This window comes from Streptomyces sp. NPDC029014, from assembly GCF_055564695.1.
This window is the reverse complement of sequence record NZ_JBVHVT010000078.1, coordinates 1-43,848: the sequence shown is the minus strand read 5'-3', so window position 1 is coordinate 43,848 and position 43,848 is coordinate 1. Positions and strand designations below refer to the sequence as shown.

Genomic DNA, 43,848 nt, shown 5'->3' with positions numbered 1-43,848 from the left:
ACATTTCCCCTGGGGGTGTTTCCTCGTGGTTGCTTTGGTGGTTTTCCTGGGGGGGGCCCGGAAGGGCCGCCCCCTCCCCCCCCCCCGGGTGGGGGGGGGGGGGGGGGGGGGGGGGCGCCCGACCCCCCCCCCCCGCCCCCGACGCCGCCCCGCTGCCCCCCTCTCGCCTCCGGGCGGGAGGGGTGCTTTCGCGTGTTCCTCAGTCGAGTTCGGCAAGCATGTCCACCAGCGCCCGGCCTTCCGGGGCGCCCTGCCGGAGCAGCAGGCCGCCCACCTTGTGCAGCTCGCCCCACGCGTGGGGCCGACCGACCTCGGAGGCATCGGTGAGGATGCCGGTCGCAGTCGCCAGGGCCGCTTCTGGTTCCCCGGCGCCCGCGTATGCGTGGGCGAGGCACGCCCCGTACCAGGCGCGGTCACGGCGGAACCCGGCGGCGAACCCGGCCAGGCCGTCCGTCAGATTCCTGATCGCGTTCGGCCAGTCCCGCAGGTGAAGGTCGGCCATGCCGCGCTGTGCCGCGAACCAGGGCTCGTCGTAGAAGTACAGCCAGGGCGGAACGTCGACGGCGTTGGCGATGATCAGCTGCGCCTCGTCGAGGCGACGGTACGCCGAGTCCCTGTCTCCGTCGAGGGCATGGCCCCGGCCGACCATCTGTACGGCCATGGCTCGGGTTCCGTCGCTCGCCCCCTCCGTCGAGGCCGCGGCCTCCCCCAGGCGGACGGCGCGCCGGGCGCGGCCCTGGGACCAGGCGAGGTGGGCTTTCATGCTCATGGTGGTGGCGGCCATGTCGCCGTACCCGGATTCGAGGGCCCAGTCGTAGGAGCGGTCGAACCAGGCGAGCGCCGACGCCGCGTTGTCCTGGTCCTGGGCCATCCACGCGAGGAACTGCGCGTACTCGGCCATCACCTTCACGAGCCTGTCGGCGAGCGGGCCGCGCGCCTGCTCGTAGAGGCCGGCCACAGCTTCGAACTGCTTGGTCACCACCGCGTTCATGACCCGCGAGCCGAGGGTGTCCTCGGCCCGGCGGTGCTCCGCCAACAGGCGTTCCATCGCGGCGAGCGAGGCTGCATCCAGCCGCATCCCGGACGCGGTGACCCGCTCCAGGCGCTCGGTCTCCGGATCGGCCACCAGGCCGCCCGGCAGGGCCAGCGAGGGCAACGGCACCTCGGCGCCCGTTCCACCGAGGAGTTCGGCCGGGATACGGAGGCCATCGACGATGCGCTGCCGGACCTCGACGGAGGTCACCGCGCGCCGCCTGTTCTCGATCGCGGAGATGTCCGGCTGTGCCAGGCCGACGAGGGCACCGAGCTTGCTCTGGCTACTGCGGGTCGCTTTCCGCCACCTCTTCAGCAGCGTCGGCCAGTCCTCCGCTGCTGCGGCTGCGCGTAGGTCGGGGTGCACCCATACGTCCAACTCCGGCTCCATCCTCGGAATATAGGACGGCCCTATAGGGCCGGGAAGTGGATCGGGTCGGCAGTCAGCCGACAGGGTGGTTTCACAGCAGGGGCGCACGCCGGTGCCAAGGGCACGTTCGCCAGTCCTGCTCCATCACCCGCTGACGACGGTAGGGAGCACCGGCATGAGCATGCCGCAGGATCACGTGGACGCGGCCGTCCTGGTCGCCCGGGCGCTCGCCCCGTACGGGGAACGCCCCGGCCCGCAAGGCGTCGCGGCGCTCACCGACGACCTGATCGCCTGCGGGCAGGAGCTCCACGCCGCCCTCTGCGGGACACCCTCGACGCAGCGCCCCGCGGGGGCGTTCGAGGCCCTCGCCGAATGGGAGTACTTCGCGGCGGTCGGCCCGCTGGGGTCCGGCCCCCACGCGAACTGGAACCACGCCCGCGGCCTCGCCAGGATCATCCGGCAGCTCGTGCGCGCACTGGAGCACGCGGCCGAGGCGAGCGCGTCGTGACCAGGCCGCACCCCTCGCTCGCGGCCGGGGCCACTCCCGTACCGGGTGCGAGGGGCGCCGATCGCGTCGGCGATGGGACTGGACCGGTGTGCGACCTGCTCCGGGTCGGACCGCTCGCCTGACTATGCCGCGTGGCCGCCGTCCACCGAGAACTCGGCGCCGGTCACGTACGCGGCCTGTTCGCCCGCCAGGAACGCGACCATCGCCGCGACCTCCTCGGGCCGGCCGAACCGCCCGACCGCCGTCAGGTCGGCCTGCGCCTTCGCCATCGGGCCGTCGGCCGGGTTCATGTCGGTGTCCACCGGCCCGGGCTCCACGAGGTTCGCCGTGATGCCGCGCCCGCCGAGCTCGCGGGCCAGCGCCTTGGTCAGGCCGGACAGCGCGGACTTGCTCATCGTGTACAGGGTGCCGCCCGGGCCCGGGACCCGGCGGGCCATGCAGCTGCCGATGGTGATGATCCGGCCGCCCTCGCCCATGCGGTCGGCCGCGGCCTGCGCCGCCAGGAAGGCGCCGCGCACGTTGACCGCGAGCACCCGGTCCACGTCGGCCAGGGTCAGCTCGCCGAGCGGGCCGAGCACCCCGATGCCCGCGTTGTTGACCAGGACGTCGAGCCGGCCGAGGGTGTCGGCGGCCCACTCGACGGCGCCCGCCGCCTCGCCCGGGTCCCCGACGTCGGCGCGTACGGCGTACCCCCGGCGCCCCAGCGCCTCGATCCGCCGCACCACCTCGGCCGCGGCCCGCTCGTTCCCGGCGTAGGTGACGGCGACGTCCGCGCCCTCCTCGGCCAGCCGCAGCGCGACCGCCGCACCGATGCCCCGGCTGCCGCCCGTGACCACCGCAGTCCTGCCGTTCATGACCCCTCCTCGTTGTTGGTTACTTGTTCAACGAGTTCTATGGAACCGGGGCGGGGAGGCCGGGTGCTGGCGGGAATCCGACCTCGCGTTCGGCGGGGCCGGGGAGGCGTCAGGAGGCCCGCCAGACCGTCATGTCGGCGGTGACGAAGCCGGGTACCCGCGGCACCGCCGCAGTCGACTTCACCTGGACCACCAGCAGCGCGATGTCCCCCGAGGGGTGCTTGACGCAGATCTCGCTGCCGGCCGCCACCGCGGCCAGCGACAGGCGGCGCTGCTCGGCGTCGCCGAAGTCGGCGCGGGCGAGGAGGTCGCGGCAGCCCTCGAAGGTGACGCCCGGCTTGGCGAAGGCGAGGTTCATCACGCTGGTGTCGCTCACCAGGGAGCAGTCGCCCTCGTACTTGCCCCCGTCGCAGGTGAAGCGGATGTCGCCCTTGGTGTTCTCCTGCCGCGTCGGCTCCTTGACGTTCACCGACGTCTTGTCGTCCAGCCACTGCTGCACGTACGCGGTCGGCTTCGGCGTTCCCTGCGTTCCCAGCGTGCCCGTCTGGCCCCGCGAGGCTCCCGACGTTCCGCCGGCGGCGGTGCTGCCGGTGCTGCTGTTGCCGCCGGCCCTGCCGGGGCCGGCGGTCGTCCCGGGGGCGCCGGACGCCGAGCCGCCCGGCCCGGATCCGCCCGAACCCGTCGCGCGCGGATTTCCGCCGTCCGATGCCGCCTCGGCCGAGGACCGGCCGCGGTAGGCGTCGAGGGCGTCCGAGACCGTCCAGGCCCCCGCGCCCAGGGCCACCGCGCCGACCACGGCCCCGGCCGCGACCAGCGCCCTGCGCCGGCGGCGGGCCTTCTCCTCCTCCGGCCCGCCCGGTGTCGCCGTGACCTCCGGCGGCGCCCAGGGCGACCCCGCCCGCGTACGGACCGGGGTGGGGTCCGGCACCGGAGCCGGGACCTCCACCTCCGGGCCCATGACCTCCCGCCACACGGCCGGGCCGCCGCCCCCGTCGACGTCCACAGCGGCGTCGGCGTCGGCGCCCAGCCGCTTGCGGCACCAGTCCACGATCTCCGCCGGGGTGGCCCGGTCCGCCGGATCGGCGGCCAGGCACCGGGTGAGCAGCGGGCGCAGAGCCTCCGGCACCTCCTCCAGGTCGGGCGCCTCGTGCACGATCCGGTACAGCACGCTCACCGAGGGCCCGTCCCCGAACAGCGGCCGCCCGAGAGCCGCGAACGCGGCCGTCTGCCCCAGCGCGAACACGTCGGTGGCCGCCGTCACCTCGTCCCCGGACGCCTGCTCGGGGGCCATGTAGGTCGGCGTGCCGATGGCCGCGCCGGTGGTCGTGTGCCGGGTGATGCCCGAGGCCAGCGAGATGCCGAAGTCGATGACGCGGGGGCCGTCGGCGGCCAGCAGCACGTTCGACGGCTTCATGTCGCGGTGCACGATCCCCGCGTCGTGGATGGCCTGGAGCGCCTCGGCCACCCCCGCGACCAGCCACAGCACGGCCGGCACCGGCAGCGGCCCGCGCCGCGCCACGGCCTCGGCCAGCGAGGGCCCGGGCACGTACAGCGTGGCCAGCCAGGGCGGGGTGCCGTCCGCGTCGGCGTCGATCAGCTCCGCGGTGTACGCGCCCCGCACCCGGCGGGCCGCCTCCACCTCCTGGCGGAACCGCCGGACGAAGGCGGTGTCCCCGGCCAGCTCCGGCCGCACCACCTTGAGCGCCACCGGGCGGCCGCCCTGGGTGTGCGACAGGTAGACCCGGCCCATGCCCCCCGCCCCGAGCCGGGCCGCGAGCCGGTAGCCCGCCACCACCTGCGGATCGTCGCCTTGGAGCGGCTGGAACACCTCGGCCGCGCTCGTCATGGGTCTTCTCCCCCTGCTGTCCGCGATCAACAGATGAGTTGATCAACCTGAGAGCTTAAGCGGCGGGCGGCGGCGGCAATCGGACGGGAGTCCGTGCGCGCCGCGGCGACGAGTTCGGGGCGGAGCGGGAGTCTGAACCGGTGCAGCGGCAGCAGCCGCAACCACCGTGATCCAGGAGCGCAGAGCCATGGGCAAGCTGACCCTCACCACCTTCCTCACCCTCGACGGCGTGATGCAGGCACCCGGCGGGCCGGACGAGGACCGCCGGGGCGGCTTCGCCTGCGGCGGCTGGGTGGTGCCGTTCTTCGACGACGCCGCGGGCGGGTTCGTCGACGAGAACTTCGACCGGGCCGGCGCGTTCCTGCTCGGGCGCCGGACGTACGAGATCTTCGCCTCGTACTGGCCGCAGAGGACCGACCCGACGGACCCGATCGCGAGCCGGCTGAACAGCCTGCCGAAGTACGTGGCCTCGACCACCCTCAAGGACCCCCAGTGGGCCGGGACCACCGTCATCGACGGGGAGGAACTGCAGAGCGAGATCATGCGGGTCAAGGACGCCCTGGCGGAGGACCGGGAGCTCCAGGTGCACGGCAGCGGGCTGCTCGCGCAGTGGCTGCTGGCGCGGGACCTGGTGGAGGAGATGCACCTGATGGTGTTCCCCGTCTTCCTGGGCGGCGGACAGCGGCTGTTCCCGACCGGCGGGCTGCCGACGGCCTGCGAGCTGGTCGCCTCGCGCACGACGCCGAACGGGATCGCCATCCACACCTACCGGCCGACGGGGCGCGCCGCCTTCGGCACCTTCGACTGACGCGGACGGACACGGACGGACGGGTGTCGGTGCGGTCGGTGCGGGTCGGCAGGCGGACGGCCGGTCCCGCCGCCCCGCACCGCCCCGGTTCGCACCGCACCGATCCGCCCCCGCCCCGCAAAGCGATCGACCGGCGCGATCGGGCTCCGGTACGGTGGGGCCGCCCCGTGCGAGCCACCGAAGTCTCCACCCGCCCCCAGCCGTTGGAGACGACCGCCGGTGACCGCTTCCCCCCTCCTCGACCGCCCCGCCGCCGCTGCCGCCCCCGCTGGGCGCGCCGCCCGCCTCGCCCGCCTCGCGGACCTGCCCGTGCTGGCCGTCGCCGTGGTGTGGGGCGGGAGCTATCTCGCCGCCAAGGGGATCACCGCCGCCGACACCGTGATCGCCGTGCTCGTCCTGCGGTTCGCGCTCGTCCTTCCCGTGCTCCTCGTCGCCGGGTGGCGTCGGCTGCGCGCCCTCACCGGCCGCCAGCTGCGCGGCGCGGGCCTGCTGGGCCTCGTCCTCGGCGGGATCTTCGTCCTGGAGACGTACGGCGTCGTCCACACCTCGGCCACCAACGCCGGCCTGATCATCAGCCTCACCATGATCTTCACCCCGCTCGCCGAGGCCGCCCTCCGGCGCCGCGCCCCCTCCGGGGCGTTCCTCGCCGCCGCGGGCCTCTCCGTCGCCGGGGTGGTGCTGCTGACGCAGGGCGCCGGGTTCACCGCGCCCGGCACCGGCGACCTGCTGATCCTCGGCGCGGCCCTCGCCCGTACCGTGAACGTCCTGCTCACGGCCCGGATGCCGGCGGTGCGGGACGCCGACTCGCTGTCCCTGACCACCGTTCAGCTCGGCGCCGCCGTCCTGGTCTTCGCCGCCCTGGCCGCCCTGCCCGGCACCGGCGCGACCCCCTGGGCGGCGGCCGCCGCCTTCGGCCCCGCCGACTGGGCCGGACTCGCCTTCCTCTCCCTCTGCTGCACCCTGTTCGCGTTCTTCGTGCAGATGTGGGCCGTACGCCGCACCTCGCCGTCCCGCGTGAGCCTGCTCCTGGGCACCGAACCGCTGTGGGCGGCCGCCGCCGGCATCGCGCTCGGCGGCGAGCACCTCGGCCCGGCCGGTCTCGCCGGCGCCGCCCTGGTCCTGGCCGGCACCGCCTGGGGCCGCCGCGCCGCCGACCCCGCAGCCTCCCGAAAGGCCGCGGCCGGCCCCGCGGAGTGACCGGAAAGCGCCGGGTCATTGGATCAACTGCCGCCGTAGGGTGGCCACATGCCTCAACCGGACATCAGCGGGAACTCCCCGGACTTCCAGGCCGACCCGTACTCCTTCTACGCCGGGCTGCGGGCCGCCGGCCCCGTCCACCCGGTCGGGGTCTCGGCGCCCGAGTACGAGCCCGGCTGGATCGTCGTCGGCCACGAGGAGGCCCGGCAGGCCCTGAACCACCCGGACCTGTCGAAGGACTGGAGCAGCAGCCTGCCGGACGTCGCGCGCACCGCGGCCAACCTGAACATGCTGGAGTCCGACCCGCCCCGGCACACCCGGCTGCGCCGCCTGGTCGCCCGGGAGTTCACCGCCCGCCGCGTCGAGGCGCTGCGCCCCCGCGTCCAGCGGGTCACCGACGAACTGATCGACGCGATGGCCGCCCGCCCGCAGCGCACCGCCGACCTCGTCGAGGCCGTCGCCTTCCCGCTGCCCATGACGGTGATCTGCGAGCTGCTCGGCGTTCCCGACCTGGACCGGGCCCGGTTCTCCTACTGGTCCAAGGAGGTCGTCGCCCCCTCGGGCGGCACCCCGGACACCCGGGCCCACCGGGAGCTCAGCCTGTACCTCGGGGAACTCGTCGCCAGCAAGTCCAAGGAGCCCGGCAAGGAGCCCGGCGAGGACCTGCTCAGCGCCCTGATCCGGACCCGGGACGAGGACGGCGACTCGCTCTCCCCGGACGAGCTGATCGGCATGGCCTTCCTGCTGCTGGTCGCCGGCCACGAGACCACCGTCCACCTCGTCGCCAACGGCATCCGGGCCCTGCTCGCCCACCCCGACCAGCTCGCCGACCTGCGCGCCGACTACGAGGGCCTGCTCGACGGGGCGGTCGAGGAGATGCTCCGCTACGACGGCCCGGTGCAGAACGCCACCTTCCGCTACGCCCGCCGGGACGTGGAGATCGGCGGCACCACCGTCCCCGCCGGGGCCACCGTCCTCGTCTCGCTGGCCGCCGCCGACCGCGACCCGGACCGCTTCCCCGACCCCGACGCCTTTGACATCCGGCGGGCCCCGCAAGGCCACCTCGCCTTCGGCCACGGCCTGCACTTCTGCCTCGGCGCCCCGCTGGCCCGGATGGAGGGCCGCATCGCGATCCGCGGCCTGCTGGAACGCTTCCCCGACCTGGCCGAGGACCCGGACGCGGGGCCGCCGTCCTGGATCGGCGGCAGCCTGATGCGGGGCGTCACCCGGCTGCCGGTGCGCTGGTAGCCGCGCCCCATGCCCGCACCCGTACGGCCGTCGCGGCTCAGGCCGTCGCGGCTCAGGCCGTCCTGGCTCGGCCCGTCGCGGCTCCGGCCGTCGCAGGCCCGGCCGTCCTGGCTCGGCCCGTCGCGGCTCCGGCCGTCGCAGGCCCGGCCGTCACGGCTCCGGCCGTCGCAGGCCCGACCCTCACAGGTCCGGCAGCTCCGCCAGGGCCACCCGGCGCCGCTCCCGCCGCGACAGCTCGCAGGCCTCCGCCACCCGCAGCGCGGCCAGCGCCTCCCGGCCGTCGCAGGGGTTGGGGCCCTCGCCGCGCACCAGCCGGACGAAGGCCGCGAGCTCCGCCTCGTACGCGGGGCCGAACCGCTCCAGGAACCCGGTCCACGGCTTGGGGGCCGGGGGCGGGCCGTGCGGTTCCGTCGAGGCGATCGGCGTACGGTCGTCCAGCCCCGCGGAGACCTGGTCGAGCTCCCCGGCCAGCTCCATCCGCACGTCGTACCCGGCCCCGTTGAGGCGCGTGCCCGTGCACGTCACCAGGGTCGAGTCGTCCAGCGTCAGCACGGCCGCCGCGGTGTCCACGTCACCGACCTCGCGGAACCGCGCCGGGCCGGCGTCCGAGCCGGTCGCGTACACGTCCGCCACCTCCCGCCCGGTCACCCAGCGGATCATGTCGAAGTCGTGCACCAGGCAGTCCCGGTACAGGCCGCCGGAGCCGGCCAGGTACGCGGCGGGCGGCGGCGAGGGATCGGCGGTCATGGTCCGTACGGTGTGCAGCCGGCCCAGTGCCCCGGAGCGCACCAGCTCCCGCGCCGTGCGGTAGCCCGCGTCGAAGCGGCGCATGAAGCCCAACTGGAGCACCCCGCCCCCGGCGGCCACCTCGCGGAGCACTGCCAGGGTCCGGTGCAGGTCGGTGGCCAGCGGCTTCTCGCAGAAGACGGGCAGCCCGCCGCGGACGGCACGCAGCACCAGCTCGGCGTGCCCGTCGGTGGAGCAGGCCACGACGACGGCGTCCACGCCCCAGGTGAAGACGTGGTCCACGGAGGGCGCGGCCGTGGCTCCCAGCCGGTCGGCGAGCCGTGCGGCCCGCGCGGGATCGGCGTCGGCGAGCAGCAGCGAGCCGGCGTCCGGATGGCGGGCCAGTGCGGCCGCGTGGAAGGAGCCGATCCGGCCCGTTCCGATCAGCCCGATGCGCATGCACTCAACCTGGCCCGCCGGGCGGAGGCTGTCAATCCGCATGACGGTGGCGGGCGGGCGCGGGGCGTCGGGAAGCCCCCGATGACCTCACATGCGCCACTGTGGCGGATACTGGGCGGCTGAAACCGGAATGACCGCTTTGCTATCGGCGGACGCAGAAGAGCGGCGCGCAGCACGACGCCGCGCGGAAGAGCGCGGCACGAGGGAAGGGCACGCAGACGTGGCCAGGACAGGGACAGGGGTACGCGTCGTGGGCGCCGTGCTCGCGGCGGTGCTGGGGGCCTCCCTCGCGGGCTGCAGCAGCACGGGCGGCAAACGCGCCGAGGAGCGGGCGAAGGCCGCCGAGGCGGGCCGGCCCGCCGTGTCCACCCCCCGCTGGACCTTCGCGATGATCACCCACGCGGGCGACGGGGACACCTTCTGGGACATCGTCCAGAAGGGCGCCAAGGAGGCCGCCGCCAAGGACAACATCAACTTCGTCTACGCCCACGACGACCAGGCGCAGCAGCAGGCCCAGTTCGTGCAGAACGCCATCGACCAGAAGGCCGACGGCATCATCGTGAGCCTCGCCAAGCCCGAGGCCCTCAAGGACGTGATCGGCAAGGCCGTCAAGGCAGGCATCCCGGTGATCACCGTCAACTCCGGCTCCGCGCAGTCGGCGGAGTACGGCGCCCTCACCCACATCGGCCAGGACGAGCAGGTCGCGGGCGAGGCCGTCGGCACCGAGCTGACCAAGCGGGGCCGCACCAAGGCCGTCTGCGTCCTGCACGAGCAGGGCAACGTCGGCCACGAGCAGCGCTGCGCCGGAGCGAAGAAGACCTTCGGCGGCACCATGGAGAACCTGTACGTCGAGGGCACCAACATGCCCTCCGTCCAGGCCGCCGTCCAGGCCAAGCTCCAGGCCGACCCGTCCGTCGACGCGATCCTCACCCTCGGCGCCCCCTTCGCGCCGACCGCCGTCAAGGCCAAGGAGGCCGCGGGCAGCAAGGCCGAGGTGGACACCTTCGACCTGAACGAGTCCGTCGCCCGCGACCTGAAGTCCGGGGCCCTCGGCTTCGCCGTCGACCAGCAGCCCTACCTCCAGGGCTACGAGGCCGTCGACCTGCTGTGGCTGTACCGCTACAACGCCGACGTGCTCGGCGGCGGCCGCCCGGTCCTCACCGGACCGCAGATCGTGACCGGCGCCGAGGCCGCCAAGCTGGAGGAGTACATCAAGCGGGGCAGCCGATGACCGCGCTCGCCCCCACCCCGGCCCCCGGCCCGGCGCCGGCCCCGGGCGGCTCCGGCGACGAGCGGCTCGCCCCCACCTCCCTGCTGCGCCGCCTGCTCGGCCGCCCCGAGCTGGGCGCGGTCGTCGGCGCCGCTGCCGTCTTCGTCTTCTTCTCGTTCGCCGCCCCCAGCTTCCTGCAGGCCTCCAGCCTCAGCACGGTCCTGTACGCGGCCTCCACCATCGGGATCATGGCGGTCCCGGTGGCGCTGCTGATGATCGGTGGCGAGTTCGACCTCTCCGCCGGCGTCATGGTCACCACCGCGGCCCTGGTCAGCTCGATGTTCAGCTACCAGATGACCGCCAACGTGTGGGTCGGCGTCGGGGTGTCCCTGCTGGTCACCCTGGCCATCGGCTTCTTCAACGGCTTCATGCTGACCCGCACGAAGCTGCCGAGCTTCATCATCACGCTCGGCACCTTCCTGATGCTGACCGGCCTCAACCTCGGGTTCACCAAGCTGATCAGCGGCACCGTTTCCACCAAGAGCATCGCCGACATGGAGGGCTTCCCCTCGGCCCGCGCGCTCTTCGCCTCCCAGTGGACCGTCGGCGAGGTCACCCTCAAGGTCACCATCCTGTGGTGGATCGCCCTGGTCGCCGTCGCCACCTGGATCCTGCTGCGCACCCGAGCCGGGAACTGGGTCTTCGCGGTCGGCGGGTCGGCGGACGCGGCCCGCGCCGTCGGCGTGCCGGTCGTCAAGACCCGGATCGGCCTGTACATGGGCGTCGCCCTGTGCGCCTGGATCTCCGGGCAGCACATCCTCTTCTCGTACGACGTCGTCCAGTCCGGCGAGGGCGTCGGCAACGAGCTGCTGTACATCATCGCGGCCGTCATCGGCGGCTGCCTGCTCACCGGCGGTTACGGCTCCGCGATCGGCGCGGCCGTCGGCGCCTTCATCTTCGGCATGACCAGCAACGGCATCGTGTACGCCCAGTGGAACCCGGACTGGTTCAAGTTCTTCCTGGGCGCGATGCTGCTGCTGGCCGTGCTGCTCAACGCATGGGTCCGCAAGCGGGCGGAGGCACGGGCATGAACACGCCACAGGAGAACACCGGTGCGCCGCTCGTGAAGCTGACCGGCGTCAGCAAGTTCTACGGCAACATCCGGGCCCTGAAGGACGTCTCCCTGGAGGTCTCCGCGGGCGAGATCACCTGCGTCCTCGGCGACAACGGTGCCGGCAAGTCCACCCTCATCAAGATCATCGCAGGGCTGCACCGGCACGACGCCGGCACCTTCGAGATCGACGGCGAGGAGACCGTCCTCGTCAACCCGCGCGCCGCCCTCGACCGCGGTATCGCCACCGTCTACCAGGACCTGGCCGTCGTCCCGCTCATGCCCGTCTGGCGGAACTTCTTCCTCGGCTCCGAGCCCACCCGCGGCCGCGGCCCGTTCCGCCGGCTCGACGTGGACCTCATGCGCACGACCACCCGCAGCGCGCTGCTGAGCATGGGCATCGACCTGCGCGACGTCGACCAGCCGATCGGCACCCTGTCCGGCGGCGAGCGGCAGTGCGTGGCCATCGCCCGCGCCGTCCACTTCGGCGCGAAGGTCCTCGTACTCGACGAGCCCACCGCCGCCCTCGGCGTCAAGCAGTCCGGGGTGGTCCTCAAGTACGTGGCCGCCGCCCGCGACGCCGGTCTCGGCGTGGTCCTCATCACCCACAACCCGCACCACGCCCACCTGGTCGGGGACCGCTTCGTCCTGCTCAAGCGCGGTGCCATGGCGGGCAGCCACACCCGCGACTCGATCACCCTGGACGAGCTCACCCGCCAGATGGCCGGCGGCTCCGAGCTGGACGAGCTGAGCCACGAGCTGGAGCGGGTGGCAGAATCGGACGGGCACCCCGCATCCGACCCCGCCGCAGACGGCACCGCACACGGCACCACCGCACCCTGAGGGACGACACGACTCGATGAGCACGTACCGGGACTTCACGCTCTCCCACCGGGGGTCGGCGCGGGGCACCGTCCTGCGGACCATCGGGACCCGTGAGCGCCGGTCGCACCTGACCGCCCCGCGCGTCCCGACCGTCGGCATCGACATCGGCGGCACCAAGGTCATGGCCGGCGTCGTCGACGCCGACGGCGTGATCCTGGAGAAGATCCGCACCGAGACCCCCGACAAGTCCAAGAGTCCCAAGGTCGTCGAGGACACCATCGTCGAGCTGGTGCTGGACCTGTCCGACCGGCACGACGTCCACGCCGTGGGCATCGGCGCGGCCGGCTGGGTCGACGCCGACCGCTCCCGCGTCCTCTTCGCCCCCCACCTGGCCTGGCGCGACGAGCCCCTGCGCGACGCCCTGCAGTCCCGCCTCGCAGTCCCGGTGATGGTCGACAACGACGCCAACACCGCCGCCTGGGCGGAATGGCGCTTCGGCGCCGGCCGCGGCGAGGACCACCTCGTCATGATCACCCTCGGCACGGGCATCGGCGGCGCCATCCTCGAAGGCGGCCAGGTCAAGCGGGGCAGGTTCGGCGTGGCCGGCGAGTTCGGCCACATGCAGGTCGTCCCCGGCGGTCACCGCTGCCCCTGCGGCAACCGCGGCTGCTGGGAGCAGTACAGCTCCGGCAACGCCCTGGTGCGCGAGGCCCGCGAGCTGGCCGCGGCCGACTCCCCGGTCGCCCACAACATCATCGCCAGGGTCGGCGGCAACGTCTCCGAGATCACCGGACCGCTGATCACCGAGCTGGCCCGCGAGGGCGACGCCATGTGCGTCGAGCTGCTGGAGGACATCGGCCAGTGGCTCGGCGTGGGCATCGCGAACCTCGCCGCCGCCCTCGACCCCTCATGCTTCGTCATCGGCGGCGGTGTCAGCGCCGCCGACGACCTGCTGATCGGCCCCGCCCGGGACGCCTTCCGGCGCCACCTCACCGGCCGCGGCTACCGGCCCGAGGCCCGTATCACCAAGGCCGAGCTCGGGCCCGAGGCCGGTATGGTCGGCGCCGCCGACCTCGCCCGGCTCGTCGCCCGCCGCTTCCGCCGCGCCACGCGTCGGCGCGTCGAACGGTACGAGCGCTACGCGCAGCTCGGCCGGCGCGCCGCCCCCCGTCCCGAGGACCAGGAAAAGCAGTGACATCCCCCACCCTGCCCCGCCAGGCCCCCGCCCCCGACGAGGTGGCGGCGCCGATCCCGGCCGAGGACCGCAAGCACGTGGTCCGGCGCCGCTGGATCACCGCCGTCATCATCCTGCTGCTGATCGGCGTGCCCGCCGGCTACCTCGCCGTCTCCGCCCAGCAGAGCCGCGCCAGTGGCCGCGACAAGGCCGCCAAGGTCGGCGCGAGCAAGGTGCGTCCCGGCTGGCCCTCCCGGGTGCAGCGCAGCATCTACGACGTCCCCATCCCGATCAAGGCCTGGCGGGTGGGCTTCCTGGAGACCAACAACTGGCACACCAGCCGGCTGTACGTGCAGTTCGCCGTCACCCCGGCCGAGCTGGACACGTTCCTCACCTCCCTCGGCACCAGCCGCTCGGCGCTGACCCCCGAGGTGTCCATCTCCGCGCACGACGCAGCCGTCGCCGGCTGGAGCTGGGGCCCCGCCAACCGCTGGTACGGGATCACCCTGGAGCAGCCCGACCCGCGCCCCACCCGCGACGTCACCGTCGACCTCACCGACCCGGCCAAGCCCCGCGTCTACGTGGTCTCCACCGCCGTCCCGTAACCACCCGGCCCGGGCGGGGCGTGCCGCTAGCCTGGGATCATGAAGCTCACCAAGCGGCTGCACTCCTGCGTCCAACTGGAGAAGGACGGGCGCGTGCTCGTCATCGACCCCGGCGCCTTCAGCGAGCCCGACGCGGGCCTCGGGGCCGACGCCCTGCTCGTCACGCACGAGCACCCCGACCACTTCGACGAGGGCCGGCTGCGGGCCGCCCTCGACGCCAACCCCGCGGCCGGGCTGTGGACCCTGCGCAGCGTCGCGGAGCGGCTGGCGCCCGCCTACCCGGGCCGCGTGCACACCGTCGGCAACGGCGACGCCTTCACCGCGGCCGGTTTCGAGGTGCAGGTGCACGGCGAGCTGCACGCCGTGATCCACCCGGACCTCCCGCGGGTCACCAACGTCGGCTACCTCGTGGACGGCTCCCTCTTCCACCCCGGCGACGCGCTGACCGTCCCCGGCACCCCGGTGGAGACCCTGATGCTCCCCGTGCACGCCCCGTGGAACAAGGTCGCGGAAGTGATCGACTACGTCCGCGAGGTCAAGCCGGTCCGCGCCATCGACATCCACGACGCCTACCTCTCCGACATCGCCCGGCCCATCTACGACACGGTTCTGGGCAACCTGGGCGGGGCGCCGCACGGTCGGATGGCCGCGGGGGAGAGCGCCGCCCTCTGAGCACCGCCCTCTGGGCACCGTCCGCCGGGCGCCGGGAACCGGCGGGCTGTCGGTGCCGGGCGGTAGGTTGTCTGGTATGCGTATCGCCACCTTCAACGTCAACTCGATCACCGCCCGGCTGCCGCGGCTGCTGGCCTGGCTGGAGTCCTCCGGCACCGATGTGCTCTGCGTCCAGGAGACCAAGTGCACCGCCGAGCAGTTCCCCTTCGACGAGCTGCGCGAGCTGGGGTACGAGGCCGCGGTCAACGCCACCGGCCGGTGGAACGGCGTCGCCCTGGTCTCCCGGGTCGGCCTGGAGGACGTGGTCGCGGGCCTGTCCGGCGGGCCCGGCTACGAGGGCGTGCAGGAGCCCCGGGCGATCTCCGCGACCTGCGGCGGGGTCCGCCTGTGGTCGGTGTACGTGCCGAACGGCCGCGAGGTCGAGCACGACCACTACGGCTACAAGCTGGACTGGTTCCGCGCCCTGACCACGGCCGTGGCCGAGGACGCCGCCGGCCCCCGCCCCTTCGCGGTGCTCGGCGACTTCAACGTGGCCCCCACCGACGAGGACGTCTACGACGTGGCGGCCTTCGCCGGTCTCACCCACGTCACCCCCGCCGAGCGGGCCGCCCTGGAGGCGCTGCGCGCCGCCGGCCTGTCGGACGTGGTGCCGCGCCCGCTCAAGTACGACCGCCCCTACACGTACTGGGACTACCGTCAGCTCTGCTTCCCGAAGAACCGCGGCATGCGCATCGACCTGGTCTACGGCAACGAGCCCTTCGCCAAGGCCGTCAAGGACGCCTACGTGGACCGCGAGGAGCGCAAGGGCAAGGGCGCCTCCGACCACGCACCGGTCGTCGTCGATCTCGACCTCGACGCGTAACCCCCGGATTCAGGCGCGCCCTGTGGCCAGCCGGGCGCCTCGGTGCCAGGCTGGGCGACATGAACATCCCCTTCCTGGACCACTGGCTCAACCGGAACGACACGGAACGGGGTGCGGGACTCGCCGCCGCCCTCGCGCACGATCCCGAAGGCATCAGCGAGTTGTTCTCGGAGTGCGAGATGCTGCGCGTCCAGGCCCGCGCGGCCGGACTCGAACTCGACGAGACCCCGGCCTCCTTGGAAGCGCTGGACCAGCTGATGCCGCGCTGGCGCCGGGACCCGGAGATCGTCCCTTGGCTCGGCAACGACGCGGGCCTCTACCTCGGCACGGTGATCATCCGGACCCGTCCGGGCGCGACCTGGCAGGTGCGCCCCGACGGGCAGCCGGTGATCCTGCTGGCCTCGGGCCGGGAGTTGAACGTGGTGGAGTCCGGGGTGTCCTGGGCCGTGACGGGATCCCCCGAGCTCTCCCAGGCGTACGCGGAGGCCTCTGAAGGCATCATCTAGGTCCGGCAGCACCCCGCCTGACGGCGACCGAAGGGCGGCCGCGGCCGCAAGCGCCACCGCAGCCGCCACCGCAACCGCAACCGCAACGGAACCGGAACGGAGCCCGGATGGCCGTCGACATCGTCTTCGAGACCCACTCGCTCACCGAGGACAACGAACGGGGCATCGCCACCGGCCGGCTGCCCGGAAGGCTCTCCCCGGCGGGCCGGGGCCTCGCCGCGGAGCTCGGCGCACGCCGCCGCGACGACGGCCTCGCGGCCGTGTTCGTCTCGGACCTGCACCGGGCGGTGGAGACCGCCCGGATCGCCTTCGCCGGCAGCCCCCTCCCCGTGCACCGCGACCCGCGGCTGCGCGAATGCGACTACGGTGCGCTCAACGGCCGCCCGGTGGCCGACCTGGCCGGCCGCCGCTCCCGGCACATCGACACCCCTTTCCCCGGCGGCCAGAGCTACCGCCAGGTCATCGCGGCCACCGCGGACTTCCTCCGCGACCTGGCCGCGTCCCGGGACGGCCAGCGGGTCCTCCTCATCTCCCACTCGGCCAACAAATGGGCGCTCGACTGCCTCCTGCTCGGCGCCTCCATCGAGGACCTGGTGGACGCCCCCTTCGGCTGGCGGGAGGGCTGGCACTACCGGCTGCCCGCGGACCGGCCGCCCGCAGGACCCGCCTCCCGCGCGTCCGCACCCGGGCGTGTCGACGGATGAACCACGGCCGCCGCCCGGATAGTTGAGCCCGGATCCGGCACACGAGCAAGGGGGAGGGCATGGCCGTCGAACCGCTGATCGAGCTGCGGAACGTCAACAAGCACTACGGGCAGCTGCACGTCCTGAAGGACATCAGCCTCACCGTCGGCCGCGGGGAGGTGGTCGTCGTCATCGGCCCGTCCGGCTCCGGGAAGTCGACCCTGTGCCGGACCATCAACCGGCTGGAGACCATCGAGTCGGGAACGATCACCCTCGACGGTCGGTCGCTGCCCGCCGAGGGCAAGGACCTGGCCGCGCTGCGCGCCGAGGTGGGCATGGTCTTCCAGTCCTTCAACCTGTTCGCGCACAAGACGGTCCTGGCCAACGTCTCGCTCGCACAGATCAAGGTCAGGAAGCGCGGCCGGACCGACGCCGACCGGCGCTCCCGGGAGCTGCTGGAGCGGGTCGGACTCGCCGACCAGGCCGAGAAGTTCCCCGCCCAGCTCTCGGGCGGCCAGCAGCAGCGGGTGGCGATCGCCCGCGCTCTGGCCATGGACCCCAAGGCCCTCCTCTTCGACGAACCCACCTCCGCCCTCGACCCGGAGATGATCAACGAGGTGCTGGAGGTCATGCGGCAGCTGGCGGCGGAGGGGATGACCATGGTCGTGGTCACCCACGAGATGGGCTTCGCCCGGTCCGCCGCCAACCGCGTCGTCTTCATGGCCGACGGCACGATCGTCGAGGACCGCACGCCGGAGGAGTTCTTCACCGCCCCCGCGAGCGACCGCGCCAGGGACTTCCTCTCCAAGATCCTCAAGCACTGAGCTCAGCGCAGGGGGACCGCCACGTACGAGGGGTCGGCGGCGGGGGAGGTGAAGGTGAGCTGGGCGCCGAAGGGGTTGTACTCCGCGTACAGCGGGTCGACGGTGTCGACGACGAGGGCCAGCCGGTGGCCCGCCGGGACGTCGTAGGCGGTGGAGAACAGGTCCAGGTCCACGCCGAAGGCGCGACCCGGGGTCCTGCCGTGGAAGGTGTACGGGGCGTGGGTGACCAGCTTGCCGATGCCGAGCGGGCCCACGTCGTACAGGTACGCGACGAACGTGCCGTCGGACCGGGTGGGCGTGACCGTGGTGTGCAGCCGCGCCGTGCCGCGGACGTGCCGGTCGCTGCCGTACCGCTCCGACTGCCAGACGGCGGAGAAGGTGCGCGGCAGCAGCGGGATGGAAGCCGTCGGCGGGATCTTGGTGAACTGGTCCAGGGCGCTGGAGAGCAGGACGACACCGCCGTCGGCACCGGTGTTGACGCCGGTGAACAGGTGCTCGCTGTCGTTCAGCGGGAGCTTCTCGGTGGCGGCCGCGCCGACCGACTTCCAGTCGGCGTAGCCCTCGTAGCCCCCGGTGCTACGGGATTTGATCTGCACGGGGGCCTCGGTGTCCACCCCGTTGCGCTCGCCCTTGAGGTGGCGGTCGAACCAGCGGCGGGCGCTGGCCCAGGTGTCGTTGGGCAGGCCGAACAGGCCCATGCCCTCGGCGGTGGCGTGGTCGCCGGGGCGGAACTCCAGCCGCTTGGGCCCCTTCAACTTCTCGAAGAAGGAGGCGTACTGGTTGGGCGCGAAGATGGTGTCGCCCCAGGCGTTGCCCAGCATGACGGCGGTGCCGTGGGCGTTGATCCGGTCCACCTGCTCCGAGGCCGAGCGGACCCGGCCCCACTCGATCATCTCCTGCTCCCGGTCCAGGCGGGAGCCCATGAAGTCGGACAGGATCTGTTCGAGTTCGGGTCCGGGGCGGCCGGTGACCCGGCCGACGGCGCCGAGCAGGGCGGTGGCCTGGAGGTGCTGGGTGCGGCCGGAGTAGATGGACTCGATGAGGTCGGCCCAGCCGCTGAGCGCCACCACGGTCGTGATGCGCGGGTCGTGCGCGGAGGCGAGCAGGCTGATGCCCGCCCCGTACGAGACCCCGCCCACGCCGATGCGGCCGGGGTCGGCGGGGGTGTGGGCCAGGGCCCAGTCGATGACCGCGGAGACGTCGGCGACGTCCGGCGGGCCGGCCACCTCGATCTGCCCGCCGGAGAGCCAGAACCCGCGGGAGGTGTAGCTGACGACGACGTAGCCGGAGTCGGCGAGCTTCTTCGCCTGGGCGACGTACTCGATCTGCGGCATGCCCCAGCTGCTGGGCATCACGATCAGCGGGTACGTCCGGCCGGGTTCGGCGCCGGCCGGGGCGAACACGTTGCCCTTGAGGGTGATGCCGCCCGAGCCCGGGATGTCGTGGAAGGTCAGGTCCGGCGAGGCCGCGGCGGCGGCCGGGGAGCCGGCGGGGGCGGGGCCGGGGACGGGGGCCGCCGCCCGGGCCGGCTGGGGGGTCAGGCCCAGGGCGGCCACGGTCAGGGCGGCCGCCACGGCCGCCGCGGTGGGGGTGCGGACCATCGTGGGCTCCTCGAATGCGCCGTGTCGAAGTGACCCGACGGTAACGGGAGTTGCTTACCTGAGGTAACCCGTCAGTAAGTTACGCACTGGTAACGATTGATCGAATTCTGGTGCAGTGCAGTGCAGTGCAGTGCAGTGCAGTGCGGGGTGGGGCGGTGTGGGGCGGTGTGGTCCGGTGGCCGCCCCGACCCCCGGCCCCCGCCCCGGCCGGGGGCCGGCGTGCCCGGTCAGCCGTTCTGGGTGGCGCCGTTCAGTGCGCTCTTGGCCTTCCACTCGTCCCAGGACAGGTTCCACTCCCCGTACCCGTTGCCGAGGTCCGCCTTGCCCTTGGAGCCGCTTCCCGTCACCTCGACCGCGTCGCCGACCTGGGACGAGTCGAACAGCCACTTGGCGTCCGCGTTGCTCATGCCCACGCAGCCGGAACTGGCGTTGGCCCGGCCGAAGTTCCCTTCGTTCCACGGGGCGGCGTGGATGTACATGCCCGACCAGGTCACCCGCATCGAGTAGTCGACCAGCTTGTCGTAGGAGTCGCCCAGACCCACGGTCTGGGAGTCCATCCGGATGGTGCCCTCCTTGGTCATCAGCACCATCTTCCCGGACCAGGAGGCCTTCTTGCCGCCGGGCGTGCCCGCCGAGACCGGGATCGTCTTCACGGTCTGGCCGTCCTCGACCACCGACATCTTCTTGCTGTCGAGGTCCACCTGGAGTCGGCGGTCCTTGCCTATCTTGAAGTTGGTGTCGTAGTCGCGCACGAAGTAGCCGCCGCCCTGGCCGGAGTCCACGCCGTTCAGGCTCATCTCGACCTTGACGTCGGTCCCCGACTTCCAGTAGTCCTTCGGCCGCCAGTCCACGCGGTCGTTGCCGGCGTGGTCCTTGACCCAGCCCCAGGAGCCCTCGGTGTTGTTCGAGGTGGTCACCTTCAGGTGCTTCTCCACCTCGGCCTTGTTCTTCACCGGGTTGTCGAAGACCAGCGAGACGGGCTGGGCCACGCCCACCGTGCCGCCCTTGCCGGGGACGATCGAGACCTTGTTCACCTTGTCCGCGGCCGCGGTCTTGAACTGGGCGCTCGCGCTCTGGCTGCCCGTGTCCTGCGCCTCGACCTTGTAGTCCGTGCCCGGCGCCGCGTTGCGCTCCGAGGTCCAGGTCCGGCCGTCGTCGGCTATCTTCCCGGGCAGCTCGCCGCCCTTGCCGTCGGACACCTTGACCTGGGAGAACTTGCCCGCCGCGAGCGTCACCTTCACGGGCTCGCCGGGCTTGGCCTGGTCACCCGTGAGGTTCACGGAGATCGCCATGGCGGGCTTGTTCTTCGGGTCCGCCTTGCCGTCGGCCTTGTCGCCGCCGTCGGCGCCGCCCGTGCAGGCGGTCAGCGCTGCGGCCATGAGTGCGGTGCCCGCCAGCAGGGCGTGACGGCGGTGTGCGAAACGGCGTGTGCGGCTCAACGAAAACCCCTCCAAAGCAACGGTCGTCCGCAAATGGAGATGCGGACAGGGCGACTCTAGGTTCCGCAATCCGCAGAAAAGATCGGACTTCGTCGTTGTGACGTGGACCGCAGCGAAACGGTCATCGTCCGGTCACAAACGCCGTGCAGATCCGTCACGGATTCCTGTGAGAGTCCTGTGCGACCGCCCCGGACGTACAGGAAGGCAGATCCGCCGTGTGCGCACTGCTCGCCACCCCCGCCCACCACCAGCGCCGGAACCAGGGCCGGGAGCACGGCCGGAGTCATGACCGGAACCGGGAGCTGGAGTTCCGCTCCTTGTCGGCGGCCGAGTACCGCTCCTTCGTTTCCCGGAACCGGAATGCAAGCTTTCTGCAGTACCCGTCCTGGGCCGGGGTAAAGGACCACTGGCGCTCGGAAACCGTCGGATGGCACCACCCCGACGGGGAAATCGCCGGGGTCGCGCTCGTGCTGTACCGCCAATTGCCCGGCACGCGCAAATACTTCGCCTATCTCCCCGAGGGCCCCGTCGCCGACTGGTCCGACCCGCACCTCGACCGCTGGCTCACCCCCCTGCTGCGCCACCTGCGCGCGGCCGGTGCCTTCGCCGTGCGGATCGGGCCCAGCCCCGCCTACCGCCGCTGGGACGCCGCCGCCCTCAAGGCCGCCACCGGGCCCGGCCGGCAGCTGTCGGACGTACTGGCCACCGAGGTCGACCCGGTCGGCGCCGCGCTCGCCGACCGGCTGCGCTCCCGCGGCTGGCGGCGCTGCGGAGGCGAGGAAGACGGCGACGCCCAGCCCCGCCACGTCTTCCGCGTGCCGCTGGCCGGTCGTTCCGTCGAGGACCTGTGGACCGGGCTCAACCAGGAGTGGCGGCGCAACGTGCGCAAGGCCGAGAAGGCCGGGGTGCGGACCGTCCTCGGGACCGCCGCCGACCTGCCCGAGTTCCACCGGCTGCTGGGCATCACCGAGGAGCGCGACGGCTTCCGGCTCGGCCGCTCGCTCGCGTACTACGAGCAGCAGTACGCGGTCCTCAACGCCGAGGCCGAGGGCCGGATGAGGCTCTACCTCGCCGTCCACGAGGACGAGGTCCTCGCCGCCCACACCATGATCGCCGCCGGTGGCCGGGTCTGGTACCAGACGGGCGCCTCCGCCGACCACCGCCGCGAGGTACGCCCCAGCAACGCCCTGCAGTGGCGGATGATGCTCGACGCACACGCCCTCGGAGCGGACGAATACGACATGCGCGGGGTACCCTCCACTCTCGACCCCGCCGAACGCTCATTCGGACTGCTCCGCTGGAAGCTCGGTACCGGCGGACACGTCGTCGAAACGCTCGGAGAGTGGGAGATACCGTTGGACGGATACGCCAACACGGCGCTCTACAAGGCCTTCCAGGCCTACCTGGCCCGCCGGTGACGGCCCCCGCCCCCGCCGCCGCGACCGACGGGGCGTCCGCCGCGACCGACGGGGCCGCCCCCGCCGCGGCGGCACCCAAGAGCTCGGTGCTGCGCAGCGGCGCGCTCATGGCCGCCGGTTCGGTCGTCTCCCGCGCCACCGGGTTCGTCCGCTCCGCCGTGGTCGTCGCCGCGCTCGGCACCGGGCTGCTGGGCGACGCGTACGCCGTCTCCAACACCGTCCCGAACATCATCTACATGCTGCTCGTCGGCGGCGCCCTCAACGCCGTCTTCGTACCCGAACTGGTCCGCGCCGCCAAGGAGCACCAGGACGGCGGGGCCGCCTACACCGACCGGCTGCTGACCGCCTGCACGGCCGTGCTCGTGCTGCTCACCGCGGCCGCCGTGCTCGCCGCGCCGCTGATCGTGGCCGCCTACACCCCGTACACCGGCAGCCAGGCGAGCACCACCGTGGCCCTGGCCCGCTACTGCCTCCCGCAGATCCTCTTCTACGGCCTGTTCACCCTGCTCGGGCAGGTGCTGAACGCCCGCGGCCGGTTCGGCGCGATGATGTGGACCCCCGTCCTCAACAACCTCGTCATCATCGGCGTCTTCGGCCTCTTCCTCTACCTCTCGCACCACGGCGCACAGGGGCTGACCGCCGGCGAGACCCGGCTGCTCGGCCTCGGCACCACCGCCGGCATCGTCGTCCAGGCCCTCGCGCTCATACCCTCCCTGCGCGCCGCCGGCTTCCGCTGGCGCCCCCGCTTCGACTGGCGCGGCCAGGGGCTGGCCCGGCCGCTGCGCAACGCGGGCTGGCTGGTCATGCTGGTGTTCACCAACCAGATCGGCTACTGGGTCGTGACCCGGCTGTCCACCACCGCCGGCCGGCAGGCCGTCGAGGCCGGACTCGCGGGCGGCGCCGGTTACACCGCCTACAGCAACGCCTACCAGCTGTGGATCGTCCCGCAGGGCATCATCACCGTCTCCCTCGTGACCGCCCTCATGCCCCGGATGAGCGCCGCCGCCACCGACGGCGACCTCGCCGCGGTCCGCCGCGACGTGTCGTACGCGCTGCGCTCCAGCGCCGCCCTCGTCGTCCCCGCCGCCGCGGTCTTCGCCGCCCTCGCCCCCTGGGTGATGGGCAGCGTCTTCGGGTACGGCCGCACCGGCGCCGCCGACATCGAGGTCATGGCCGGCATGCTCGCCGCGTTCGCCCCCGGCCTGATCGCCTTCTCCGGCCAGTACGTCCTCTCGCGCGGCTTCTACGCCCTCTCCGACACCCGGACCCCGTTCTTCCTCAACCTGGTCATCGCCGGACTGAACGCAGGCCTCTCGGCCACCGCCTACCTGCTGCTGCCCCCGCGCTGGGCCGTCACCGGCATGGCCGCCGCCTACACCGTCGCCCTCTTCGCCGGCCTCGCCCTCACCGCGTACGTCCTCGGCCGCCGGCTCGGCCCGCGCCGGCCCGACCCCGGAGCCGACCCCGCCACCGCGCTCGGCACCCACCTGCGGCTGCTGGTCGCCGTCCTGCCGGCCGCCGCCGCCGGGTACGCGGCCGCCCGCGCCGCCGACCGGTGGGGTCTGGGCGACCTCGCCGCGGCCGGCGCGGGAACCGCGGCGATCGCCCTCGTCGTCGTCGTCCTCGCCGGGCCCCTGCGCCTGACCGGGATCACCGACCTGCTGGACTCCCTGCGGCGCCGGACCGGCCGCTAGCAGGGACACCGCCCACCACCACCCTTGGACACGACCGGATGCCACGCGTACTGCTGATCGAGGACGACCCCTCCGTACGGGAGGGGGTGGGCCTCGGGCTGCGCCGCCGGGGCCACGAGGTGAGCGCCGCCGACACCGGCGAGACCGGCCTCGCCCTGATGGGGAGCTTCCGCCCGGAACTGGTGCTGCTCGACCTCATGCTCCCCGGCATGAACGGGGTGCAGGTCTGCCGCCGGATCCGCGAGACCAGCCAGGTCCCGATCATCATGCTGACCGCCCGCGGAGACGACTTCGACATCGTCGTCGGCCTGGAGGCCGGCGCCGACGACTACATCGTCAAGCCCGCCCGCACCGAGGTCATCGAGGCCCGTATCAAGGCCGTGCTGCGCCGCCTCGGCGACGGCGCGGCCGCCCGGCCCGGGGTGGAGTTCCACGGGGAGCTCGCCGTCGACCGCGCCGGCCTGACCGTCGCCAAGAACGGCGAACGGGTCCCCCTCGCCCCCAGCGAGCTGAAACTCCTCCTGCACCTGTCCGCCTCGCCCGAGCAGGTCTTCTCCCGCCAGCAACTGCTGGAGTACGTGTGGGAGCACAGCTACCACGCCGACGCCCGGCTCGTGGACGCGTGCGTCCGCCGGCTGCGCCACAAGATCGAGGACCCGGCCGGCAACCCCCGCTACATCCAGACCGTCCGCGGCTTCGGCTACCGCTTCGGCCCCCTGTAGGCAGCCCCCGTGGGACGCATCGCACGCATCGCACCCCTCGGGCTGCGCACCCGCCTGATCGCGGCCTTCCTGCTGGTCGCCGCGATCAGCGCGGTGAGCACGGCCGCCCTCACCTACCAGCAGGCCCGCAACGGCATCCTGAAGCAGAGCCAGGACACCGCCGTCAGCAGCCTGCGCGACCTGGTCGAGTCCCAGTCCGTCACCCTGCCGATGGACCAGCCGCGGCTCCAGAGCATCGCCAGCGACCTCGGCAAGCGCGGCAAACCGCACCCGTGGACCGTCTTCGCGGAGTACGGCAGCCTGCGCGCCGCCAGCTCCGGGGAACCCGTCTCCACCGTGGTCACCGAGCAGCTCCGCCGGCAGGTCGGCAAGAACCCGCACGGCGCCTTCCAACGGGTCGTCGACGACAGCGGCACCCCGTTCCTCGCCGTCGGCATGCCGGCCGTCTTCGACCGCCACGGCGTCCGCCGGCCCACCGGTCTCGTCGTCTTCGCCACCATGCCGCTCGTCACCGAGCGCCAGACCGCGGAAGCCATGGTCGAAGCCGCCAAACAGGGCGCCGTGCCCGGCCTCGCCATCGCCGTCATCCCGGCCCTGCTCGCCGCACGCAGCGTGCTGCGCCCCGTACGGGACATGCGCCGAGCGGCCCAGAACCTGGGCAGCGGCCGTCTCGACACCCGCATCGAGGTCCGCGGCGCCGACGAACTGGCCGGGCTGGCCCGCACCTTCAACGAGACCGCCCGCGCCCTCGAACAGTCCGTGAGCGAACTGCAGGAGGCCGAGACCCGGGCCCGGCGCTTCGCCTCCGACGTATCCCACGAGCTGCGCACCCCGCTCGCCGGGATGCTCGCCGTCACCGAGGTCCTCGACGAGGACGCCGAGCGCCTCGACACCGACACGGCCTCCGCCCTCCGCCTGATCAGCGCCGAGACCGGCAAACTCGCCGTCCTCGTCGAGGACCTGATGGAGATATCCCGCTTCGACGCCCGCGCCGCCGAGCTCAACCTCGACGACGTCGACGCCGCCGAGGCCGTCCGCAAGACCCTGGAGCGCCGCCACTGGGACGACGAACGGGTCGTCACCGACCTGCCCTGGCAGGTCCGCGCCCGGCTCGACCCGCGCCGCTTCGACGTGGTCCTCGCCAACCTCGTCGGCAACGCCCTGCGGCACGGCAGCGCCCCGGTCCGCGTCACCGTGCGCAGCGAACCCAGGATCGGAGGGCCCCGGCTGCTGATCGAGGTCGCCGACAGCGGGCCCGGCATCGCCCCCGAGGTGCTGCCGCACATCTTCGACCGGTTCTTCAAGGCCGACGCGGCCCGCACCCGCTCCGCGGGCAGCGGCCTCGGCCTCGCCATCACCCTGGAGAACGTCCGCCTGCACGGCGGGACCCTGCGCGCCGAGAACGGGCCGGCCGGGGGAGCCGTGTTCAGCATCGACATGCCGCTGGAGGCCGACGCGTGACCCGGATCCGCCCGGCGGCCACCGCCGGACTCCCCGCCCTGCTCGCCTGTGCGGTGCTCGCCGGCTGCGGGATCAAGCCCACCGGGGTCGTCGAGAGCGGCGCCCCCGCCAAGGTGACCGTGGCGGTGCCCGCCGAGCGGCCGCTGGTGTACTTCGTGGACCCCGACGACCGGCTCCTCGCCACTCCGCAGACGGTGATCCCGGTGGACGGGCTGGAATACGGCGTGGTCCGGCTGCTCGCGGGCCCCACCGATTTCGACAGGGCCGCCGGGCTGCGGACCGCGCTTCCCACCGTCGAGTCCAGGGCGGTCACCGACACGCGGATCACCGCCATCGCGGACGACGTGATCGAGGTGCGGCTCCCGTTCAAGGTCGGCGACCTGTCGGAGCTGGCCCGCCGCCAGGTGGTGTGCACCGCGCTCTCCACCAGCGCCTCGCACGTCCGCGCCGTGCTGCGCGGCCCGGACACCGCCCTGGAGGCCAGGCTCTGCGACACGGGCGTCACCCTCTGACACCGACGCCGATGCGGGCTCCGGCACCGCCCCGACCGGGCCGCGCCGCCCCACTGCCCCCTTGCGGGGCACGGCCCGCGCCGCCACCGTGGGCGCATGCATCCCGCGCACCCGCGGCCCGGAGCCGACCTCCCCGACCTCCCCGACGTCTTCGACCCCCGCCGCTACGCCGAGGGCATCCCGTACGGGAGCTACCGGCTGCTGCGCGACCGGCACCCGGTGGCCCGGCAGGACGAGCCCGAGGTCCAGGGCTGGCCGGCCGGCCCCGGCTTCTGGGCGGTCACCCGCCACGCCGACGTGGTCCGGGTGCTGCGCGACCACACCACGTACTCCTCCTGGCTGGGCGCCACCCAGATCCGTGATCCCGACCCGGCCGACCTGCCCTTCCTGCGCCGCACGATGCTCAACCAGGACCCGCCGGACCACGGACGGCTGCGCCGGCTGGTCTCCCGCGCCTTCACCCCCGCCCGCGTCGACGCCTTCGCCGCCCGGGTCCGGGAGCGGGCCCGTACGCTGCTGGCCGCCGCCCGGGAGAAGGCCGAGGACGGCGCCACCGACGTGGTCGCCGCCGTCACCGACGAGTACGCGCTGCTGAACCTGACCGACCTGCTGGGCGTCCCGCCCGGCGACCGCGGCCTGCTGCTGGAGTGGACCGTACGGGTCATCGGCTACCAGGACCCCGAGGACGCGCCCGAACCCCTGCGCGGCCCCGACGGCACCCCCCTCAACCCCCGCTCACCGGCCCTGCTGGGCGAGATGTTCGGCTACGCGCGCGAACTGGCCGCCCACAAGCGGCGCCACCCCGGCGACGACGTGATGACCTCCCTCGCCGGGGCCGGACTCGAACCCGCCGAGCTGGAGATGTTCTTCTTCCTGCTCACCGTCGCGGGCAACGACACCGTGCGCAGCGCCGCCCCCGGCGGGCTGCTCGCCCTCGCCCGGGACCCGGACGCGTACCGCCTGCTGGCCGCCGGCGAGGTACCCGTCGACCGGGCCGTGGAGGAGCTCCTGCGCGTCCACCCGCCGGTGCTCAGCTTCCGCCGCACCGCGGCCGTCGACACCGAACTCGCCGGGCAGCAGGTCCGGGCCGGGGACAAGGTGGTGGTGTTCCACGCCTCCGCCAATCACGACGAGCGCGTCTTCACCGATCCCGACCGCCTCGACCTCGGCCGTCACCCCAACCCGCACGTCTCCTTCGGGGACGGCCCGCACGTCTGCCTCGGCGCCCACTTCGCCCGGCTCCAGCTGCGCGTCCTCCACGAGGAATGGCGTACGGCCATGCCCGCGCCGGAGCTCGCGGGCCCGCCGCGCCGGCTCGTGTCGAACTTCATCAACGGGATCACGCGGCTTCCGCTGCGGGTGTCCGGGCCGGCCCGGTGACGTCCGCCATCAGCTCGGTCACGTCCGGGCCGTAGGCCTCGGAGTTGGTCACCTTCAGCACGAGGCAGAAGGAATTCCCCCGGTACTTGCGGGCCAGCTCCCGGTGGTTGCGGGCCAGGTACCGGGCGCCCGCCTGGTTGCTGATGGCCGTCTGCCCCGATATCAGGAACACGGGTCGGGTTCCCGGCCCGGTCGTCAGTCGGGCCAGCAGCACGTGCTCCGCCTGACCCTTGTCGTAGCGGTAGGTCTCCGCTCCGACGTGGATCGCCAGGCGGTCCGGTTCCGGTTCCTCGAACGCGCCGATCCGCACGCCCGGCAGCATGGAGGACAGGTGGGCCACCGTCCGTGCGTTCGAGGAGGGGCCGCCCACGCAGAACTCCGTGCGCTCGCCGATGCCCTGGCGGACCTCGTCGTGGGAGACGAGCTGGAGGGTCGCGCCACAGTCCTTGATCAGGGCCGATATCTCCAGCAGCGCGAAGGCGTCGTTACGGTGTACCGACCACGCATCGGCGTCCGGCTTACGGTTGACCACGAACAGGCAGTCCGAGCCGGTGGGCAGGCCGAAGAGCGCCTGTTTGCGGCGCAGCGTGCGGCGCCACAGGAAGGTGCGTGCGAACCAGCCGAAGCCGCCGCTGACGGCGGTGGCCGCCACCCCGAGCACGATGTTGCGCAGGTCGTCGTTCATGCGCGGGATGCTAGCCCGCACCGGGTCTTCCTGACGCGGGGGGTTCGGTGAAGTTACAGTGCCGACCGCAGCCCTGTCGCAGGGGGCCTGACAGGCCGTCGACCGGAGGTACGCCATGCGTCGTCCCGCTCCACGCCACTTAGCGCTCGCCGCCGCCCTCGCCGGGGCACTCGTGTCCACCGGCGCCGCGGCCCCGCCCTCGACGGCCGGCGGACCTCCGGCCAAGGTGCCCGTCGCCGTGGGCTACGGCGGGGTCGTCGCCAGCGTCGACCCCGACGCCTCCGCCGTCGGCATCGCCGTCCTGCGGGCCGGCGGGAACGCGACGGACGCCGCGGTCGCCACGGCCGCCGCGCTCGGCGTCACCGAGCCGTACTCCGCCGGCATCGGCGGGGGCGGCTACTTCGTCCACTACGACGCCCGGACCCGCCGGGTACAGACCATCGACGGCCGCGAGACCGCGCCGAAGTCGGCCACCGCCGGGCTCTTCCTGGAGAACGGGGTGCCCATCCCGTTCGCCGAGGCCCAGACCAGTGGCCTCTCGGTCGGCGTCCCCGGCACGCCCGCCACCTGGCAGAGCGCCCTGGACGCCTGGGGAACCCGCCCACTGTCCAAGCTGCTGGAGCCCGCCGAGAAGCTCGCCCGCGACGGGTTCGAAGTCGACGCCACCTTCCGCGCCCAGACCGAGGCCAACCAGGAGCGCTTCAAGGACTTCCCGGCCACCAGCGAGCTGTTCCTGCCGGGCGGCGCCCTGCCGGTGGTCGGCTCCACCTTCAAGAACCCCGACCTGGCGGCCACGTACGCCGAGCTCCGGCGGGGCGGCGCCGGAGCGCTGTACCGGTGGCCGCTCGCTGACGAGATCGTCAACACCGTCCGCAAGCCCCCCGTCGACCCGGCCGCCACCCGCACCGTCCGGCCCGGCGACCTGACCACCCAGGACCTGCGGGCGTACGGGACCAAGCGGCAGGAGCCGACCCGGGTCGAGTACCGCGGGCTCGACGTCTACAGCATGGCGCCCTCCTCCTCCGGCGGGACCACCGTCGGCGAGGCCCTGAACATGCTGGAGCGCACCGACCTGGGCGCCCTTTCCGAGGCGGAGTACTTCCAGCACTTCATCGAGGCCTCCCGGATCTCCTTCGCCGACCGGGGCCGGTGGGTCGGCGACCCGGCCTTCGAGCAGGTGCCCACGCGCCAGCTGCTGTCGCAGCGGTTCGCCGACGCGCGCGGCTGCCTGATCAACCCGGAACACGCCCTGACCAGCCCCCTGGCCCCCGGAGACCCGTACCACCCGAAGCCCTGCGACGCCCCCGGCCGGCCCGCGCCGACCACGTACGAGGGCGAGAACACCACCCACCTGACGGTCGCCGACCGCTGGGGCAACGTCGTCTCCTACACCCTCACCATCGAGTCCACCGGCGGCAGCGCGATCACCGTTCCCGGCCGCGGCTTCCTCCTCAACAACGAGCTGACCGACTTCTCCTTCGCCCCGGTCACGCCCGGCGTCCCGGACCCGAACCTGCCCGGGCCGGGCAAGCGGCCCCGCTCGTCCATGGCCCCCACCATCGTCCTGGACCACGGCCGGCCGGTCCTCGCGGTGGGCTCGCCGGGCGGCGCCACCATCATCACCACGGTCCTGCAGGTCCTGACCGAGCACCTGGACCGGGGCATGCCGCTGGTCGACGCCATCGCCGCGCCGCGCGCCAGCCAGCGCAACCAGCCCACCACCGAGCTGGAACCCGCCCTGTGGAACAGCCCGCTGCGCGGGCAGCTGGAGAAGCTGGGCCAGGCGTTCCGGCTGAACCAGGAGATCGGTGCCGCCACCGGGGTCCAGCGGCTGCCGGACGGGCGCTGGCTCGCGGCGGCCGAGAAGACCCGGCGGGGCGGGGGCTCGGCGATGGCCGTCCGCCCACAAGGGAAGCCGTAGGACGGCGCGGCCCGTCGGGTTTGCGGGGCCGGCGGGGGGGTGGGGCCGTCGGTCTGTCGGGTCCGTCGGTCTGCCAGGGTGCGTCCGTCGCGGGGGCCCGTAGGTCACAGGGCGGTGAGGATCCTCGGGCCGTCGGCGGTGATCGCGACCGTGTGCTCCGCGTGCGCGGCGCGGCTGCCGTCGACGGTCCGCAGGGTCCAGCCGTCGCCGTCGCAGCGGTAGTCGTCCCTGCCGCCCGCCGTCACCATCGGCTCGATCGCCAGGACCATGCCCGGGCGCAGCTTCATGCCGCGCCCGGGCCGACCCTCGTTGGGCACGCCCGGGTCCTCGTGCATGCTGCGGCCGATGCCGTGCCCCCCGAAGTCCTCCGGGATGCCGTACCCGGCGCCGCGGCAGACCGAGCCGACGGCGTGCGCGATGTCGCCGATCCGGTTGCCGGGCACGGCGGCGGCGACACCGGCCGCCAGGGCCGCCTCGGCCGTCCCGATCAGCCGCAGGTCGGCGGGGCGGGGGCGGCCGACGGTGAAGCTGACCGCCGCGTCCCCCACCCAGCCGCCGAGCCGGGCCCCGCAGTCGATGCTGACCAGGTCGCCGTCGCGCAGCCGGTGGTCGTCCGGGACGCCGTGCACGATCGCGTCGTTGACGGAGGCGCAGATCACCCCCGGGAAGGGGACCGGCGCGAAGTGCGGCCGGTACCCGAGGAAGGGCGATGCCGCCCCCGCTTCGGCGAGGACGCCGCGCGCCACCCGGTCCAGTTCCAGCAGGGACACGCCGACGCGCGCGGCGTCCCGTACGGCGGCCAGGGCCTGCGCGACCACCCGGCCCGCGGCACGCATCTCGTCGATCGACTGTTCCGTCTTGATCTCTACCATGCCAATAACTGTACCGGTAAAACAATACCGGGATGATTGTTGGGTCGGCCGGTAGGATGGCCCCATGGTCCGAACTCCCCTGACCCCCGAAGAGCGCGAACGCGGCGAGCGCCTCGGCGCGCTGCTGCGCGAGGCCCGCGGTGGACGCAGCATGGTCGAGATCGCGGCGACCGCCGGGCTCTCCCCCGAAACGCTCCGCAAGATCGAGACGGGCCGGGCGCCCACGCCGGCCTTCTTCACCGTGGCCGCCCTGGCCGAGGCGCTCGGCCTCTCCCTGGACGACGTCGTCCGCCGCTGCGCGCTCGTCCCCGCCTGACCCGTTCCGGTGCCCGCGGGCCGTCGTTCGGGCGGCCGCACGGGCCGAACGGCGCAATCGGCGGGGCCCGCGGCCGGGCGCGGGGCAACGTGAAGGGGTGTCAGCCAGCAATGCAGCCGAACGGCTCGGACTCGGACTCCTCGGCGCCCTCCTGGCGGGAGGCCTGCTGATCGCTGCCTGCGCCGCCCCCGACGGCGGCGCGGCCGACGCGGGCCGCCACCCGACCGCGCCGCCGGCCGCCCCCGCCGGGAGGGCCATGTCGAGGTGACGCGGCGCGGCATTCGGGTGAATGGCCGCCCTCCAGCCCAGGGTGAAGCGTTTCGGCAGGTCAGGGCCCTTCTACGCTGCACGGATGCCCAACCGCACCACCACGGCCGGCATCGCCGCCGCCTCCTCCTTCCTGCTCCTGTCCGCCGTCGGCCCGGCCGATGCGCACCCCGTGCCCGGACAGTTGTCCTACGCGTACACCGACGGGGACGGGCGTCCGGACGCGGACGTCCTCCGGGCCCCGGAGAGCGGGGTGTGCATCGACCTGCCGGCCCTCCGCGACGCCCCGGCCGTGCACCTGCACAACGACAGCCCCGCCACGGTCGAGCTCTACGGGACCCGGGACTGCCTGGGCCAGCCGCTCGGCACCGTGCGCGCCGGTGAACGCTCCACGGTCCACACCTTCTCCGTCTGGCTGGCACTACCCCGCTAGGAACGCCCCGCACGGACCGGGCCGGCCGGGGGCCCGTCGCGGGCGGTGTCGTAGCCTCGGAGGATGACCCTCGAAGAGCTCGGGCGGGCGAAGTACGTCAGCCTCACCACCTTCCGCAAGGACGGCACACCCGTCGCGACGCCCGTGTGGGCCGTCGCCGACGCCGGCGAGCTCTACATCTGGACCCGGTCCGACTCGTGGAAGGTCAAGCGGATCCGGAACAACGGGCGGGTCACCCTCCAGGCCTGCGACGTGCGCGGGCGCGTCGCGCCCGGGGCGCCGGTGCTGGAGGGCCGGGCGCGGCTGCTGGACGAGGCCGGGCTGAAGCGGGTGCGGCGGCTGATGTCGCGGAAGTACTCCTGGCAGTTCTGGTCGGTGGACGTCCCGGGCGCGCTCGTCCGGTTCGGACGGCGCCCGCACACGGGGATCGCCGTCAAGGTTTGAGATTCCCGTAGCCCGCCTGTAACACCCGTGGGTTCCAATGCGGGGCATGGAGACCGCGGCTTCGCTGGTGATCACACAACTCTCGGACTACTTACGCGGGTTGGCGCAGAGACTGGACCCGGGGGCGGGGTGGTACGGGGAGTTCCTGCGCCGGGACCCGGAGGGGATGCGGGCCTGCCTGGACGGGGCGGCGATGCCTCCGTGGGACGTGGTGGAGTCACTGCTCGGGGACCTCGCCGAGGCGCGGGGCCCGGAGTTCGCGGCGCGGGAGGCGCAGTACGCGGCCCGGCTCCGGGGGGAGGCCGCCGCGGCCTGGGACCGGCTGCCGGGCGGGGCCGAGGAGTTACAGACCCTGATCGTGGCCGCCGCAGAACAGCGGGACGCCGCGGAGGCGGCGGCACGGAGCCTGACGGCGCGGCTCGCCACCACCGCGGACCGGGCGGAGGCGGACGCGGTCGCCGGGGAACTCGCCTGGCTCCGCGACGACGCCGCCCGCGCCGCCTCCCGCCACGCGGACCTCACGACCCGCCTGAGCGCCCTGACCAACCCCACCCCCGCCCCCGCCCTCCTCCCGGCGGTTCCCCGCCAACGCCCGGAACCCCCGGCCGCCGCCGCATCACCGTCGGGCGGAGTCACGGGCCACCTCGGAACACCCCCCGCGCCCGCCGCGCCCCCCGCCCCCGCCCCGGCCCCGGCCGCCGATCCGCAGGCCGGGCACCCGGGCCGAGACCCGCGCGAGGGGCCGTACGAGGGGGCGGGCGGGGCATCGGGGGCGGACTCCGGCGGTGCGGCACCGGGGAGGCGGCGGGCCGAGGGGCGGGGGCTGCGGGGCCGCGCCCGCAGGGCCGGCGGGGCGAGGTACGCCGGCTCGGCGGCCCCCGAGCCGACACCCTTCAGCCCGCCGCCCGGACACCCGGCGGGCCCCGGCAGCGCCCTGCCGCGCGGGGCGCGCTTCGGACACCTCGAACCGCACGTGCCGGAGCTGCCGGAACAGCCGCAGCAGTCGGCTCAGCCGCAGGGTCGCGGCCCCGCGGTCGGCCCGCCGCGCGGCGCCCGGTTCGGGCGTCCGGAGCCGGAGCCGCAGCCGCAGCCGGGGCCGCATGCGGAGCAGGAGCCGGCGGCGGAGCCGCAGGGCGCGGGGAGTGCGGACGGGTGGCTCGGGGCGGGCTCGGAGCTGCAGGACGGCGGTGCGGCGGCGGTCGGGGGACGGGGCGTGCGGGGGACCGTGACCGAGCTGATCACGCTGCGGGCGCAGGGGCGCAGCGGCGAGGCGCACGCGCTGTTGTGCGAGGCCGCGGCCTGGCCGCCCGGGCTGCTGCCGGGGCTCGCCGCCGAGCTGGTCCGCGCCGGGCTGGCGGCCGACTGGGCCATCCTGCTGTGGGAGGCGGCCTCGCTCCCGCCCGAGCGGCTCGCCGCGGTGGCCGCGGCCCTCGGCGCGGCCGGCCGGCACGCCGACTGCGAGGCGCTGCTGCGCCAGGGCGTGTGCCGCCCCGCCGCCGAGCTGGCCGAGGCGGCGCTGGCCCTGGTCGAGGCCGGCCGCCCCGGCGAGGCCGACGCCCTGCTCGGTGCGTTCGTCCGTGTCCGTACCGCGGAGGAGGCGGCCCGTCTCGCCCGCCGGGACCCGCAGTGGTTCGTCCCGCGCCTGCTCAGGGCCGCCGAGGCCGCCTCCGCGGGGCACCACCGCGACCTCGTGCACGCGCTGCGCGTCGCGAAGTTCTTCGCCTCCTGAGGGCCGCCCTCCGCGTCCGAACCGGACCACTGTCCGACCGTTCCGAGCCGGAATCGACTGACCGCGAACGCTTCTCGACCCAGTCGGACCGACTACGCCATCAGTGCAAGGCGGTCTTGCCCCGGGGTGTGACGAGGCCTACGTTCTAGTCCCTACGCACACCGTCTACGTGCGTAGAAGTCGGCGTTCCCGTCGCGAGGAGCAGCTCATGGCCCAAGTCGTCCGCGCCGCACTCGTCCAGGCCACCTGGACCGGAGACACCGAGTCGATGATCGCCAAACACGAGGAGCACGCCCGCAGAGCGGCCGCCGAGGGTGCGCGGATCATCGGCTTCCAGGAGGTGTTCAACGCCCCCTACTTCTGCCAGGTCCAGGAGCCCGAGCACTACCGCTGGGCGGAGCCGGTCCCCGACGGCCCGACCGTCCGCCGGATGCAGGAGCTCGCCCGCGAGACCGGCATGGTGATCGTCGTACCGGTCTTCGAGGTGGAGGACTCCGGGTTCTACTACAACACCGCCGCCGTCATCGACGCCGACGGCAGCTACCTCGGCAAGTATCGCAAGCACCACATCCCGCAGGTCAAGGGGTTCTGGGAGAAGTACTACTTCCGCCCCGGAAACCTCGGCTGGCCCGTCTTCGACACCGCCGTCGGCAAGGTCGGCGTCTACATCTGCTACGACCGCCACTTCCCCGAGGGCTGGCGGGCCCTGGGCCTGGCCGGCGCCCAGCTGGTCTACAACCCGTCCGCCACCCACCGCGGCCTGTCCGCCTACCTGTGGCAGCTGGAGCAGCCCGCCGCGGCCGTCGCCAACGAGTACTTCATCGCCGCGATCAACCGGATCGGCCGGGAGGAGTACGGCGACAACGACTTCTACGGCACCAGCTACTTCGTGGACCCGCGGGGCCGCTTCGTCGGTGAGACGGCCAGCGACAAGGAGGAGGAACTCCTCGTCCGCGACCTCGACTTCGGCCTCATCGAAGAGGTCCGCACCCAATGGGCGTTCTACCGCGACCGCCGCCCCGAAGCCTACGGAGGGCTCGTACAGCCGTGACCAACCCGATCCCCCTGCTCAGCCGGCACCGCTCCGTCCTGCCCGACTGGCTCGCGCTCTACTACGACCGCCCCGTCGAGCTCACCCACGGCGAGGGCCGCCACGTCTGGGACGCGGACGGCAACCGCTACCTCGACTTCTTCGGCGGCATCCTCACCACGATGACCGCCCACGCCCTGCCCGAGGTCACCAAGGCCGTCGCCGAGCAGGCCGGGCGGCTCATCCACTCCTCCACCCTCTACCTCAACCGCCCGATGGTCGAACTGGCCGAGCGGATCGCCGCCCTGTCCGGCATCCCCGAGGCGCGGGTCTTCTTCACCACCTCCGGCACCGAGGCCAACGACACCGCGCTGCTGCTGGCGACCGCGTACCGCCGCTCCAACCAGATCCTGGCCATGCGCAACAGCTACCACGGCCGGTCCTTCTCCACCGTCGGCATCACCGGCAACCGCGGCTGGTCCCCGACGAGCCTCTCGCCGCTCCAGACGTACTACGTCCACGGCGCCGTCCGCACCCGAGGCCCCTTCGCGGAGCTGTCCGACGAGGCGTTCACCGCGGCCGCCGTCGCCGACCTGGAGGACGTGCTCGGCCAGGCCCGCGGCTCCGTCGCCGCCCTGATCGCCGAGCCGATCCAGGGCGTCGGCGGGTTCACCTCGCCGCCCGACGGCCTGTACGGGGCCTTCCGCGAGGTGCTGGACCGGCACGACATCCTCTGGATCAGCGACGAGGTGCAGACCGGTTGGGGCCGCACCGGCGAGCACTTCTGGGGCTGGCAGGCGCACGCCCGCAGCGGCCCCCCGGACATCCTCACCTTCGCCAAGGGCATCGGCAACGGCATGTCCGTCGGCGGGGTCGTCGCCCGCGCCGAGATCATGAACTGCCTCGACGCCAACTCCATCTCCACCTTCGGCGGTTCCCCGGTCACCATGGCCGCCGGCCTCGCCAACCTCGGCTACCTGCTGGAACACGACCTCCAGGGCAACGCCCGCCGCGTCGGCGGCCTGCTCCTGGAGCGGCTGCGGGCCATCGCCGCCACCGTGCCCGCCGTACGCGAGGTGCGCGGCCGCGGCCTGATGGCCGGAGTGGAGCTGACCCGGCCCGGAACCGACCGCGCCGACCCGGAAGCGGCCGCCGCCGTCCTGGAGGCCGCCCGGGAGGGAGGCCTGCTGCTCGGCAAGGGCGGCGGGCACGACACCAGCGTGCTGCGCATCGCGCCGCCGCTGTCCCTCACCGTCGCCGAGGCGGAAGAGGGCGCCGAGATCATCGAACGGGCCCTGCGCAGCACCGTGTAGCCGGGAGGCGCCGCACATGTCCATCCGCACCCTGATCCGCGGCGGCCTCGTCATCACGGCCGCCGACGAGCTTCACGCCGACGTCCTCGTCGAGGACGGCCGGGTGACCGCCCTCGCGGCGCACGGCTCCGACACCGCCGAGGGCTGGACCGCCGGCGCCGGCCGCGTCCTCGACGCCACCGGGAAGTACGTGATCCCCGGCGGGGTCGACGCCCACACCCACATGGAGCTGCCCTTCGGCGGCACCTCCGCCTCGGACACCTTCGAGACCGGCACCCGGGCCGCGGCCTGGGGCGGCACCACCACCATCGTCGACTTCGCCGTGCAGAGCCGGGGCCGCGCCCTGCGCGAGGGACTCGACACCTGGTACGACAAGGCCGACGGCAAGTGCGCCGTCGACTACGGCTTCCACATGATCCTCTCGGACGTCAACGAGGGCACCCTCAAGGAGATGGACCTCCTCGTCGGGGAGGGCGTCACCTCCTTCAAGCTCTTCATGGCCTACCCGGGGGTCTTCTACAGCGACGACGGGCAGATCCTGCGGGCCATGCAGCGGGCCTCCGGCAACAGCGGGCTGATCATGATGCACGCGGAGAACGGCATCGCGATCGACGTGCTCGTCGAGCAGGCCCTCGCCCGCGGGGAGACCGACCCCCGCTACCACGGCGAGGTCCGCAAGGCCCTGCTGGAGGCCGAGGCCACGCACCGGGCGATCCAGCTCGCCCGCGTCGCGGGCTCCCCGTTGTACGTCGTCCACGTCTCGGCGGAGGAAGCCGTCGCCGAGCTGGCGGCCGCCCGCGACAAGGGCCTGCCGGTGTTCGGCGAGACCTGCCCGCAGTACCTCTTCCTGTCCACCGACAACCTCGCGGAGCCGGACTTCGAGGGCGCCAAGTACGTCTGCTCGACCCCCCTGCGGCCGCGCGAGCACCAGGCCGCGCTGTGGCGGGGCCTGCGCACCGACGACCTCCAGGTGGTCTCCACCGACCACTGCCCGTTCTGCTTCAAGGGGCAGAAGGAGCTGGGCCGCGGCGACTTCTCGAAGATCCCGAACGGGCTGCCGGGCGTGGAGAACCGGATGGACCTCCTGCACCAGGCGGTCCTGGACGGGCACATCACCCGCCGCCGCTGGATCGAGATCGCCTGCGCGACCCCGGCCCGGATGTTCGGCCTGTACCCGCAGAAGGGCACCATCGCCCCCGGCTCGGACGCGGACATCGTCCTCTACGACCCGCACGCCGAGCAGGTCGTCTCCGCGCGGACGCACCACATGAACGTGGACTACTCGGCCTACGAGGGCAAGCGGATCACCGGGCGCGTCGAGACCGTCCTCTCCCGCGGCGAACCCGTCATCGAGAACCGCGAGTTCACCGGGCGCGCCGGCCACGGGGCCTTCGTACCCCGCTCCGCCTGCCAGTACCTGTAGCCCCTCCGCACCCCGCACCCCGCACCCCGCAAGGAGCCGCCCATGGACTTCGGCCTCGTCCTGCAGACCGACCCGCCCGCCTCCGAGGTCGTCAGCCTCATGCGCCGCGCCGAACGCAACGGCTTCCGCTACGGCTGGACCTTCGACTCGGCCGTGCTGTGGCAGGAGCCCTTCGTCATCTACAGCCAGATCCTGGCCAACACGACGAAGCTGACCGTCGGCCCGATGGTCACCAACCCCGGCACCCGCACCTGGGAGGTCACCGCCTCCACCTTCGCCACCCTCAACGACATGTACGGCAACCGCACGGTGTGCGGGATCGGCCGCGGCGACTCGGCGATGCGGGTCGCCGGACGCAAACCCAACACCCTGGCCCGCCTCGGCGAGGCCATCGACGTCATCCGGGACCTCGCCGAGGGCCGGGAGGCCGAGGTCGACGGCCAGCCGCTGCGGCTCCCGTGGGTGAGGGAGGGCCGCCTCCCCGTCTGGATGGCCGCGTACGGACCGAAGGCCCTGGCCCTCGCCGGACAGAAGGCGGACGGGTTCATCCTCCAGCTGGCCGACCCCTTCCTCACCGAGTGGATGGTGCGCGCGGTCCGCACCGCCGCCGAGGAGGCCGGCCGGGACCCGGACGCGATCACCATCTGCGTGGCGGCCCCCGCGTACGTGGGCGAGGACCTGGCCCACGCCCGCGAGCAGTGCCGCTGGTTCGGCGGCATGGTCGGCAACCACGTCGCCGACCTGGTCGGCCGGTACGGCGAGCACTCGGGCATGGTGCCCGACGCCCTCACCGACTACATCAAGTCCCGCGAGGGCTACGACTACAGCCACCACGGGCGGGCCGGCAACCCGTCCACGGACTTCGTCCCGGACGAGATCGTCGACCGGTTCTGCCTGCTCGGCCCGGCCGAGGCGCACGTCGAGAAGCTCCGGGCCCTGCGCGCCCTGGGCGTCGACCAGTTCGCCGTCTACGACATGCACGACGCGAAGGCGGCCACCATCGACGCCTACGGGCAGCACGTCATCCCGGCGTTCCAGGACTGACGGCCCGCGCCGACGGGCCGGGCGGGGCGCGGGCCCGCCGTGATCTCGGGGCGTGCCCCGCGGGACCGGACCCGCGGGCACGCCCTTCGCCGGTTGTGCCGCCCGGGAAGGCCCGGCCGGCGGGTGGGTGGGTTCACCTGTTGGTCATCAGGGGGACGGGGTCCCTTCGGGGAATGCGGTGGGGATCGCGGGGCGCGCGTGTTCTGATGGAGGCATGATCGAACAGTTCCTGGCACGTGACCTGTCCGCCGTCGAGGAAGCCGTCCGCAAGGCGGCCGCCGCCGAGATCATGCCGCGGTTCCGGCAGCTCGCCGACCACGAAGTGGACGAGAAGAGCGGCCCGCACGATCTGGTGACCGTCGCCGACCGCAAGGCGGAGGAGCACCTCACCGCAGCCCTCACCCGGCTGCTGCCCGGCTCGGCCGTCGTCGGCGAGGAGGCCGTGCACGCCGACCCGACCGTGTACGAGGCCCTGCGCGGCGACGCCCCGGTGTGGATCGTGGACCCCGTCGACGGCACCCGGCAGTTCGTCTCCGGCGACCCCGCCTTCTGCACCCTGGTCGCCCTCGCCCACCATGGGGAGATCCTCGCCTCCTGGACCTTCGCCCCGGCACTCGACGAGATGGCCACCGCCGTGCGCGGGCAGGGAGCCCACCTGGGGGAGGAGCGCCTGTACTGCGGCTCCCCGGACCCCGGCGCCGACCTGCGCGTCGCCATGGCCCACCCGCTCTACACCACCGACGGCGACAAGCGGATCCTGTCCCGCCTTGACGTGCCGGGCGTCGACCCCCGCCCCTGCGGTTCGGCCGGCCTGGAGTACCTGAAGGTGGCCCGCGGCCAGGTCGACGGCCTCGCCTTCACCTGGCCCTCGGCCTGGGACCACGCGGCCGGGCTGCTGCTCGTCGCCGAGGCCGGCGGCGCCCAGAGCACCGTCGCGGGGGTGCCCTTCCGCATCGACCAGGACAACGAGCTGCCCTTTGCCGTGGGCCGCGACGAGGCCACGGCCGTACGGATCCGCGAGCTGCTCCGCGGGGTCTGAACCCGTCCCGATCTGACGAACCCCGGGGCCGCGGCGGCCGTACCCGGGGCCTGCGGAGGCGGTCCGAATATCCTGGAGGTGGTGGCGCCGCCGGACGAAGGAGTCGCATAGTGCCGTCGATTCTCGATGCGGTCGTGGTGGGGGCGGGGCCCAACGGGCTGACGGCCGCCGTCGAACTGGCCCGGCGCGGCTTTTCCGTGGCCGTGTTCGAAGCCGCGGAGTCCGTCGGCGGCGGGGCCCGTACCGAGGAGCTCACCCTCCCCGGGTTCCGGCACGACCCCTGCTCGGCCGTCCACCCGCTGGGCGCCGGCTCCCCGGCGTTCGCCGCGATGCCGCTGGCCCGGTACGGGCTGGAGTGGGTGCACCCTCCGCTGCCGATGGCGCACCCCTTCGACGACGGCACGGCCGCGGTGCTCTCCCGCTCCGTCGCCGAGACCGCGGCCTCCTTCGGGCCGCGCGACGCGGGCGCGTACCGGCGGCTGGTCGCGCCGTTCCTCGGCCGGTGGGACACCCTGGCCCGGGACTTCATGTCCCTGCCCGCCACCGCCCTGCCCCGCGACCCGGTCACCCTGGCCCGCTTCGGGCTGGCCGGACTGCCGCCGTCCACCTGGCTGTTGCGCCGGTTCCGGGACGAGCGGGCCAAGGCCCTGTTCGCCGGGCTCGTCGCCCACGTCATCGCCCCGCTGGACGGCATCGCCACCGGCGCCGTCGGCCTCGTCTTCGCCCTGGCCGCGCACGCGGGCGGCTGGCCCATGGCCCGCGGCGGCTCCCAGTCGGTCTCCGACGCCCTCGCCGCGTACTTCGCCGACCTGGGCGGCAGCATCCACACCGGGTTCGAGGTCAAGCGCCTCGACGAGCTCCCGCCGGCCCGTGCGTACGTCTTCGACACCTCGCCGACCGCGCTGGCCCGGATCGCCCGCCTGGGGCGCGCGTACGACGGCTACCGGTACGGCGCCTCCGTCTTCAAGATCGACTACGCCCTGTCCGGGCCGGTGCCGTGGACCGCCGAGGCCCCCCGCCGGGCCGGCACCGTCCAGATCGGGCCGCGCGCCCGCGACGTCGACGCCGCCCTCCAGCTCGCCTCCGGGGGGCGGGCCCCCCGCGCCCCGTTCCTGATCACCGCTCAGCCCAGCCTCGCCGACCCGGGCCGCGCCCCCGAGGGCAAGCACGTCTTCTGGGCGTACGGGCACGTCCCCGCGGGCTGGGAGGGCGACCTCACCGACGCCGTCGAACGCCAACTGGAGCGCTTCGCCCCGGGCTTCCGCGACCTCGTGCTCGCCCGGGCCACGGCCGGCCCGCCGCAGCTCGCCGCCCGCAACCCCAACTACGTCGGCGGGGACATCGCCTGCGGCGCGGCCTCCGGGCTCCAACTGCTGCTGCGCCCGAAACTGACCCTGTCCCCGTACACGACCTCCCACCCCGCCGTGTTCCTCTGCTCCTCCGCCACCCCGCCCGGCCCCGGCGTGCACGGCATGTCCGGCCACAACGCCGCCAAGGCGGTCTGGCGACACCTCCGAAAGGCCGGCTCCTGATGGTCCGCATCACCCTCGTCCAGGGCGACATCACCGCCGAGCAGGCGGACGCCCTGGTCAACGCCGCGAACTCCTCGCTGCTCGGCGGCGGGGGAGTCGACGGAGCCATCCACCGGCGCGGCGGCCCGGAGATCCTGGAGGCCTGCCGTGCACTGCGCGCCTCCCACTACGGCAAGGGCCTCCCGACGGGCCGGGCCGTGGCCACGACCGCGGGCCGCCTGCACGCCCAGTGGGTGATCCACACGGTCGGCCCCGTCTGGTCGGCCACCGAGGACCGCTCGGACCTCCTCGCCTCCTGCTACCGCGAGTCACTGCGCGTCGCGGACGAGCTGGGCGCCCGTACGGTCGCTTTCCCGGCCATCTCGACCGGCGTCTACGGCTGGCCGATGGACGACGGCGCCCGCATCGCGGTGGAGACGGTCCGTGCGGCCGCCACCTCGGTGGAAGAGGTCCGCTTCGTCCTCTTCGACGCCCCGGCCCACGCGGCCTTCGCCGACCGGCTCCGCTGACCGCTGACCGCGGCCGCCGGGCCGGCCGTGCACCGCCGAACGTCCGCTCCGGGGACGGGGTCCCCGGGGCGTCCGGTACGTCCGTCGAAGCCGGCGTCGCCCGGTGGCCCGCACGGCACGGGGAGCGTCCCGCGCGGGCCACCGCACCGACTCAGAGCTGGACGGTCTCCACGGCGTTGACGTTGCCCCAGCTGCCGTACTTCTCGCCCTTCGTGCACGAGGGGCCGGCAACCGCACCGGGCTGCGCGGGCGCCGCCGGGGCCATGCCGGTCAGGTCCTGGCCTTGCGCAGGCGCTGGCAGCCGCGCAGCCGGTCCTGTCCGTCGGAGTCGCAGACCTCGAACCACACGTTCTTCGTGCCGTGGCGGATGCCGTCCTTGCCTGCGTCGGGTTCGCCGTCGGGGTTGTCGGTGAGGTCGACGGTGTGGTTGCCGAAGCGGTCCTCGTAGTGCATCCGGAGCTTGCCGCCCCAGCCGTCCTGGTAGGCGTCGGGTTCGTCGCGGGAGTACGGCGTCACGTACTCGATCCCGAACCAGCCGTCCCCGGTGTCCCAGAACCGGTAGCCCACGCTCGCCGCCGTCGTGCCCTTCAGGGACCGCCCCTCGAAGAGGGTGAACCCGGCGGCGGGCTGCTTCGCCGGAGCCGGCGCCGGTGTCGCGGAGGCCGGGGTGTCCTTGGCGGGCGGGCTCTGGGCGGCCCCCGGGAGACCTTTCGCCAACCCGTAGCCCAGCCCCAGCGCGGCCACGACCGCGCCGCACGACGCCAGGAGGCGGCGCGGTCGTAAGCGTCCGCCGGGTGAGGTTCCCGGCGTCGGACCGGGCTGCCGGGAGTCGGCGGGAGCCTCCGGCGCCCCGGCCGGGCCGGAACCGCCCTCCGGCTCGGCGGCGAGCCGGTCGCGGGCGTCGAGCCAGGCGGCGGTTTCGGGCTCGTGGCCGCACGCCGCGACGAAGGCGGCCAGCATGTCGCGGCGCGGGAGGGCGGGCCGGGTGAGGGCGTACGAGATCGTGCTGCGCGTCAGGATCCGCCCCTGCTCCGCGGCCCGGCACTCCAGCCTGCGATAGCTCAGACCGGAGCGGTCCTGGAGGTTCCGCATGAGGGCCACCAGCTCGGCGGCGTTCCGTGCGCGGCTCGGGTCGATGTCTTCGTGGAGTCCCATGGACGGCATCCTCGGCGACGGGCCGGGCCGGGAAAAGCGCCGCACCGGACACCCGCGCACGTCGGCCGGCCCGACGCGGCGGCCGCCCGCGACACCGAGCGCCCCTGCGCCCGGACGTACTGTCAAGTAACCCCATCTGCGGTGAAATTACCGGTCAGGAGCCGTAGATGCGGTCCTAGCGCCTGACTGTAGTCCGCATATGCAGTGCGCGACCCTGGTGTAGTGGTCGGCGCCTCGGCATCCCGGAGGCCCCCCTGCCGGGGGGGGGGGGGGGGGAGCGGGGGGGGGGGGGGGGGAAAGGGGGGGGGAACCCGGAGGCAACCCCCTTCCGCCCCCCCTTTTCTCCCATCCCTCCCCCAACCCCCCCCCCGCCGGGAGCCCCCCTTCCT

General features: G+C 73.7%; 42 protein-coding genes. 33 read left to right on the top strand and 9 right to left on the bottom strand.

Features of this window, described 5'->3' with window-relative positions:
* Nucleotides 1-199: 199 nt before the first annotated feature.
* On the bottom strand, nt 200-1,423 hold the full coding sequence (locus tag ACZ4VL_RS32105) for a helix-turn-helix domain-containing protein (protein WP_468207020.1): 1,224 nt from the start codon (nt 1,421-1,423) through the stop codon (nt 200-202).
* 154 nt (nt 1,424-1,577) lie between these two features.
* On the opposite strand from ACZ4VL_RS32105, the gene ACZ4VL_RS32100 reads away from it, so the two are divergent.
* Nucleotides 1,578-1,910 (top strand): DUF6415 family natural product biosynthesis protein, encoded by a 333-nt coding sequence (locus tag ACZ4VL_RS32100; RefSeq protein WP_468207017.1) that lies wholly within the window; start codon nt 1,578-1,580, stop codon nt 1,908-1,910.
* 122 nt (nt 1,911-2,032) lie between these two features.
* On the opposite strand, the gene ACZ4VL_RS32095 is transcribed toward ACZ4VL_RS32100, so the two are convergent.
* Together ACZ4VL_RS32095 and ACZ4VL_RS32090 are read right to left on the bottom strand one after the other, a co-directional pair.
* On the bottom strand, nt 2,033-2,764 hold the full coding sequence (locus ACZ4VL_RS32095) for an SDR family oxidoreductase (protein WP_468207015.1): 732 nt from the start codon (nt 2,762-2,764) through the stop codon (nt 2,033-2,035).
* Nucleotides 2,765-2,873: 109 nt separating this feature from the next.
* Nucleotides 2,874-4,610, bottom strand: a complete 1,737-nt coding sequence (locus ACZ4VL_RS32090) for a serine/threonine-protein kinase (RefSeq protein ID WP_468207012.1) — start codon at nt 4,608-4,610, stop codon at nt 2,874-2,876.
* 187 nt (nt 4,611-4,797) lie between these two features.
* Between ACZ4VL_RS32090 and ACZ4VL_RS32085 the strand changes: the two genes are divergently transcribed.
* The 3 genes from ACZ4VL_RS32085 (at nt 4,798) to ACZ4VL_RS32075 (ending at nt 7,863) form a co-directional block, all read left to right on the top strand.
* Nucleotides 4,798-5,418: a dihydrofolate reductase family protein gene (locus ACZ4VL_RS32085; protein WP_468207009.1), complete on the top strand. Its 621-nt coding sequence runs from the start codon at nt 4,798-4,800 to the stop codon at nt 5,416-5,418.
* Nucleotides 5,419-5,637: 219 nt separating this feature from the next.
* On the top strand, nt 5,638-6,615 hold the full coding sequence (locus ACZ4VL_RS32080; RefSeq protein ID WP_468207006.1) for a DMT family transporter: 978 nt from the start codon (nt 5,638-5,640) through the stop codon (nt 6,613-6,615).
* A 48-nt stretch (nt 6,616-6,663) separates the two neighbouring features.
* Nucleotides 6,664-7,863, top strand: a complete 1,200-nt coding sequence (locus ACZ4VL_RS32075) for a cytochrome P450 family protein (protein WP_468207003.1) — start codon at nt 6,664-6,666, stop codon at nt 7,861-7,863.
* Nucleotides 7,864-8,043: 180 nt separating this feature from the next.
* Here the strand turns inward: ACZ4VL_RS32075 and ACZ4VL_RS32070 are convergent, their stop codons facing one another.
* On the bottom strand, nt 8,044-9,048 hold the full coding sequence (locus ACZ4VL_RS32070; RefSeq protein WP_468207000.1) for a Gfo/Idh/MocA family protein: 1,005 nt from the start codon (nt 9,046-9,048) through the stop codon (nt 8,044-8,046).
* A 220-nt stretch (nt 9,049-9,268) separates the two neighbouring features.
* Here ACZ4VL_RS32070 and ACZ4VL_RS32065 point away from each other — a divergent pair, with 220 nt between their 5' ends.
* From ACZ4VL_RS32065 to ACZ4VL_RS32020, 10 genes are all read left to right on the top strand, one after another.
* The gene (locus ACZ4VL_RS32065) at nt 9,269-10,279 is read left to right on the top strand and encodes a sugar ABC transporter substrate-binding protein (protein ID WP_468206997.1); all 1,011 of its coding nucleotides are present in this window, start codon (nt 9,269-9,271) and stop codon (nt 10,277-10,279) included.
* Nucleotides 10,276-11,349 (top strand): ABC transporter permease, encoded by a 1,074-nt coding sequence (locus tag ACZ4VL_RS32060; RefSeq protein ID WP_468206995.1) that lies wholly within the window; start codon nt 10,276-10,278, stop codon nt 11,347-11,349. The genes ACZ4VL_RS32065 and ACZ4VL_RS32060 overlap by 4 nt, the downstream gene beginning before the upstream one ends.
* Nucleotides 11,346-12,212, top strand: a complete 867-nt coding sequence (locus ACZ4VL_RS32055; protein WP_468206993.1) for an ATP-binding cassette domain-containing protein — start codon at nt 11,346-11,348, stop codon at nt 12,210-12,212. Before ACZ4VL_RS32060 ends, ACZ4VL_RS32055 begins: the two co-directional genes overlap by 4 nt.
* Before the next feature lie 16 nt (nt 12,213-12,228).
* Nucleotides 12,229-13,389: an ROK family glucokinase gene (locus ACZ4VL_RS32050; RefSeq protein WP_468206990.1), complete on the top strand. Its 1,161-nt coding sequence runs from the start codon at nt 12,229-12,231 to the stop codon at nt 13,387-13,389.
* Nucleotides 13,386-13,973 (top strand): hypothetical protein, encoded by a 588-nt coding sequence (locus ACZ4VL_RS32045; RefSeq protein ID WP_468206987.1) that lies wholly within the window; start codon nt 13,386-13,388, stop codon nt 13,971-13,973. Before ACZ4VL_RS32050 ends, ACZ4VL_RS32045 begins: the two co-directional genes overlap by 4 nt.
* A 39-nt stretch (nt 13,974-14,012) precedes the next feature.
* Nucleotides 14,013-14,645: an MBL fold metallo-hydrolase gene (locus tag ACZ4VL_RS32040; protein WP_468206984.1), complete on the top strand. Its 633-nt coding sequence runs from the start codon at nt 14,013-14,015 to the stop codon at nt 14,643-14,645.
* A gap of 76 nt (nt 14,646-14,721) precedes the next feature.
* A complete protein-coding gene (locus ACZ4VL_RS32035) occupies nt 14,722-15,507 on the top strand; it encodes an exodeoxyribonuclease III (protein ID WP_468206981.1) in 786 nt (261 codons plus the stop codon).
* A gap of 59 nt (nt 15,508-15,566) precedes the next feature.
* The gene (locus ACZ4VL_RS32030; RefSeq protein ID WP_468206978.1) at nt 15,567-16,013 is read left to right on the top strand and encodes a DUF6278 family protein; all 447 of its coding nucleotides are present in this window, start codon (nt 15,567-15,569) and stop codon (nt 16,011-16,013) included.
* A 107-nt stretch (nt 16,014-16,120) separates the two neighbouring features.
* Entirely contained in the window at nt 16,121-16,717 is a 597-nt protein-coding gene (locus tag ACZ4VL_RS32025) for a histidine phosphatase family protein (RefSeq protein WP_468206975.1), read from the top strand.
* Between the two features lie 59 nt (nt 16,718-16,776).
* Entirely contained in the window at nt 16,777-17,520 is a 744-nt protein-coding gene (locus tag ACZ4VL_RS32020; RefSeq protein ID WP_468206972.1) for an amino acid ABC transporter ATP-binding protein, read from the top strand.
* Between the two features lie 2 nt (nt 17,521-17,522).
* On the opposite strand, the gene ACZ4VL_RS32015 is transcribed toward ACZ4VL_RS32020, so the two are convergent.
* Both ACZ4VL_RS32015 and ACZ4VL_RS32010 read right to left on the bottom strand, forming a co-directional pair.
* Nucleotides 17,523-19,121: a CocE/NonD family hydrolase gene (locus tag ACZ4VL_RS32015; RefSeq protein WP_468206970.1), complete on the bottom strand. Its 1,599-nt coding sequence runs from the start codon at nt 19,119-19,121 to the stop codon at nt 17,523-17,525.
* A gap of 227 nt (nt 19,122-19,348) precedes the next feature.
* Nucleotides 19,349-20,560 carry a L,D-transpeptidase gene (locus tag ACZ4VL_RS32010; protein WP_468206967.1) on the bottom strand — a complete coding sequence of 404 codons (1,212 nt, stop codon included), beginning with the start codon at nt 20,558-20,560 and terminating at the stop codon, nt 19,349-19,351.
* Between the two features lie 302 nt (nt 20,561-20,862).
* Between ACZ4VL_RS32010 and ACZ4VL_RS32005 the strand changes: the two genes are divergently transcribed.
* The 6 genes from ACZ4VL_RS32005 to ACZ4VL_RS31980 all read left to right on the top strand — a co-directional run bounded on the left by ACZ4VL_RS32005 (nt 20,863) and on the right by ACZ4VL_RS31980 (nt 27,747).
* Entirely contained in the window at nt 20,863-21,978 is a 1,116-nt protein-coding gene (locus tag ACZ4VL_RS32005) for a lipid II:glycine glycyltransferase FemX (RefSeq protein ID WP_468207023.1), read from the top strand.
* Nucleotides 21,975-23,672, top strand: coding sequence for a murein biosynthesis integral membrane protein MurJ (murJ, locus tag ACZ4VL_RS32000; RefSeq protein WP_468206964.1), 1,698 nt, complete (start codon nt 21,975-21,977; stop codon nt 23,670-23,672). The genes ACZ4VL_RS32005 and murJ overlap by 4 nt, the downstream gene beginning before the upstream one ends.
* A gap of 38 nt (nt 23,673-23,710) precedes the next feature.
* On the top strand, nt 23,711-24,394 hold the full coding sequence (locus ACZ4VL_RS31995; protein ID WP_468206961.1) for a response regulator: 684 nt from the start codon (nt 23,711-23,713) through the stop codon (nt 24,392-24,394).
* A 9-nt stretch (nt 24,395-24,403) separates the two neighbouring features.
* Complete coding sequence (locus ACZ4VL_RS31990; protein WP_468206959.1) at nt 24,404-25,855, top strand: ATP-binding protein; 1,452 nt, start codon at nt 24,404-24,406, stop codon at nt 25,853-25,855.
* Nucleotides 25,852-26,367 carry a hypothetical protein gene (locus ACZ4VL_RS31985; protein WP_468206956.1) on the top strand — a complete coding sequence of 172 codons (516 nt, stop codon included), beginning with the start codon at nt 25,852-25,854 and terminating at the stop codon, nt 26,365-26,367. The genes ACZ4VL_RS31990 and ACZ4VL_RS31985 overlap by 4 nt, the downstream gene beginning before the upstream one ends.
* 96 nt (nt 26,368-26,463) lie before the next feature.
* Nucleotides 26,464-27,747 (top strand): cytochrome P450, encoded by a 1,284-nt coding sequence (locus ACZ4VL_RS31980; RefSeq protein WP_468206953.1) that lies wholly within the window; start codon nt 26,464-26,466, stop codon nt 27,745-27,747.
* On the opposite strand, the gene ACZ4VL_RS31975 is transcribed toward ACZ4VL_RS31980, so the two are convergent.
* Nucleotides 27,707-28,432, bottom strand: coding sequence for a hypothetical protein (locus ACZ4VL_RS31975; RefSeq protein WP_468206950.1), 726 nt, complete (start codon nt 28,430-28,432; stop codon nt 27,707-27,709). The genes ACZ4VL_RS31980 and ACZ4VL_RS31975 overlap by 41 nt on opposite strands.
* A gap of 115 nt (nt 28,433-28,547) precedes the next feature.
* On the opposite strand from ACZ4VL_RS31975, the gene ggt reads away from it, so the two are divergent.
* On the top strand, nt 28,548-30,353 hold the full coding sequence (ggt, locus tag ACZ4VL_RS31970) for a gamma-glutamyltransferase (protein WP_468206947.1): 1,806 nt from the start codon (nt 28,548-28,550) through the stop codon (nt 30,351-30,353).
* 104 nt (nt 30,354-30,457) lie between these two features.
* Here the strand turns inward: ggt and map are convergent, their stop codons facing one another.
* A complete protein-coding gene (gene map / locus ACZ4VL_RS31965; protein ID WP_468206944.1) occupies nt 30,458-31,225 on the bottom strand; it encodes a type I methionyl aminopeptidase in 768 nt (255 codons plus the stop codon).
* A gap of 64 nt (nt 31,226-31,289) precedes the next feature.
* Between map and ACZ4VL_RS31960 the strand changes: the two genes are divergently transcribed.
* The 12 genes from ACZ4VL_RS31960 to ACZ4VL_RS31905 all read left to right on the top strand — a co-directional run bounded on the left by ACZ4VL_RS31960 (nt 31,290) and on the right by ACZ4VL_RS31905 (nt 42,304).
* The gene (locus ACZ4VL_RS31960; RefSeq protein WP_468206942.1) at nt 31,290-31,541 is read left to right on the top strand and encodes a helix-turn-helix domain-containing protein; all 252 of its coding nucleotides are present in this window, start codon (nt 31,290-31,292) and stop codon (nt 31,539-31,541) included.
* A gap of 97 nt (nt 31,542-31,638) precedes the next feature.
* Nucleotides 31,639-31,809 (top strand): hypothetical protein, encoded by a 171-nt coding sequence (locus ACZ4VL_RS31955; RefSeq protein WP_468206939.1) that lies wholly within the window; start codon nt 31,639-31,641, stop codon nt 31,807-31,809.
* A gap of 84 nt (nt 31,810-31,893) precedes the next feature.
* A complete protein-coding gene (locus ACZ4VL_RS31950; protein ID WP_468206938.1) occupies nt 31,894-32,241 on the top strand; it encodes a hypothetical protein in 348 nt (115 codons plus the stop codon).
* Between the two features lie 63 nt (nt 32,242-32,304).
* A complete protein-coding gene (locus tag ACZ4VL_RS31945; RefSeq protein ID WP_468206935.1) occupies nt 32,305-32,685 on the top strand; it encodes a PPOX class F420-dependent oxidoreductase in 381 nt (126 codons plus the stop codon).
* Between the two features lie 46 nt (nt 32,686-32,731).
* Nucleotides 32,732-34,414, top strand: coding sequence for a hypothetical protein (locus tag ACZ4VL_RS31940; protein WP_468206934.1), 1,683 nt, complete (start codon nt 32,732-32,734; stop codon nt 34,412-34,414).
* A 208-nt stretch (nt 34,415-34,622) separates the two neighbouring features.
* Complete coding sequence (locus ACZ4VL_RS31935) at nt 34,623-35,465, top strand: nitrilase-related carbon-nitrogen hydrolase (protein ID WP_468206931.1); 843 nt, start codon at nt 34,623-34,625, stop codon at nt 35,463-35,465.
* The gene (locus ACZ4VL_RS31930) at nt 35,462-36,757 is read left to right on the top strand and encodes an aspartate aminotransferase family protein (protein WP_468206929.1); all 1,296 of its coding nucleotides are present in this window, start codon (nt 35,462-35,464) and stop codon (nt 36,755-36,757) included. The genes ACZ4VL_RS31935 and ACZ4VL_RS31930 overlap by 4 nt, the downstream gene beginning before the upstream one ends.
* 16 nt (nt 36,758-36,773) lie before the next feature.
* Nucleotides 36,774-38,180, top strand: a complete 1,407-nt coding sequence (hydA, locus tag ACZ4VL_RS31925) for a dihydropyrimidinase (protein ID WP_468206926.1) — start codon at nt 36,774-36,776, stop codon at nt 38,178-38,180.
* Between the two features lie 42 nt (nt 38,181-38,222).
* The gene (locus tag ACZ4VL_RS31920) at nt 38,223-39,224 is read left to right on the top strand and encodes a TIGR03842 family LLM class F420-dependent oxidoreductase (RefSeq protein WP_452938177.1); all 1,002 of its coding nucleotides are present in this window, start codon (nt 38,223-38,225) and stop codon (nt 39,222-39,224) included.
* Between the two features lie 214 nt (nt 39,225-39,438).
* On the top strand, nt 39,439-40,263 hold the full coding sequence (locus ACZ4VL_RS31915) for an inositol monophosphatase family protein (protein ID WP_468206924.1): 825 nt from the start codon (nt 39,439-39,441) through the stop codon (nt 40,261-40,263).
* A gap of 110 nt (nt 40,264-40,373) precedes the next feature.
* Nucleotides 40,374-41,795, top strand: a complete 1,422-nt coding sequence (locus ACZ4VL_RS31910) for a phytoene desaturase family protein (protein WP_468206923.1) — start codon at nt 40,374-40,376, stop codon at nt 41,793-41,795.
* Entirely contained in the window at nt 41,795-42,304 is a 510-nt protein-coding gene (locus ACZ4VL_RS31905; RefSeq protein ID WP_468206920.1) for an O-acetyl-ADP-ribose deacetylase, read from the top strand. The genes ACZ4VL_RS31910 and ACZ4VL_RS31905 overlap by 1 nt, the downstream gene beginning before the upstream one ends.
* 270 nt (nt 42,305-42,574) lie before the next feature.
* Here ACZ4VL_RS31905 and ACZ4VL_RS31900 read toward each other — a convergent pair whose 3' ends face one another.
* Nucleotides 42,575-43,459, bottom strand: coding sequence for a hypothetical protein (locus tag ACZ4VL_RS31900; protein ID WP_468206917.1), 885 nt, complete (start codon nt 43,457-43,459; stop codon nt 42,575-42,577).
* Nucleotides 43,460-43,848 lie beyond the last annotated feature (389 nt).

Coding starts and splice junctions, on each gene's coding strand:
- ACZ4VL_RS32105 (WP_468207020.1), bottom strand. CDS start 1,423: ATGGAGCCGGAGTTGGACGTATGGGTGCACCCCGACCTACGCGCAGCC.
- ACZ4VL_RS32100 (WP_468207017.1), top strand. CDS start 1,578: ATGAGCATGCCGCAGGATCACGTGGACGCGGCCGTCCTGGTCGCCCGG.
- ACZ4VL_RS32095 (WP_468207015.1), bottom strand. CDS start 2,764: ATGAACGGCAGGACTGCGGTGGTCACGGGCGGCAGCCGGGGCATCGGT.
- ACZ4VL_RS32090 (WP_468207012.1), bottom strand. CDS start 4,610: ATGACGAGCGCGGCCGAGGTGTTCCAGCCGCTCCAAGGCGACGATCCG.
- ACZ4VL_RS32085 (WP_468207009.1), top strand. CDS start 4,798: ATGGGCAAGCTGACCCTCACCACCTTCCTCACCCTCGACGGCGTGATG.
- ACZ4VL_RS32075 (WP_468207003.1), top strand. CDS start 6,664: ATGCCTCAACCGGACATCAGCGGGAACTCCCCGGACTTCCAGGCCGAC.
- ACZ4VL_RS32070 (WP_468207000.1), bottom strand. CDS start 9,048: ATGCGCATCGGGCTGATCGGAACGGGCCGGATCGGCTCCTTCCACGCG.
- ACZ4VL_RS32060 (WP_468206995.1), top strand. CDS start 10,276: ATGACCGCGCTCGCCCCCACCCCGGCCCCCGGCCCGGCGCCGGCCCCG.
- ACZ4VL_RS32055 (WP_468206993.1), top strand. CDS start 11,346: ATGAACACGCCACAGGAGAACACCGGTGCGCCGCTCGTGAAGCTGACC.
- ACZ4VL_RS32050 (WP_468206990.1), top strand. CDS start 12,229: ATGAGCACGTACCGGGACTTCACGCTCTCCCACCGGGGGTCGGCGCGG.
- ACZ4VL_RS32040 (WP_468206984.1), top strand. CDS start 14,013: ATGAAGCTCACCAAGCGGCTGCACTCCTGCGTCCAACTGGAGAAGGAC.
- ACZ4VL_RS32035 (WP_468206981.1), top strand. CDS start 14,722: ATGCGTATCGCCACCTTCAACGTCAACTCGATCACCGCCCGGCTGCCG.
- ACZ4VL_RS32030 (WP_468206978.1), top strand. CDS start 15,567: ATGAACATCCCCTTCCTGGACCACTGGCTCAACCGGAACGACACGGAA.
- ACZ4VL_RS32025 (WP_468206975.1), top strand. CDS start 16,121: ATGGCCGTCGACATCGTCTTCGAGACCCACTCGCTCACCGAGGACAAC.
- ACZ4VL_RS32020 (WP_468206972.1), top strand. CDS start 16,777: ATGGCCGTCGAACCGCTGATCGAGCTGCGGAACGTCAACAAGCACTAC.
- ACZ4VL_RS32015 (WP_468206970.1), bottom strand. CDS start 19,121: ATGGTCCGCACCCCCACCGCGGCGGCCGTGGCGGCCGCCCTGACCGTG.
- ACZ4VL_RS31995 (WP_468206961.1), top strand. CDS start 23,711: ATGCCACGCGTACTGCTGATCGAGGACGACCCCTCCGTACGGGAGGGG.
- ACZ4VL_RS31980 (WP_468206953.1), top strand. CDS start 26,464: ATGCATCCCGCGCACCCGCGGCCCGGAGCCGACCTCCCCGACCTCCCC.
- ACZ4VL_RS31975 (WP_468206950.1), bottom strand. CDS start 28,432: ATGAACGACGACCTGCGCAACATCGTGCTCGGGGTGGCGGCCACCGCC.
- ggt (WP_468206947.1), top strand. CDS start 28,548: ATGCGTCGTCCCGCTCCACGCCACTTAGCGCTCGCCGCCGCCCTCGCC.
- map (WP_468206944.1), bottom strand. CDS start 31,225: ATGGTAGAGATCAAGACGGAACAGTCGATCGACGAGATGCGTGCCGCG.
- ACZ4VL_RS31960 (WP_468206942.1), top strand. CDS start 31,290: ATGGTCCGAACTCCCCTGACCCCCGAAGAGCGCGAACGCGGCGAGCGC.
- ACZ4VL_RS31950 (WP_468206938.1), top strand. CDS start 31,894: ATGCCCAACCGCACCACCACGGCCGGCATCGCCGCCGCCTCCTCCTTC.
- ACZ4VL_RS31945 (WP_468206935.1), top strand. CDS start 32,305: ATGACCCTCGAAGAGCTCGGGCGGGCGAAGTACGTCAGCCTCACCACC.
- ACZ4VL_RS31940 (WP_468206934.1), top strand. CDS start 32,732: ATGGAGACCGCGGCTTCGCTGGTGATCACACAACTCTCGGACTACTTA.
- ACZ4VL_RS31935 (WP_468206931.1), top strand. CDS start 34,623: ATGGCCCAAGTCGTCCGCGCCGCACTCGTCCAGGCCACCTGGACCGGA.
- hydA (WP_468206926.1), top strand. CDS start 36,774: ATGTCCATCCGCACCCTGATCCGCGGCGGCCTCGTCATCACGGCCGCC.
- ACZ4VL_RS31920 (WP_452938177.1), top strand. CDS start 38,223: ATGGACTTCGGCCTCGTCCTGCAGACCGACCCGCCCGCCTCCGAGGTC.
- ACZ4VL_RS31915 (WP_468206924.1), top strand. CDS start 39,439: ATGATCGAACAGTTCCTGGCACGTGACCTGTCCGCCGTCGAGGAAGCC.
- ACZ4VL_RS31905 (WP_468206920.1), top strand. CDS start 41,795: ATGGTCCGCATCACCCTCGTCCAGGGCGACATCACCGCCGAGCAGGCG.
- ACZ4VL_RS31900 (WP_468206917.1), bottom strand. CDS start 43,459: ATGGGACTCCACGAAGACATCGACCCGAGCCGCGCACGGAACGCCGCC.